The following is a 56,808-nucleotide window of genomic DNA, read 5'->3' on the forward strand; positions in this document are numbered from 1 at the left end:
CGGCCGGCGCGAGCGCGGCGGCGGTCGTGCCGCAGTCCGTTTTGCCGGCGAGCGCCGGGCTGCCGTCATCGCTGGCGGGGTCCAGCGCGCCGCGGCTGCCGCTCGATGCCGGCGGCCATCTGGCCAAGTCGCGCGCGGTGCGCGATTTCTTCGACTATTGCCTGACCGCGCAAAGCGACCTGAATGCGACTGCGCTCGACGCGCTCGTCGTGCGTGAGATCGCCGCGCAGCTCGACGGCACGCGCGCGCAGCCCGAGGCGCTCGACGTCTGGCATCGATATCGCGCATATCTCGATGCGCTCGCGAAACTGCCGCAGGCCGGTGCGGTCGACAAGTCCGATCCCGGCGCGCTGCAGCTCGCGCTCGACCAGCGCGCGTCGATCGCGTACCGGACGCTCGGCGACTGGAGCCAGACGTTCTTCGGTGCGGAGCAGTGGCGGCAGCGCTACGATCTCGCGCGGCTGAAGATTGCGCAGGACCGCACGCTCACAGACGCGCAGAAGGCGGAGCGGCTCGCGGCGCTCGCGCAGCAGATGCCGGCCGACGAACGCGCGGCGCAACAGAAGGCCGACCGGCAGCGCGCCGCGATCGACCAGATCGCGCAGTTGCAGAGGAGCGGGGCGACACCCGACGCGATGCGCGCGCAGCTGACGCAGACGCTCGGCCCCGAAGCGGCGGCGCGCGTCGCGCAGATGCAGCAGGACGATGCGTCGTGGCAGAGCCGCTATGCGGACTATGCGGTGCAGCGCGCGCAGATCGGCGCGGCCGGGTTGCCGGCGCAGGAGCGCGATGCGCAGATCGTCGCGCTGCGGCAGCGCATCTTCACGAAGCCCGGCGAAGCGGTGCGTGCGGCGTCGCTCGACCGCGGCGCGGCCGCCGCGCAATAACGCAGGCAATTACACAGGCAATCACACAGGCAATCACGCGCCCGCACGCGCTCACGCCGCGTGCGTGAATTGCCGCGGCAGATGCCGTTCGATCGTCATCGCAAGCGTATCGAACGCGGGGCCGATGCGCTCGTGCGCGACGCACGCATAGCCGAGCAGCAGCCCGCGGCGCGCGGTGTCCCGGCAGCTGTAGTAGCTGGTCAGCGGGCGCACGATCACGCCGGCGTCGAACGCGCTTTGCGTGACCGCGCGATCGTCGCACGCATCGGGCAGGCCGAGCACGAGATGCAGCCCGGCCTCGTCGCCCATCACGGGCAGCGCGTCGCCGAAGCGTGCATGAATCGCATCGATCAGCAATTGCCGGCGCTCGCCGTACAGCGTGCGCATGCGCCTCACGTGCGACGTCAGGTGCCCGTCCATGATGAATTCGGCGAGCACGGCCTGCTGCATCAGCTGGCCCTCGCGATACAGCTCCGACAGCCCGGTGCGGAACGTGTCGACCAGATGCTCGGGCACCACCATGTAGCCCATCCGCAGGCCCGGGAACAGCATCTTGCCGAGGCTGCCGACGTAGATCACGCGGCCGCCGTCGTCGAGGCCCTGCAGCGACGCGAGCGGGCGGCTGCCGTAGCGGAACTCGCTGTCGTAGTCGTCCTCGATGATCCAGCAGCGGTGCTGGCGCGCGTATTCGAGCAGCATCCGGCGCCGCGCGAGGCTCATCACCATCCCGAGCGGATACTGGTGCGACGGCGTGACGAGCACGAGCCGCGGCGGTTGCTGCATGTCGCTCGCGCTCGGATCGATCCCTTCCTGGTCGACCGGCACCGGCGTCAGCGCGAGGCCGGTCGCCTGCAGCACGCTGCGCACGCCCCAGTAGCACGGCTCCTCGACCCATGCGCGATCGCCGATGTCGGACAGCAGCCGCACCGCGAGATCGATCGACTGGTGGATGCCCGTCGTGATGATCACCTGGTCCGGCGAGCATTTGACCGACCGCGCGACGCGCAGATAGTCGGCAAGCGCGCGGCGCAGCGGCCGGTAGCCGCCGCCCGGCGCATAGGTCAGCAGCTCCGGATTCGCTTCCTTCCACAGGCGCGCCTGCAGGCGGCTCCACGTGCGGCTCGGGAATTCCGACACGTCGGGCACGCCCGGCATGAACGCGCCCCACTGGCGCCGCGACACGCCCGCATGCTCGATCAGCTGGCGGCCGCGCATCGACAGGCCGCCATGCGCGTCCGGCAGCGGGGTCGCGCCGCCAGCGGCCTGCGGCGGCGCGGCGCCCGGCGCATGGATCGCGGCCGCGTCCGGGCGCGTGTCCGCCACGTAGGTGCCGCTGCCGGTGGTCGTCAGCACGTAGCCTTCGGCGGTCAGCTGGTCGTACACGTGCAGCACGGTATTGCGCGCGATCGACAGGTCGGCTGCGAGCGTGCGTGAGCTGGGAAGCTTTGTCCCTGGCCCCAATTCTCCAGTGAGAATCGCTTGCTGCATCTGTTGCAGCAGTTGCCGGTACATCGGTTCGGACGAGCTGCGGTCGAGACGGGCGGACAGCCAGTCGGCGAGGATCACGGTATCCAAAGTGGTCCTACTAGGAATATTGAAATGGTTCCCTAGTATAGAACCGTGCGGGCCGTATAGTCGGTCCATCTCGCAAGAAAGCGCCGGGCCGCCCCGGGTTTTCTTGACCCCGCGGGGGGCCTGGCGCGCAGCGGCAGGTTTCGGGGCATTGATAAACGTTTTGTCGCGCAGCAAGGGGACAGCCACGATGAAGTCCGATGATGTGATCGTCAGCTTTCGCGGCGTGCGGAAGACCTATGACGGCGAGACGCTGGTCGTCAAATCGCTCGACCTCGACATCCGCCGGGGGGAATTCCTGACGCTGCTCGGGCCGTCCGGCTCGGGCAAGACCACCTGCCTGATGATGCTGGCGGGCTTCGAGTTCCCGACGGGCGGCGAGATCCGCCTCGACGGCGAGCTGCTGAACTCCGTGCCGCCGCACAAGCGCAACATCGGCATGGTGTTCCAGAACTACGCGCTGTTTCCGCATCTGACGGTCGAGCAGAACGTCGCGTATCCGCTGACGGTGCGCAAGCTGCCGGCCGGCGAGCGCGCGGAGCGCGTCGCGCATGCGCTGAAGATGGTGCAGATGGAACGCTTCGCGAAGCGCTACCCCGCGCAGCTGTCGGGCGGCCAGCAGCAGCGCATCGCACTCGCGCGCGCGCTCGTGTTCGAGCCGAAGCTCGTGCTGATGGACGAGCCGCTCGGCGCGCTCGACAAGCAGCTGCGCGAACACATGCAATACGAGCTGAAGGCGCTGCACGAGAAGCTCGGCGTGACCTTCGTGTACGTGACGCACGACCAGGGCGAGGCGCTGACGATGTCCGATCGCGTCGCCGTGTTCGACAAGGGCATCGTGCAGCAGCTCGATACCGTCGATCGTCTTTACGAATCGCCGTGCAACGAGTTCGTCGCGAACTTCATCGGCGACAGCAACCGGCTGCGCGGCACCATCGCGCGCGTCGACGGCGAATTCTGCGAATTCCGGCTCGACGACGGCACGCAGCTCGTCGGACGCCGCATCGGCGACGCGGCCGAAGGCGCGCCGGCCGTTGCATGCATCCGCCCGGAGCGCATGAGCCTCGCGAACGGCCACCTGAACGGCGGCGCCGCGAACCGCGTGACCGGCGAGGCGCGCAGCCTCATCTATTTCGGCGACCACGTGCGCATGCGCTGCGCGTTGCCGGGCCAGGACGAATGCTTCGTGAAGGTGCCGCTCGGCACGGGCGCGCTCGACGCGTTCGCGCCCGGCGCGCCGGTATCGCTCGCGTTCTCGCCCGAGCACCTGCGCGTGTTCGCGTGACGCAGAGTTTCCCGTTTTTCCGCAGCACGTCGTCAACAACAACGCCCACTTCCACCACGAGAGGAGAGGAACCATCATGAACGGAGCAAACTCCACCGCGCGTCGTACCGCACTCGCCCTGGCGCTCGCCGTCGTCGGCGCATCGGCCGCGGCGGCCGAACTCACCGTCGTCAACTTCGGCGGCGCGAACGGCGACGCGCAGAAGGCCGCGTTCAACCAGCCGTTCGAGAAGGCGACCGGCAACAAGGTCACGGCCGTCGAGTACAACGGCGAGCAGGCGAAAGTGAAGGCGATGGTCGAGGCGAAGCACGTCAACTGGGACGTGGTCGAAGTCGAATCGGGCGACCTGAACCGCGGCTGCGACGAAGGGCTGTACGAAAAGCTCGACTGGTCGAAGATCGCGAAGAAATCCGACCTGATTCCGGAAGCGCCGCAGGTGTGCGGCGTCGGCTTCTTCGTGTGGTCGACCGCGCTGTCGTACAACGCGGACAAGCTGAAGACCGCGCCGACCGGCTGGGCCGATTTCTGGAACGTGAAGAAATTCCCCGGCAAGCGCGGGATGCGCAAGGGCGCGCGCTACAACCTCGAGTTCGCGCTGATGGCCGACGGCGTCGCGACGAAGGACGTGTACAAGGTGCTCGGCACGAAGGCCGGCCAGGACCGCGCGTTCAAGAAGCTCGACGAGCTGAAGCCGTACATCCAGTGGTGGGAAGCCGGCGCGCAGCCGCCGCAGTTCCTGGTGGCCGGCGACGTCGTGATGTCGACCGCGTACAACGGCCGCATCGACGCCGCGCAGAAGGAAGGCAAGAACCTGAAGGTCGTGTGGAACGGCAGCATCTACGACCTCGACTATTGGGCGATTCCGAAGGGCTCGCCGAACAAGGCGCTCGCCGAGCAGTACATCGCGTACACGCTGACGCCGAAGCCGCAACAGGCGTATGCACAGCACATCGCGTACGGTCCGGCGAACGTCGCGGCGATCAAGTCGCTCGACGCGAAGACGCTCGCGAACCTGCCGAACTCGCCGGCCAACGGCAAGAACGCGGTGCTGGAGGACATCGGCTTCTGGACCGACCACAGCGACGAGCTGGAGCAGCGCTTCGCCGCGTGGGCGACGAAGTAACCGCTACTCAGGTGTCCTGATGCAACCTGCCGCGCGGCGCGCCGAACGCGTCGCGCGGCATTCCGCCGGATCGAGCCCGGCCGGAGAGAACCGTTGAACACGATGACGATCGCTCCTTCCTCGCCGTCCACAGTGGCGCTCAAGCGCGAACTGAAAGCCGCCGAGGCCCGCAAGCGCACGATGGCGCTGCTGCTGATCGCGCCGCTCGCGATCTTCCTGCTGCTCATCTTCGTCGTGCCGATCGGCACGCTGCTCACGCGCGCGGTGCAGAACCCCGAGATCGCGACCGCGCTGCCGCACACGGTCGCCGCGCTGGCGGACTGGGACCGCAAGGCGCCGCCGCCGGACGCCGCGTATGCCGCGCTCGCGGCCGACATGACGAAGGTCGCCGACAGCGAGGCGATGGGCGCGCTCGCGCGGCGCCTGAACACCGAGATTCCCGGCTACCGCTCGCTCGTCGCGAAGACGGCGCGTGCGATGCCGCTGAAGGGCGACGGTGACGCGGGCGACGCGGCGCTGACGCCCGCGCAGACGCGCACGAAACTGATCGACCTCGATGCGCGCTGGGGCGATGCCGCGTACTGGCAGGCGATCGCGAAGAACGGCAGCCAGGTGTCGCCGTTCTACCTGCTCGCCGCGCTCGACCACAAACAGGACGGCTTCGGCCATATCGTGCAGGCGGACCCGGACCAGTCGATCTATCTCGCGATCTTCGGCCGCACGTTCGTGATCGGCGTCGCCGTCACGCTGTTCGCGCTGCTGCTCGGCTATCCGCTCGCGTACTGGATCTCGACGCTGTCGGAGCGCCGCGCGAATCTCGTGATGATCCTCGTGCTGATTCCGTTCTGGACGTCGGTGCTGGTGCGCGTCGCCGCGTGGATCGTGCTGCTGCAAAGCGAAGGGCTCGTGAACAAGGCGCTGATCGGCAGCGGGCTGATCTCGCATCCGCTGACGCTGCTGTTCAACCGTGTCGGCGTGTACATCTCGATGACGCACATCCTGCTGCCGTTCATGATCCTGCCGCTTTACAGCGTGATGAAGTCGATCCCGCCCACCTACCAGCGCGCGGCGGTGTCGCTCGGCAGCCATCCGTTCGCCGCGTTCTGGCGCGTGTACGTGCCGCAGACCTATCCGGGCGTCGGCGCCGGCGCGCTGCTCGTGTTCATCCTCGCGATCGGCTACTACATCACGCCCGCGCTGCTCGGCGGGCCGAACGACCAGATGGTCAGCTACTACGTCGCTTACTTCACGAACGTGACGATCAACTGGGGCATGGCGTGTGCGCTCGGCGGGCTGCTGCTCGCGGCGACGCTCGTGCTGTATGCGGTGTACGGGCGCTTCACGCGCACCAACGTGAGCCTCGGCTGAGCGCCGGGCACAGGGAAACGGGAAGGGGATGCCGACCATGAAATTCGCCAGGCCGCTGTTCGCGCCGCACATGTCGTTCGTCGAGCGCGCGTGGTACGTCGCGCTGCGCGTGCTCGTCGTGCTCACGCTGCTGTACCTGATCCTGCCGGTGCTCGCGATCGTGCCGCTGTCGTTCTCGTCGAGCACGTTCCTCGTGTATCCGATTCCGGGCTTCTCGACGCGCTGGTACGAGAACCTGATCGCGTCCGACGAATGGCGGATGGCCGCGAAGAACAGCTTCATCGTCGCGCCGTCGGCGACCGTCGTCGCGACCGTGCTCGGCACGCTCGCCGCGATCGGCCTCACGAAAGCCGACTTCCGCGGCAAGGGGCTGCTGATGGCCGTGCTGCTGTCGCCGATGATCGTGCCCGTCGTCGTGGTCGGCGTCGGCATGTACCTGTTTTTCGCGCCGCTCGGGCTCGCGAATACGTACACGGGGCTGATCGCCGCGCACGCGGCGCTCGGCGTGCCGTTCGTCGTGACGACGGTCGCGGCCACGCTGCAAGGCTTCAACCAGAACCTGGTGCGTGCGAGCCTGTCGCTCGGCGCGAATCCCGTCACGACGTTCTTCCGCGTGACGCTGCCGGTGATCGCGCCGGGTGTGATGTCGGGCGCGCTGTTCGCGTTCGCGACGTCGTTCGACGAAGTCGTCGTCACGCTGTTCCTCGCGGGCGCGGACCAGACGACGCTGCCGCGCCAGATGTTCACCGGGATCCGCGAGAACATCAGCCCGACGATCGCCGCGCTCGCGACGATCCTGATCATCTTCTCGACGAGCCTGCTGCTCGCGCTCGAATGGCTGCGCGGACGCAACGCGCGGCGCGCGGTGACGTAACGGCGTGCATACGCGACGTTCGGCGTGTGGTGCCGACCGTTGCGCTCCCAACGACATCGCGCACGCGGTGCGGTGCGCTGCGCGCAAGCTTTCGTTTCGCTGACTGACGACGCGGTCGCCTGCACGTTCGATGCGGCTCTGCAACAATACGGGTCGCGGCGTCGCGCGTTCCGTTCGTGTCGACGGAGTGCCGGTGCCGCGCCGCTCAATCCGCGACGCCGCGCGTCGCTCGTCAGCCGAGCCTCATCTTGTCCGAACTCGCTTCTTCCGCCGGCGCCCGCGAGCCGGCCGTCAACTGGCGCGCGATGTCCGCCGTGCTGCTCGCCGTCGCGCTCGCGACGCTCGACACCGCGATCGCGAACACCGCGCTGCCCGCGATCGCCGCCGACCTGCACGCGTCGCCCGCCGCGTCGGTATGGATCATCAACGCGTATCAGCTCGCGATGGTCGCGACGCTGCTGCCGTTCGCGTCGCTCGGCGACATCGTCGGCCACAAGCGCGTGTATGTCGCCGGGCTCGCGGTGTTCACGCTCGCGTCGCTCGGCTGCTCGCTCGCGGCGACGCTGCCGCAGCTGACGGCCGCGCGGATCGTGCAGGGCTTCGGCGCGAGCGCCATCATGAGCGTGAACGTCGCGCTGATCCGCAACCTGTTCCCCGCGCACCGGCTCGGGCGCGGCGTCGGCTTCAACGCGCTCGTCGTCGGCGTGTCGTTCGCGGTCGGGCCGACGATCGCGTCGCTGATCCTGTCGATGGCCGCGTGGCCATGGCTGTTCGCGGTCAACGTGCCGCTCGGCGTGCTCGCGCTCGCCGTCGCGATTCCGTCGCTGCCGCGGACGGCGCGCGGCAAGCACGCATTCGATCCGCTCGCCGCGCTGTTCAACGTGATCTGTTTCGCGTCGCTGATCTTCGCGCTCGGCGAATTCGCGCAGCGCGGGCCGTTGTCGGTCGTGTTCGCGGCCGCCGCCGTCGCGCTCGCGTTCGGCTGGATGCTGATTCGCCGGCAGGCCGGGCACCCGGCGCCGATGCTGCCGGTCGACCTGTTTCGCCGCCCGGTATTCACGTTGTCCGCGCTGACGGCCGTGTGCGCGTTCGCCGCGCAGGGGCTCGCGTTCGTGTCGCTGCCGTTCTATTTCGAAACCGTCCTGCATCGCAATGCGGTGGAAACGGGCTTCCTGATGACGCCGTGGTCGGCGATCGTCGCGCTCGCCGCGCCGATCGCGGGCCGGCTGTCCGATCGTTATCCGCCCGGCTTGCTCGGTGCGATCGGGCTCGCGCTGCTGAGCGCGGGGATGGTGTCGCTCGCTGCGCTGCCGGCGGCGCCGGGCGTCATCGACATCGGCTGGCGGATGATGCTGTGCGGCGCGGGCTTCGGCTTCTTCCAGTCGCCGAACCTGAAGGCGCTGATGTCGAGCGCGCCGCCCGAGCGTAGCGGCGGCGCGAGCGGGATCATCGCGACCGCGCGGCTGATCGGGCAGGCGACCGGCGCCGCGCTCGTCGCGCTGTCGTTCGGGATTGCGGGGCGGCACGGGCCGACGCTCGCGCTGATGCTCGGTGCGGGCTTCGCTGGCGCGGCGAGCGTCGCGAGCGGGCTGCGGCTCTTCGCGCCGTCGCACCGGGCCGGCGCGCCCGTCGCGTCGGTTCCGGTGAACGAGCAGCGCGCGACGGAGCAGGGCTCCGCATGAACCCGGTGCCGGAAAACCACCCGGCCGGCGCGCGATGAAACGCCACCGCGCGCCGTCACGTCACGTCACGCTCAGAAGCCGCCCGTCTGGATCAGCTTGTTGAGGTTCGAGATGTTCAGGCTGCCGAAGCCGGTCGGATAATCCCAGCCGGTGCCTGCGGTGTAGCCATATCCCTGATAACCGTTGTTCCCCGACACGACGTCGTAGCGCACGAGCGACGGATTCGACGGAATGTCCGCATAGAACTTCGCGGCCGGGAAACCGAGGCCCGTGCCGTTCGCCGCGAGCAGACGCGCCCAGAAGCCGGTGAAGATCGGCGCGGCGAGGCTCGTGCCGCCGATCTGCTGCAGCTGGCCGTAGTTGTAGATGTACGCGCCCGTGCTCTGCGCGGCGTCGAACGACACGTCGGGCAGCCGGCGGTTGCTGCCCGACTGCCACGACGGCGCCGGCAGGATCGAGCTGACGCCGCCGCCCGTTGCCCATAGCTTGCCGTTGCCGTCGAGGCCTTCGTTCCAGACCGTTTCGTTCGAGAATGCGCCGGCCGACGTCGTGTACAGCGTCGTGCCGCCGATCGCGAGCACGTGCGGCGACGCGGCCGGCCACGACACCGTGTAGTTCGCGCCGTCCGGATAGCCGCGGTTGTTGCATTCGTACACGCCTTCGTCGCCCGACGACACCGAGAACGTCTGGCCTTGCGCGGCGGCCGTCGTGAAGATCTGTTCCTCGGCATCGAGCGTGCCGTCCGCGTCCGCATCCGTCTCGCACCAGCCGAGCGACACGTTGATCACCTTCGCGGTGTTGTCCGACACCGCGCGATTGAACGCCTGCGTGAGCCCGGTGTTGCCGGCTGCGTTCAGGTCCGCCATATAGAACACGAGCTTGCCGACCTGGCCGCCGGCCGAACCGACGATCGACTGGCTGTCGAGATCCCATTCGCCCTGGCCGTCCTGGTCGTCACTGTAGCTGCCGGACGTGCCGGTTCCGTTGGTCTTCACGGTCTGCGTCGTGACCGTGCCGTAACCGTTGCTCGACGTGAACTGCTTCAGGTCCTGCAGCGTTTGCGACACGCCGCCGATCGTGATGATCCCGACCGTCACGCCGGCCGCGGTCGGCACGCCCGTCGCGTTGTAAAGGCCCGGGAATTCCTTCGGATAGTGGCCGGTGGCCGTGCCGGCCGCGAGCGCCTGCGGCTTCGCGACGTTGCCGATACGCAGCATCGGCCGTGCGCGTGCGACGTTCTGCAGGCCGAGCACGGAGCCGACGACGTCGCCGAGCGCGCGCGGCACCTGCGCGGCCGACGCGTTCGCGAAGCCGGAGCGGCCCGCGTACTCGAAATGCACGAGCGACGTGTTGAACGCGGCCTTCACGGTGCCGGCCGTGCCGCGCGCGGACACCAGCAGCCGGTTCGGCGCGACCTCGATGTTCACGAACCCGCTCTTGCGCAGATAGTCGACGACCGACTTCACCTGCGCTTCGGTCGGCGCGTAGTTCGCGAGGAACTGCGCGGGCGTCAGGTACTGGCGATAGTGCGCGTTGCCGGGCCGGTTCACGTCGTGCGCGAGTTGCTTGAGCTGCGCGGCATTGCGCAGCTTCAGGCTGACGACGACGTCGGTCGTCTCGCCGGCCGCGAGTTCGAGCGACGGCGCTGCGCTGCGCGCCATCAGTTGCGGGCCGGTCAGAAAGGCCTTCGTGTGGGTGTCGACCCAGTCCGTCGCCGCATGCGCGGCACCGGCCGCGAACACGAGCGGCCACGCGCACGCGAGGCGGCGGGGCGACGGAAGGGGAAGGGCAAACCGGGCGTTCCTTTTCATCGGGAGTCCTTTTTAGGAGAGACGACGTTGCTGGAAGCCCCGGCCCTTGTGGGGCCGCGAGCGGTGACGAGCGTAGGGCGTCGGTGCCGTTCAGGTAGCTGGCAGTTTCCATAGCTGTCAGTTCTGACATCGGCGTGCCCGCGCGCCTGCGATGTGCGGTTCAGGCATGCGGCAGCGGCGGCCGGCAAAGGGAACCGGTTCGCTGCGCGGTCGCGCGATGGTCCGCGACGTTTGCGCGCGCGACGCGTTCGTTGCGGTATCGGAATGCGCGCGATCGCGGCGCGCATCGTCGGGTGCGTGCATCGCCGGCTCGTGGCTGCGGGCGCGTCGCAAGTCGCACTATTTGGTCAAGCGCTGTAGCTGCGTGCACGCGACGACATCGGGGTACGCAGATGCACAAAAACGGCGCTCGTCGAACGTGCGGGTTTCCCGAACTGTGGAACAGCGCCTCGGCGAGTCTTGCAGCGTGCTTTCGGTTCGCGGGTCGCGTCACCGGATTAGAGTAATTGCTCGAATGCCGCTGGCGCGGCCGTACCGGCGGGCGCCTGCTGTCCATCGCAAGCCGGCGCGCCGCCGTTCGGTCAGCCACGGCGCAGCCACGGCGAACCGGGTACGCGTCACCGGCGACCGGCGTCCCCCCGCGAAATTCCTCCTTGACGCCCGCCAATCAGCCGCTATCCTTCAACCCATAACCATCAGGTTATGAATTCAACCATGCAAAACGCTCACGACATGCTGTTCCGGACACTCGCGGATCCCACCCGCCGCGCGCTCTTCGAGCGGCTGTGCGCGGAAGGCGAACTGACGGTGGCCGCGCTGACGGCCCACGCAGGCGTGTCGCAGCCGGCGGTATCGAAGCATCTGGGCGTACTGAAGCAGGCCGGGCTCGTGAGCGACCGCCACGAAGGCCGGCAGACGCACTACAGCGCGCAGCCGCAGGCGCTGACTCCGTTGATCGACTGGACCAGCCAGATGGCCGGCTTCTGGCAGAACCGGTTCGACGCTCTCGAAGATCTGCTGAAGAGGATGGATCAATGAACCAGGCCACTACCGAAACGCGTACCGTCGTCGTCGAACGGGAACTGTCGCATCCGCCGGAGAAGATCTGGCGCGCGCTCACGCAGCCGCACCTGATCGACGCGTGGCTGATGAAGAGCGATTTCGAGCCGGTCGCGGGCCGCGCGTTCAGCTTTCACGCGGACTGGGGCTCGGTCGACTGCACGGTGCTGACGATCGAGCCGCAGCGCGTGCTGTCCTATACGTGGGCCGCCTATGGCCTCGAAAGCGTCGTCACGTGGACGCTCACGCCGACGCCGAGCGGCACGCTGTTGCGGATGGAGCAGGCCGGGTTCCGCACGGATCAGGAGCAGGCCTACCGCGGTGCGCAGCACGGGTGGGCGCAGTTCTTCGCGTCGCTCGAACAGGTGCTCGCGCGTCCCGATGAAGGCACGGAGGCCCGCGCATGAGCACCGCCGACCTCACGCCGTCGGAGCGCATCGACGCGTTGATCGCCGGGATCGGCGACTGGCGCGGGAAAACCTTCGCGGACCTGCGCCAGACGATCCTCGACGCACAGCCGGGCATCGTCGAGGAATGGAAGTGGATGGGCAGCCCCGTGTGGTCGTGCGACGGGATGATCGCGGTCGCGAACGCGCACAAGGGCAAGGTGAAGCTCACGTTCATGCATGGCGCGCACCTGCCCGATCCGGACGGGTTGTTCAACGCGGGCCTTGAAGGCAATGCGCGGCGCGCGATCGATTTCGCCGAAGGCGACAAGCTCGACAAGCCGGCGTTGAAGCGCCTCGTGCGCGCGGCGATCGACTACAACCGCGCGCATCTGAAGAAGAACGCGCGATCGGCTTCCTCCGCGGGCGCGAAGGCGCGAACCAGCAACGCGGCGTGACGCACGAGCCGGATGCCGGCGGCTGACGTCCGGCGAAAGCGGGGCGGCGCCGTGTGATCTGCGCCGCGCCGGCCGCGAACCGGCCGGCACGCAAAAAAAAGCCCGACACGAGGCCGGGCATCCAAATCGGCCGCAGCCGCCGCGAGGCGGCTGCGGCCCCTGCAAAGGCAGGACGCTTACGCTGCGAGCAGCGAGCGCAGCACGAACGGCAGGATCCCGCCGTGCTTGTAGTAGTCGACTTCGATCGGCGTGTCGATGCGCAGCAGCACCGGCACGCGGGTCGTTTCGCCGTTCTTGCGATGGATCACGAGCGTGACGTCCTGCTGCGGCTTGAAGTCGTCGCCGAGGCCTTCGATGTCGTAGGTCTCTTCGCCGGTGATGCCGAGCGACTGCACGCTGTCCGCGCCCTTGAACTGCAGCGGCAGCACACCCATGCCGACGAGGTTCGAGCGGTGGATGCGCTCGAAGCTGCGTGCGATCACGGCCTTCACGCCGAGCAGCTGCGTGCCCTTCGCGGCCCAGTCGCGCGACGAGCCCGTGCCGTACTCTTCGCCTGCGAACACGACGGTCGGCGTGCCGGCGTCGACGTACTTCATCGCCGCATCGTAGATCGACAGCTGTTCGCCGCTCGGCTGGTGAATCGTCAGGCCGCCTTCGACGCGCGTGCCGTCCGCCTTCGCCGGGATCATCAGGTTCTTGATCCGGACGTTCGCGAAGGTGCCGCGCATCATCACGTCGTGGTTGCCGCGGCGCGAGCCGTAGCTGTTGAAGTCGGCCTTCTGCACGCCGTTCTCCTTCAGCCACTTGCCTGCCGGCGAGTCTTCCTTGATGGAGCCTGCCGGGCTGATGTGGTCGGTCGTGACCGAGTCGCCGAAGATGCCCAGTGCGCGTGCACCCTTGACGGTCGGGATCGACGCGGCCGGCTCCATCGAGAAGTCGTTGCCGAAGAACGGCGGCTCCGCGATGTAGGTCGACTTCGGCCAGTCGTAGACCTGACCCGTCTCGCCCTCGATCTTGCTCCAGAGGTCGCCCTTCTTCGTCAGCTTCGAGTAGTTGTCCTCGAACTTCTTCGGATCCAGCGCGAACTTCAGCAGCGCATGGATTTCCTCGCTCGTCGGCCAGATGTCGCCGAGGTAGATGTCGTAGCCGTCCTTGCCCTTGCCGACCGGCTCGGTCATCAGGTCGCGCGTGATGTTGCCGGCGATCGCGTACGCGACGACCAGCGGCGGCGACGCGAGGAAGTTCGCGCGGATGTTCGGGTGGATCCGTGCTTCGAAGTTACGGTTGCCCGACAGCACGGCCGCCGCGACGATGTCGTTCTTCGTGATCGCTTCGTTCAGTTCCGGCGTCAGGTCGCCCGCGTTGCCGATACAGGTCGTGCAGCCGTACGCCGCGACTTCGAAGCCGAGCTTTGCGAGATAGGGCAGCAGGCCCGTCTTCGTCAGGTACTCGGTGACGATGCGCGATCCCGGCGCGAGCGACGTCTTGATGTGCGGCGCGACGGTCAGGCCGGCTTCGACGGCCTTCTTCGCGAGCAGGCCGGCGGCCAGCAGCACGCTCGGGTTCGACGTGTTCGTGCACGACGTGATCGCGGCGATCAGCACGTCGCCGTTCTTCACGTTGACGCCGTTGCTCGTCGTGTACTGCGCGTTCAGGTCCTCCGCCTTCTTCGCGAAGCCGTTTTCCGCGACCGGCTTCGAGAACAGCTCGGTGAACGTCGACTTGACGTTGCCGATCTCGATGCGGTCCTGCGGGCGCTTCGGGCCGGCCAGCGACGGTGCGACCGTCGCGAGGTCGAGCGTCACAGTCTTCGTGTAGTCGATGTCGCCGGCGTTCGGAATGCCGAACAGGTTCTGCGCCTTGAAGTAGTTTTCGAACGCGGCGATCTCGGCCTTCGTGCGGCCCGTGCCTTCGAAGTACTCGATCGTCTTTTCGTCGACCGGGAAGAAGCCCATCGTCGCGCCGTATTCCGGCGCCATGTTGCCGATGGTCGCGCGGTCAGGCAGCGACAGCGAGCGCGTGCCTTCGCCGAAGAACTCGACGAACTTGCCGACGACCTTTTCCTTGCGCAGCATCTCGGTGATCGTCAGCACCAGGTCGGTGGCCGTCACGCCTTCGCGCAGCTTGCCCTTCAGCTCGACGCCGACGACGTCCGGCGTCAGGAAATACACCGGCTGGCCGAGCATGCCCGCTTCAGCCTCGATGCCGCCCACGCCCCAGCCGACCACGCCGATGCCGTTGATCATCGTCGTGTGGCTGTCGGTGCCGACGAGCGTGTCCGGGTAGTACACGGTGTCGCCGCCGTCCGTCTTCTTGTGGACGCCGCGCGCGAGATATTCGAGGTTCACCTGGTGGACGATCCCCACGCCCGGCGGCACGACCTTGAACGTGTCGAACGCCTGCATGCCCCATTTCATGAACTGGTAGCGCTCGTTGTTGCGCTGGAATTCCAGCTTCATGTTCAGGTCGAGCGCGTCCTTCTGGCGGAAGTAGTCGATCTGGACCGAGTGGTCGACGACGAGATCGACCGGCACCAGCGGCTCGATCTTCTTCGGGTTCTTGCCCGTGCGCTCGGCGACACCGCGCATGGCCGCGATGTCGGCGAGCAGCGGCACGCCGGTGAAGTCCTGCAGCACCACACGCGACACCACGAACGGAATCTCGTCGACGCGCTTCGCGGTCGGCTGCCAGTTCGCGAGCTGCTCGATGTGCTCTTCGGTGATCTTCTTGCCGTCGTAGTTGCGCAGCACGGACTCGAGGACGATACGGATCGACACCGGGAGGCGCTCGATCTTCGTCTTCAGTTCCTTGCCGAGCTGCGGCAGCGAGTAGAACTTGCCTTTGCCGGAACCGCTGTCGAATTCCTTGAGGGTCTTGTGGAGATTGTGGGCCATGGTGATTTTCCTGGGTTTAAGGCTAGGAAACAAAGAGTCCTGCATTTGACGGCTATATCACATACAGATCGACGTACTCATTGACCGGCATCGCTTCGAGCTTTGCCTGGTCCAGCGACACGTCGAGAATCGCTTGTTGCTGCTTTGCCGGGAAACGGCGGGCAAGGTTGGTACGGAATTTCTCGATCAGCAGCGGGATGCCGTCCGCACGGCGTCGCTGATGGCCGATCGGGTATTCGACCGTCACTTCGGCAAGCGTCGATCCGTCCGCGAATTCGATCGTCAGCGCATTCGCGATCGAGCGCTTCGCCGGATCATGGTAATCCTTCGTGAACTGCGGGTCCTCGACGCACACGGTTTTCGCGCGCAGCGCGTCGATGCGCGGGTCGGCGGCGACCGCGTCTTCGTAGTCGGCCGCGGTCAGCCGGCCGAACAGCAGCGGCACGGCGACCATGTACTGGATGCAGTGGTCGCGGTCGGCCGGATTCGCGAGCGGCCCCTGCTTGTCGATGATGCGCAGCGCGGCCGCGTGCGTGCGGATCGTGATCCGGCTGATGTCGTCGATCGTGCGGCCCGCCGCGGCAAGCAGCGCGTGCAGCTGCAGCGCGGCCTCGGCGGCCGTCTGCGCGTGAAACTCGGCGGGGAACGCGATCTTGAACAGCACGTTCTCCATCACATACGTGCCGTACGGGCGCTGGAAGCGGAACGGCTGCCCGTTGAACAGCACGTCGTAGAAGCCCCAGGTTTTCGCGGTGAGTGCCGACGGATAGCCCATCTCGCCGGTTTTCGCGATCAGCGCGAGGCGCACCGCGCGGGACGTCGCGTCGCCGGCCGCCCACGATTTGCGCGAACCGGTGTTCGGCGCGTGGCGGTACGTGCGCAACGGATGCCCGTCGACGAATGCGTGGGATACCGCATTGATCAGCTCGTCGCGCGTGAGCCCGAGCAGGCGGCCGACGACGGCCGTCGACGCCACTTTCACGAGCAGCACGTGGTCGAGCCCGACCGCGTTGAATGAATTTTCGAGCGCGAGGCAGCCCTGGATCTCGTGGGCCTGGACCATCGCGACGAGCACGTCGCGCATCGCCAGCGGCTGCCGGCCGGCCGCGACGGCCGTGCGGGACAGCCAGTCGGCCGTCGCCAGGATCCCGCCGAGGTTGTCGGACGGATGCCCCCATTCGGCGGCGAGCCAGGTGTCGTTGAAGTCCAGCCAGCGGATCATCGCGCCGATGTCGAACGCGGCCTGAACCGGATCGAGCTGGAAGGAGGTGCCGGGCACCTTCGCGCCGTTCGGCACGATCGTGCCGGGCACGACGGGGCCGAGCAGCTTGGTGCAGGCGGGGTAGGACAGCGCCTCGAGTCCGCATCCGAGCGTGTCGATCAGGCAATGACGCGCCGTCTCCAGCGCAAGCGCGCTGTCGATGCCGGTGTTCAGCACGTAGTCGACGATATCGACCAGTACCGGATCCGGAGCGGGGCGGACGTTGGAGACCGAGGCGGACATCGAGGGGCCTGGGAGAACGCGCTTAGTTCGTTGCCGGCTTCAGCTCGTTCGACTGCGTCGGCGCTGCGCCGCCCTGTGCCATTTCTGCCGTCATGCACTCGTCGGCGAGACGCTCGCCGCCGTTCGCGTCGCTGAACAGCATCGCCTTGCTCGGGATCACGACGAGCTTGAAGCCTGCGGCCGGATCGTAGAACGTATCCGCGCCCGTCGTCGTCGCTTCGCGCGGCAGCTTGTAGTTTTTCTTCGCCCAGTGGACCGTGACCACCTGGTCGCGCTTCATGTCGCCGGCGAGGTCGAACGACAGGCCTTCCTTGCACGACCACTTGACTGCGCCGTCCGGTACCGGATCGACCTTGGCTGCGGCACGCGCCTGCGCCTTCTTGCTGCGCGGAACGAGGCGCTTCGCCGGTGCCGGGCGCTTGGCCGTCTTCTTCGCGGTCGTTGCCGTGCCCTGCGCGAACGCGCTCGGTGCCGACACCAGCATCGTGGCGGACAACGCGCCGATGGCGGTAGCGATCAGGAGTTTCTTCATGGAGTCAGAACCTTTCGATTATCAGTTGACAAGGGCCGGCAGCTGACACCGCCGGCCGGTTTGAAACTGCACGCGCCCCGGAAGCGCGCAGCGGCCGCTATTTTCACCTATTTGGCCGCGCATATTTCAGGTTTTCGGGCTCCGTTACGTTTTTTGTCGTTTCGCAAACCTGCGGCCGGTTCGCGCTCCCGCGCGTCGATGAAATCCGTGTGTCGGCGCGCGCTCACCGCGCGTCCCCGGCGGCCGGTCCGAACAGCGGCGCGGCCTCGGCCGGCACCGGCTGGCCGGTCGCCTTCGCGCGGCGCAGCACCGACCAGTAATAGCGGTAGCTCGCGCGGTCGTGCAGCGTGTCGCCGTGGCGCGTCGGGCCCCAGTCGGCGGCTTGCGCGGCCAGCAGGATCTCGGCGGCCAGCGCGACCTCGTCGGTGCGCGGCGCGAGCGCGTCGACGATCGGGCGGATCTGCGCGGGATGGATGCTCCACATCCGCGTGAACGCGAATTCGTCGCGCGCGCGGCGGGCGTCGCTCGCGACGACGGCCATGTCGCGCACCTCGGTCGTCACGTTGTGCGACGGCGTCTTGCCGTGCGCGTGGCAGGCCGCCGCGATTTCCAGTTTCGCGCGGCGCACGAGCGGGTGGTCGAACTGGCCGGGCGAGCGCATCGCCGCATCGGGAATCGCGCCGTGATGAGCCGAGACGAAGTCCATCAGGCCGAAGCTCAGCGTGCCGACGAGCGGCAGCGCGGCGAGCGCGGCCGCCTGCGCGAGCGCGCCGTGCGTCTCGACCAGCACGTCGACCGGGATCGGCTGCGCGACGCCGAGCTCGCGGCGCGTGCCTTCGATGAACGCGATCATTTCGGCCGCGTCGGCGGCGTTCGCGATCTTCGGCAGCGTGATGTAGGCCGGCGCGCGCGCGGCGCGCAGCACGATGCGCACGTCGTCGCGCCAGTGGGAATGGGAAAAGTCGTGGATGCGGACGCCGACCCGCCCGAAGCGGTTCCCGGCGCTGCCGAGGATGTCGGCGACGAGCTGCGCGTGCGCCGCTTCCTGGCCGACGGCGGCGCCGTCCTCGCAGTCGAGCGTGATGTCGAACACGGGGCCGAGTTCGGCCTGGAGCGCGAGCGACTTGCGCATCAGCTTCTCGCTGCCCGCGTAGTGATCGCAGCAGGGCAGGATCGCGGGCGGCGACGCCCCGTCGTACAGCACTTGTGCAGGAGTGAGCGCGGACATCTCTTCTACGTCAAGGAAGCGGCCAACGTGGAGAAAATCGGATTCGGGCGCGCTCTGGGTCGGCGCGCGACGCGCGTGGAGCGGCGCAGAACGTGCCCGGATCGGATCGGGGCGGCGGGCCGGCTGCGGCCCGCCGCCCGTGCCGTGACCGGCCGCCCGCAGGCGGCCGGGCCGTGCAGCCTGCTTAGTTCTTCAGCAGGTGGGCGACGCCGTCGCGCTCTTCGAGCAGCTCGGCCAGCGTGCCGTCCATCTTCTCGCGCGAGAACGCGTCGATCTCGAGGCCTTCGACGCGCTTGTACTCGCCGTTTTCGCAGGTGACCGGCACACCGTAGATGATGTCTTCGGGGATGCCGTACGAGCCGTCCGACGGGATGCCCATCGTGACCCACTTGCCGTTCGTGCCGAGGACCCAGTCACGCACGTGGTCGATCGCCGCGTTGGCTGCCGACGCGGCCGACGACAGGCCGCGCGCTTCGATGATCGCCGCGCCGCGCTTGCCGACGGTCGGGATGAACGTGTCGCGGTTCCACACGTCGTCGTTGATCAGCTTCAGCAGCGACTCGCCTTCGGCGGTCGCGAAGCGGAAGTCCGGGTACATCGTCGGCGAGTGGTTGCCCCACACGGCGAGCTTCTCGATCGATGCGACCGGCTTGCCCGACTTGGCCGCGAGCTGCGACAGCGCGCGGTTGTGGTCGAGGCGCAGCATCGCCGTGAAGTTCTTCTTCGGCAGATCCGGAGCCGACTTCATCGCGATGTACGCGTTGGTGTTCGCCGGGTTGCCGACGACCAGCACCTTCACGTCGCGGCTCGCGACTTCGTTCAGCGCGGCGCCCTGGACCGTGAAGATCTCGGCGTTCGCCGACAGCAGGTCCTTGCGCTCCATGCCCTTCGAGCGCGGACGTGCACCGACCAGCAGCGCGACGTCTGCATCCTTGAATGCAACCTTCGGATCGTCGGTGATCACGACGCCCGCGAGCAGCGGGAACGCGCAATCGTCGAGTTCCATCACGACGCCTTTGACGGCGGCTTGGGCTTGCGGGAGGTCGAGCAGTTGCAGGATGACCGGCTGGTCCTTGCCGAGCAGGTCGCCGTTCGCGATGCGGAACAGCAGGGAGTAAGCGATTTGACCTGCGGCGCCGGTGACGGCAACGCGCTTTGCGGGCTTAGCCATTGAAAATCTCCAGGACGGGTGAAGCGGTGGACGCTAGGCAAAACGCCATTCTATGCGCGTTACGCGAAGCGTTGCATTGAAGCAGGGCGGAGGACTCGCGAAAGGCAGACGCGGTGAACCTGGAGACGGCCGTGGCACGTAGCCGGGGACGCGTTTTGCACCCGCGAACCCTTGCTCGCCCCGGAGTGTAGGAGCCGTCGCGCGCAAAGTCAAACGGTATCATATGTCTTATATAAGACAGATGTTTTGCGGAATTTGAGTGGACGAAAAAGCGCGGTTTGTGATGAAATGCGCGCCATGACATCGAACCAGGCGAACAACGCGAATCCGACCGGCGCAGGCGGCCCAGGGCAGCCGGGCGCGGCCGATTCCGTGCCGGCCCCGGCGGCCGCGACGTCGCCCACGTTCAGTCCTTTATACCAGCAGATCAAGTCGTTGATCACGCAGAGTCTCGAGTCCGGCGAATGGAAGCCGGGCGAGATCATTCCGAGCGAAGTGGAGCTCGCGGCCCGTTACAAGGTCAGCCAGGGCACCGTCCGCAAGGCGATCGACGAGCTCGCCGCCGAAAACCTCGTGGTGCGGCGGCAGGGCAAGGGTACGTTTGTTGCAACGCACAACGAAGAGCGCGCGCAGTTCCGCTTCCTGCGATTGCTGGCCGACGATGGTGCCGAGCATCCGCACGTGAGCCGCCTGCTCGAATGCCGGCGCCTGCGCGCGCCGGCCGAGATTGCGCGGCAGCTCGACCTGAAGCCGGCCGATCCGGTCGTGCAGGTGCGCCGCCTGCTGGAGTTCGAGAACGAAGCGACCGTGCTCGACGAGATCTGGCTGCCGGGCGCGATGTTCCGCGGTCTCACGTTCGAGCGGCTGAGCGAGTACAAGGGGCCGCTCTACGCGATGTTCGAGACGGAATTCGGCACGCGGATGATCCGCGCGACGGAGAAGATCCGCGCGGTCGCGGCGGAGCCGGCGGTGGCCGACCTGCTGCACGTGCCGGCGGGTTTTCCGCTGCTGTCGGTCGAGCGCGTGTCGTATACATACGGCGACCGTCCGGTGGAAGTGCGGCGCGGCTGGTATGTCACGACCGGGTATTACTATCACAATGACTTGAGCTGACGACGTCTCGGCACAAGCCGCGTGCATGCGGGTTTCCCACGCTCGCGTAGCACGTTTCGGGCCGCCTTTATTCCCGTTCGCGTAATGATCCAGAGCAGACTTTCGCTGCAGCGCGATATAAAAAGGCGCTAAAATCGCGGATTAGTGTGACAACATAGTAGGGGTCTAGCATGACTGACGCAGTAAGAAAGCCGAGGCCGGAATACCGGAACATCGGAATCGGCGACATCACGTTGAAATATCGCATGCCCCTGGCGGCGATATTGTCGATTCTCCATCGTATCAGCGGCGCGCTGCTGTTCCTGTTCCTGCCGTTCCTGCTGTTCCTCTTCGATCAGAGCCTCACCTCCGAGCTCAGCTTCGAAGTCTTCAAGGCTTTCCTCTCCAACATCGTCGTCAAGCTGATCGTCCTCGCATTGTCCTGGGCCTTCTTCCACCATTTCTGCGCCGGCATTCGCCACCTGCTGATGGACGTCAATCACGACGCCGTCTCGAAGGAAGGCGGCAAGCGGACGGCCGTCGTCGTCTTTGTCGTCTCGATCGCGCTGACGATCGCCATGGCACTCAAACTGTTCGGAGCATTCTAAGAAAATGGCAGCCAACAACCGAATCGGCTCGAAGCGCCTCGTCGTCGGCGCGCACTACGGCCTGCGCGACTGGCTCGCGCAGCGCGTCACCGCCACGATCATGGCGGTCTACACGGTCATTCTGCTCGTCCTGTTCTTCGGCGCGCACGACTTCTCGTACGAAGGCTGGGCATCGATCTTCTCCGCGCAATGGATGAAGCTCGCGACCTTCGTGACGCTGCTCTCCCTCTTCTACCACGCATGGGTCGGCGTGCGCGACATCTGGATGGACTACGTGAAGCCCGTCGGTGTGCGCGTGCTGCTGCAATCGCTGACCATCGTCTGGCTGCTCGCATGTGCGGGCTACGCCGCGCAGATTCTCTGGAGAGTGTAAAGAATGGCTGCAATCAAAACTTCCCTGCCGCGCCGCAAGTTCGACGTGGTGATCGTCGGCGCGGGCGGCTCGGGCTTGCGCGCAGCGCTGCAACTGTCGCGCGCGGGCCTGTCGGTCGGCGTGCTGTCGAAGGTGTTCCCGACCCGTTCGCACACGGTGGCTGCCCAGGGCGGCATCGGCGCGTCGCTCGGCAACATGAGCGAAGACAACTGGCACTACCACTTCTACGACACGATCAAGGGCTCCGACTGGCTCGGCGATCAGGACGCGATCGAGTTCATGTGCCGCGAAGCACCGAACGTCGTGTACGAGCTCGAACACTTCGGGATGCCGTTCGACCGTAACGCGGACGGCACGATCTACCAGCGTCCGTTCGGCGGCCACACCGCGAACTACGGCGAGAAGCCGGTCCAGCGCGCTTGCGCGGCGGCCGACCGCACCGGTCACGCGCTGCTGCACACGCTGTACCAGCAGAACGTCGAGGCGAAGACGCAGTTCTTCGTCGAATGGATGGCGCTCGACCTGATCCGCGACGCGGACGGCGACGTGCTCGGCGTGACGGCCCTCGAGATGGAGACGGGCGACGTCTACATCATGGAAGGCAAGACGACGCTGTTCGCGACGGGCGGCGCGGGCCGGATCTTCGCGGCATCGACGAACGCGTTCATCAACACCGGCGACGGCCTCGGCATGGCAGCGCGCTCGGGCGTCGCGCTGCAGGACATGGAGTTCTGGCAGTTCCACCCGACCGGCGTGGCCGGCGCGGGCGTGCTGATCACCGAAGGCGTGCGCGGCGAAGGCGGTATCCTGCGCAACGCGAACGGCGAGCGCTTCATGGAACGCTACGCGCCGACGCTGAAGGATCTGGCGCCGCGTGACTTCGTGTCGCGTTCGATGGACCAGGAAATCAAGGAAGGCCGCGGCGTCGGCCCGAACAAGGACCACGTGCTGCTCGACCTGTCGCACATCGGCGCCGAGACGATCATGAAGCGTCTGCCGTCGATCCGCGAAATCGCGCTGAAGTTCGCGAACGTCGACGCGATCAAGGAGCCGATTCCGGTCGTCCCGACGATCCACTACCAGATGGGCGGCATTCCGACCAACATCCACGGTCAGGTCGTCGGCACGTCGCGCGATCACAAGGAACCGATCAACGGCTTCTACGCAGTGGGCGAATGCTCGTGCGTGTCCGTGCACGGCGCGAACCGCCTCGGCACGAACTCGCTGCTGGACCTCGTCGTGTTCGGCCGCGCGGCCGGCAACCACATCGTCCAGCACGTGAAGAACCAGAAGGAACACAAGCCGCTGCCGGCCGATGCAGGCGAGTTCTCGCTGGCGCGCCTGAACAAGCTCGAGAAGTCGAGCTCGGGCGAGTACACGCAGGACGTCGCGAACGACATCCGCGCGACGATGCAGAAGCACGCAGGCGTGTTCCGCACGTCGGCGCTGCTGAAGGAAGGCGTCGAGCAGATGGCCGACCTGAAGGCCCGCGTGGAAAACATCCACCTGAAGGACAAGTCGAAGGTGTTCAACACCGCGCGCGTCGAAGCGCTCGAGCTGGAGAACCTGATCGAAGTCGCGCGCGCGACGATGGTGTCGGCGGAAGCGCGCAAGGAAAGCCGCGGCGCGCACGCGCACAGCGACTACGAACACCGCGACGACGAAAACTGGCTGCGCCACACGCTGTGGTACAGCGAAGGCGATCGCCTCGACTACAAGCCGGTTCAAATGAAGCCGCTGACGGTCGAATCCGTGCCGCCGAAGCCGCGCACGTTCTAAGCCGAGTCAAAGGAATCCGAAATGGCAAAACGCATTTTTGAAGTCTACCGCTACGATCCGGACAAGGACGCGGCACCGCGCATGCAGACGTACGAGCTCGAGATCAAGCATGAGCGCATGCTGCTCGACGCACTGGTGAAGCTGAAGGCCGTGGACGAGACGCTGTCGTTCCGCCGTTCGTGCCGCGAAGGCGTGTGCGGTTCGGACGCGATGAACATCAACGGCAAGAACGGTCTCGCGTGCCTGACGAACCTGAACGACCTGCCGCAGAAGATCGTGCTGCGCCCGCTGCCGGGCCTGCCCGTCGTGCGCGACCTGATCGTCGACATGACGCACTTCTTCAACCAGTATCACTCGATCAAGCCGTACCTGATCAACGACGCGCCGCCGCCGGAGAAGGAACGCCTGCAGTCGCCGGAAGAGCGCGACGAGCTCGACGGCGTGTACGAGTGCATTCTGTGCGCGAGCTGCTCGACGTCGTGCCCGAGCTTCTGGTGGAACCCGGACAAGTTCGTCGGCCCGGCCGGCCTGCTGCAGGCTTACCGCTTCATCGCGGACAGCCGCGACACCGCCACCGGCGAGCGTCTCGACAACCTGGAAGACCCGTACCGTCTGTTCCGTTGCCATACGATCATGAACTGCGTCGACGTTTGCCCGAAGGGCCTGAACCCGACGAAGGCGATCGGCAAGATCAAGGAACTGATGGTCCGCCGCGCGGTTTAAAGTCGAGATGAGCGAAGAATCGCATCAATCCGACCCTCACCGCCGCGCGCGCCTGCGCTGGCGCGCGCGGCGGGGTCTGCTGGAGAACGACATCGTGTTCGAGCGTTTCTTCAGCCGATACGAGCATGACCTCACCGATGCAGACGTAGGCGCGTTGTCGCGCCTGCTCGATCTGAGCGACAACGACCTGATGGACTTGCTCCTCGCGCGCAAGGAACCAGAGGGCGACCTAGACAGCCCGGACGTTCACCGGCTGTTGGAGATGCTGCGCAACGTGTAACGCGTTGTGCCCGTTATCGAATCCCGTTTCTTTATTTCGATTGAGGATGTGCCATGACTCCGTCTGATGTTAAAGCCACGCTATCGTTCAGCGACAACTCGCCGAGCGTCGAACTGCCGATCTACAAGGGCACGATGGGCCCGGACGTGATCGACATCCGCAAGCTGTACGGCCAGACCGGCAAGTTCACGTACGACCCGGGCTTCATGTCGACGGCTTCGTGCAACTCGGCGATCACGTACATCGACGGCGACAAGGGCGAACTGCTGTATCGCGGCTACCCGATCGACAACCTCGCGCAGAACGCCGACTTCCTCGAGTCCTGCTACCTGCTGCTGAAGGGCGAGCTGCCGAACGCCGCACAGAAGAAGGAATTCGTCGACACCGTCACGAAGCACACGATGGTGCACGAGCAGATGCACTTCTTCTTCCGCGGGTTCCGCCGCGACGCGCACCCGATGGCGATCCTGGTCGCCGCGGTCGGCGCGCTGTCCGCGTTCTACCACGACTCGCTCGACATCAACGACCCGCGTCACCGCGAAGTGTCGGCGATCCGCATGATCGCGAAGCTGCCGACGCTCGTCGCGATGGCGTACAAGTACAGCATCGGCCAGCCGTTCGTGTATCCGAAGAACTCGCTGTCGTACAGCGCGAACTTCATGCACATGATGTTCTCGAACCCGTGCGAAGAGTACAAGGTCAACGACGTGCTCGTCCGCGCGCTCGACCGGATCCTGATCCTGCACGCCGATCACGAGCAGAACGCATCGACGTCGACGGTCCGTCTGGCCGGCTCGTCGGGCGCGAACCCGTTCGCATGTATCGCAGCCGGTATCGCGTGTCTGTGGGGCCCGGCGCACGGTGGTGCGAACGAAGCCGCGCTGAACATGCTCGAGCAGATCGGTTCGCCGGACAACATCCCCGAATTCATCAAGCAGGTGAAGGACAAGAATTCGGGCGTGAAGCTGATGGGCTTCGGCCACCGCGTGTACAAGAACTACGACCCGCGTGCGAAGCTGATGCGCGAAACGTGCTACGAAGTGCTGAACGAGCTGGGCCTGCACGACGACCCGCTGTTCAAGCTCGCGATGCAGCTCGAGAAGATCGCGCTGGAAGACGAATACTTCGTGTCGCGCAAGCTGTACCCGAACGTCGACTTCTACTCGGGCATCGTCCAGCGCGCGCTGGGCATCCCGACGTCGATGTTCACGTGTATCTTCGCGATGGCACGTACGGTCGGCTGGATCGCGCAGTGGAACGAAATGATCGCGGATCCGGAACAGAAGATCGGCCGTCCGCGTCAGCTGTTCATCGGCGACACGCCGCGCGAAGCGAAGCCGCTCAACGCACGTTAAGTCGTGCGCGGCGCGAACGGCCGCCACGCCGTTCGCGTCCGGCCATCGCAGCGCCTCGACACCCCGGTGGGTTCATCCCGCCGGGGTGTTTTCATTTGCGCGGCCGGCGTTGGTCGCGTTTCGGGTCCGGCGCGGTGCGGCGCTCCAGCGACGGCGGCCGGATGTCGAGCGGCGGCGCATCGGCATCGGGCGCGCGGCCGTGCCGCGCGAAGAACTGCCGATAGGCGCTCGGCGTCATCCCGCGCGCGGCGAGAAACTGGCGGTTGAAGTTCGCGGCGTTCGGAATGCCGCAGCGCGCGGCCACCGTCGCGATCGGCCAGTCGGTGCCGACCAGATGGCGGCACGCATGCGCGAGCCGCAGCCGCTGCACGTAGCGGCCGACGCTTTCGCCGAGGTGCCGCACGAACAGCCGCTGCAACGTGCGCTCCGACATGTGCGCGACGGCAGCGAGCGCGTCGACGCGCAGCGGTTCTTGGAAGTGGCGGTCGATCGCGTCGAGCACGCGGTCGAGGCGTTCGGCTTCGGAGGCGGACGAGCCGGCAGGTGACGCTGCCGCGTCGGGCCGGTCGTACGCTTGCGCCGTGGCGAGCGGCTCGCCGCCGGCTTCCGCGAGATCGGACAGCGTGTCGAGCGCGGCCGCGAGGCGCATGCGCGGCGACGCATCGAGCAACTGCGGCAGCCGCGCGCGCATCGCACGCGCCGTGTCTGCGTCGAAGCTCAAGCCAGCCGCCGCGCGCCGCAGCAGCGAACGCAGCGGCGCGTATTCGGGGCAGCAATCGGCCACGCGCCGCGCCCAGTCGCCGTCGAACCAGATGACGAGCGCCACTTCCGGCGCGTTGCGATCGATGCGCGCGTTCGACGACCACGTATGCGGCAGGTTCGGCGGCACCAGCACCAGATCGTCTTCCGCGTAGCTGGAAACGTGATCGCCGATGAATCGCCGGCCGCGGCTGTTCAGCGTCAGCGTCAGTTCGTATTCGGGATGGCGATGCCATTCGAACGGAATGCGCGCGAGCTGGCGGTGGTACACGCGGATCGAACAGCCGGGCGCAAACGTCACGTGTTCGTAGTGCGGCTTCATCGCGGCCTCCGGGCGGCGGCGGCAACGCGCCGTGGCATGATCGTGATCGATCGTCACGACGGAGCGATGCCATGTTTTCACATGTTTGCGTGGGCGTCAGCGATACGGCGCGCGCATACGACTTCTACGCGCCGCTGTTCGCCGAACTCGGGCTGCGTCTGAAGTTCAACGAACCGGACGGCTGGTCGGGCTGGATGCCGGCCGACGCCGACCGGCCGCTGTTCTTCTTCGGCCGGCCGCTCGACGGCCGCGCGCCCGAACCGGGCAACGGCCACACGATCGCGTTCGACGCGCAGACCCGGGCGCAGGTCGACCGCTGCCATGCGCTTGCGCTGCGGCACGGCGCCACCTGCGAAGGGCCGCCGGGCCTGCGGCCGCACTATCACGCCGATTACTACGGCGCGTATTTTCGCGACCCGGACGGCAACAAGCTGTGTGTGGTCTGCCATCGTCCCGAGTAGCACACGGTTGTCAGGATTGTATCGATTGTTGGCTGGATCGTATCGATGGCGCTCGTGCGCCGGCCGTACGCTGAGCACTCGTCACACCACGATTCAGCGAGGAGACCACGATGCAACTGACGATTGACGATCTGCCGGCCGCGATCCGCACGGCGAAACGGGCGCTGCGCGCCGACCTGCCCGGATATGCGGCCTCGTTCCGTGAACTGGAAGGCGACATCGCACGGCAGGTGGACGCGATCCGCCGCGCGCACGCGCTCGGTCACGACGTGATTCCGGTGCTGCGGTTCGCTGACATCGCTAACGGCCACGTCGATCCGCACACGATCGGCGCGATTCGCACGCACGGCGCGGCGGTGATCCGCGGCGTGTTCGACGCGCAGCAGGCGCGCGACTGGAACGACGAGATCGGCGCGTACCTCGACGCGAACCGCTTCGCCGAGCGGCTGCATGCGCGGGCCGAGGACCGCTACTTCGGCAATCTCGCGTCGGGCAAGCCGCAGATCTACGGCGTCTACTGGTCGAAGCCGCAAGTGGCCGCGCGCCAGTCGCGGGCGCTCACGCAGGCGCGCGTGTTCCTGAACCGTCTGTGGCGTCATGCCGACGGCGCACGCACGCATTTCGATCCGGATCAGGTGCCGGCCTACGCGGACCGGATCCGCCGCCGGCCGCCGGGCTCGACGTCGCTCGGGCTGTCGCCGCATGTCGACGGCGGCTCGGTCGAGCGCTGGCTCGGCGCGAACTTCCGGCAGGTTTATCGCCATGTGCTGGCGGGCCGCTGGCGCGATTACGACCCGTTCGACGCCGCGTTTCGTCCCGACGTCGAGGAGATTCCGTCGCCGGCCGTGTGCTCGATGTTCCGCACGTTCCAGGGCTGGACCGCGCTGACGCCGCAAGGGCCGGGCGACGGCACGTTGCAGCTGATTCCGGTCGCGAACGCGATGGCGTACGTCGTGTTGCGCGCGCTGCAGGATGACGTCGCGGACGACGACCTGTGCGGCGCGTTGCCGGGCCGCGCGTTGTCGATCCTGCCCGAATGGCATGCGCTGCTGCTCGACGCGCTCGTGCCGATCCCGCACATGGAACCGGGCGATGCGGTGTTCTGGCACGGCGACGTCGTGCACGCGGTCGAGGACGCGCATCGCGGCAGCGGCGACAGCAACGTGATGTATATCGCGGCCGCGCCCGGTTGCGCGAAGAACGACGCGTACCTGCAGCGCCAGCGGCTCGCGTTCGTGCGCGGCGACAGCCCGCCCGATTTTCCGGCCGACCATTTCGAGGTCGATTTCGACGGACGCGCGGGCGAGGGCGACCTCACGGCGCTCGGCCGCGCGCAAATGGGTTTCGCGCCGGCCGTCGTATAACCGAAGGCGTTGGCCTTCCCGGAACGGCCGTTCGCGTCACGCGAGCCGGCCGTCTGCCGAATCGGCTGCGCGCCGCCCGCAATCCGACGCAATCGGCTGCGCACGCGTGCGAAATCGACGCGAATTGCGCAATTTGGCTGCCGATAATGGTGCGGACACGCAACAGCTGCCCGGTGTGCCGCACGGGGCGGCGAGACCCAGGAGGAGCCGATGCAATTCACGCAAGCGATCGTTCGCCGTCCCGCGCCGTCCTGTGGCGCGGGCCTCACCACGGCCGCGCTCGGCGTGCCCGACTACGACAAGACGCTCGCGCAGTTCCATGCATACTGCGACGCGCTGCGCGGGCTCGGCGTCGAGCTGACCGAACTGCCGCCGCTGGACGCGTTCCCCGATTCGCACTTCGTCGAGGACGTCGCGGTCGTCACACCCGAGTTCGCGGTGATCACGCGCCCCGGCGCGCCCGTGCGACGCGGCGAGACCGTGCACATCGAGGCGGCGCTCCGCGTGCATCGCGAGTTGCTGCCGATACAGCAAGGCCGCCTCGACGGCGGCGACGTGATGCCGGTCGGCAAGCGCTTCTACATCGGGCTGACGAGTCGCACCGACGCCGAAGGCATCGCCGCGTTCGAGTCGCTGGTGTCGCGCTACGGCTATTCGGTCGTCGCGGTGCCGGTCGGCGCCGGCCTGCACCTGAAGTCGGTCGTCAACGCGCTCGGCGACGACACACTGCTCGTGACCGAAGCGCTGGCTGCGCATCCGGCGTTCGCCGGCTATCGCCGGATCGCGATCGCGGCCGCCGACGAATACGCGGCCAACACGCTGCGCGTGAACGGCACGCTGATCACGCCGGCCGGCTATCCGCGCGTGCACGATGCGATCGGCTCGCTCGGGCTGCCGCTGCACGTGATCGACGCGAGCGAATTCCGCAAGATGGACGGCGGCCTGACGTGCCTGTCGCTGCGGTTCTAGCCGATTGGCGCGCGGCCGCTTCGGCCGGATAATGTGGCCGCCGCGCGGAACCGGAGGAGCCGCTCCGCGCGCCAGCGACGACCGGAGCGGAGCGAACGCGGATGACCGACAAGAAGAGGCAGCTCGACAAGATCGATCTCCGGATCCTCGATATCCTGCGCACCGATGGCCGGATTTCGTACCGGAAACTGTCGGAACGCGTGAACCTCACGCCGCGCCCATGCCAGGCGCGGGTGGAGCGGCTCGAGGCGCTCGGCGTGATCGAAGGCTACCGCGCCGTGATCAACGCGCCGCGCGCGACCAAGCCGATCGTCGTGATCGCGCAGATCGTGCTGGCCGATCACGGGCGTTCGCAGGCGCCGTTCGAGGACGAGATGCGGAACAACCCGGCGGTGCTCGATTGCTGGCTCGTCAGCGGCACGTTCGATTTTCTCGTGCGGCTCGCGTGCGAGGACCTCGACGAATACCGGCGGATCGCGAACCTGTGGCTGGAAAGCCCGCGCTTCCGGATCGAGAAGATCGTGACGACGGCCGAGCTGCAGGCGATCAAGCGCAGCGTCGTGTGACGCGGCTGTCCGCATTCGGGCGCCGCCGGCGCAGGCGCTGTTCTACCAGTTCCAGACGGCCGCCAATCCGGCGACCGATCGCGGGATCTACCTGGCCGGCTGCTGCTGCTCGTTCACGGGCGGCTGGATCGAGGGGGCGGTGCAGACCGCGATCAACGCGGCGAGCGCGGTGATCACAGTCTGCGCGGGACGCTCGCCGGCGGCAATCCGCGCGATGCGATGCGCAGCCGCTATCGCTATGGCGACTGACGCGGCGTCGGCCGCTACGTATCCAGCTCCGGGTAGTGCCGGAAGATCCCCATGTCGTTGAACGGAATGCGGCGCTCGGACTCGAGATAGCGCGCGATCGGCGGGTGCTCCGCGACGCGGTCGTGCAGCGCGACGAGCCCGGCGATCTTGCGCTCCGCGCGCTTCATCGCCTTCGGGAACGCATAGCGCAACCCTTCGACCAGCTGGAACATCGACAGGTCCGCGTAACTCAGCGCGCGGCCGGCGATATAGCCGCTCTTGTGCGGATTTTGCGCGAGCACGCGGTCGAAGTAGCCGAGGAACTTCGGCAGCCGGTGCGCGAGGAAATCGGCCGCGCGTTCGGCGGCCTCCGCTTTCTGGTCCTCGTAATACAGGCCGCTGCCGATCGGATGATGCGTGTCGTGGATCTCGGTGACGAAATCGGCGACGGTCAGCTGCAGCTGATGCACCCACAGCCGCCCGGCTTCGTCGTCGGGCGCGAGCCCGAGCCGTGCGCCGAGAAACAGCAGGACGTTCGCGGTCTGTCCGACGACCACGTCGCCGGCCTTCAGGAAAGGCGGCGCGAACGGCACGCATTCGGCCTTCGTGCTGTCCATCATCCGCATCATCGCCGACACGCCCATCCCGCGCCCCGACTCGCGCGCGACGTCGACGTAGTCGGCTTCGGCAGCTTCCAGCGCGAGCCGCACGTATTCGCCGCGACCCTGGATTTCCGGCCAGTAATAGAGTTCGTATCGCATGCAATGCTCCTGTCCGTCGATGCGTCGTGCAACGCGCGCATCGTGATGGCGGTGAGGGCGGCCGCGTGCCGCCCGTTGCGAATAGACAGTCTAGAAGATCGCGCGCGGAATGCCGTCGTGCCGCCGGTAATGCGTACCCGTTTGCCGGGTAATGCCGATACAGGTATTGGCACTACCAGCCAAACCACTGTTTTTAATGGGTTTTTTCGTGTCGAGGCTGCGCCGCGGCGCGTTCCGCGTGGCATAATCGATCGCACCTAGCAAGGCTTGTAGTCACAACGACCCCGCATACCCATGGCACAGACTCTCTACGACAAACTGTGGAATACCCACGTCGTCCACACCGAGGACGACGGCACGGCATTGCTCTACATCGACCGTCAGCTGCTGCACGAAGTCACGAGCCCGCAGGCGTTCGAAGGGCTGAACGTCGCGCACCGCCCGGTGTGGCGCATCAGCGCGAACCTGGCCGTGTCGGACCACAACGTCCCGACCACCGATCGCAGCCACGGCATCGCCGATCCGGTCTCGAAGCTGCAGGTCGACACGCTCGACGCGAACTGCGACGCATTCGGCATCACGCAGTTCAAGATGAACGACGTGCGCCAGGGCATCGTGCACATCATCGGGCCGGAGCAGGGCGCGACGCTGCCGGGCATGACGATCGTCTGCGGCGATTCGCACACGTCGACGCACGGCGCCTTCGGCGCGCTCGCGCACGGCATCGGCACGTCGGAAGTCGAGCACGTGCTCGCGACGCAAACCTTGCTGCAGAAAAAGAGCAAGAACATGCTCGTGAAGGTCGAAGGCGCGCTGCCGCGCGGCTGTACCGCGAAGGACATCGTGCTCGCGATCATCGGCAAGATCGGCACGGCCGGCGGCACCGGCTACGCGATCGAATTCGGCGGCTCGACGATCCGCGCGCTGTCGATGGAAGGCCGGATGACCGTCTGCAACATGGCGATCGAGGCCGGCGCGCGCGCGGGCATGGTCGCCGTCGACGACACGACGATCGACTACCTGAAGGGCCGTCCGTTCGTGCCGACCGGCGCGGAATGGGATCAGGCCGTCGAGTACTGGCGCGGATTCAAGTCCGACGAAGGCGCGCAGTTCGACCGCGTCGTCGAACTGAACGCGGCCGAGATCGTCCCGCAGGTCACGTGGGGCACGTCGCCGGAAATGGTCACGTCGATCGACGGTCGCGTGCCCGATCCCGAGCGCGAGAAGGATCCGGTCAAGCGCGATGCGATGGAGCGCGCGCTGGCCTACATGGCGCTCGAACCGAACACGCCGATCGAGTCGATCAAGGTCGACAAGATCTTCATCGGCTCGTGCACGAACGCACGCATCGAAGACATCCGCGCGGCCGCCTATGTCGTGAAGAAGCTGAACCGACGCATCGCGGCGAACGTGCGGCTCGCGATGGTCGTGCCGGGCTCGGGCCTCGTGAAGGCGCAGGCCGAGCGCGAAGGGCTCGACAAGGTGTTCACCGACGCGGGCTTCGAATGGCGCGAGCCGGGCTGCTCGATGTGCCTCGCGATGAACGCGGACCGGCTCGAACCCGGCGAGCGCTGCGCATCGACGTCGAACCGCAACTTCGAAGGCCGGCAGGGCGCGGGCGGCCGCACGCATCTCGTGAGCCCCGCGATGGCGGCGGCGGCGGCAATCGAAGGCCACTTCGTCGATATTCGCAAGCTGGGGTAACGCATGACGAGATCGAAGCTGATCGCGCGGCTGGTCGCCGTGCTGGCGCTCGCGGGGCTGGGCTTCGGCCTGGCGGGCTGCAATACCGTCCGAGGCTTCGGCGAGGACGTCAACGCCGCCGGCAACGCGCTGCAGCGCGCCGCGGAATGACGCTCGCCGAGAATTTGTCGATGTGCGCCGGCTGAACGCCGGCCCTTCAACCGGATAGACGGATCATGGAAAAATTCATTGTTCATACCGGCGTCGTGGCGCCGCTCGATCGCGAGAACGTCGACACCGACGCGATCATCCCGAAGCAGTTCCTGAAGTCGATCAAGCGCACGGGCTTCGGTCCGAACGCATTCGACGAATGGCGTTACCTCGACCACGGCGAGCCCGGCCAGGACAACTCGAAGCGCCCGCTGAACCCGGACTTCGTGCTGAACCAGCCGCGCTACCAGGGCGCATCGGTGCTGCTCGCGCGCAAGAACTTCGGCTGCGGCAGCTCGCGCGAGCACGCGCCGTGGGCGCTGCAGCAGTACGGCTTTCGCGCGATCATCGCGCCGAGCTTCGCGGACATCTTCTTCAACAACTGCTACAAGAACGGGCTGCTGCCGATCGTGCTGACCGAGCAGCAGGTCGATCACCTGTTCAACGAAACGTACGCGTTCAACGGCTATCAGCTGACGATCGACCTCGACGCGCAGGTCGTGCGCTCGGGCGACGGCCGCGAGTATCCGTTCGAGATCACGGCATTCCGCAAGTACTGCCTGCTGAACGGCTTCGACGACATCGGCCTGACGCTGCGTCACGCCGACAAGATCCGCCAGTTCGAAGCCGAGCGGCTCGCGAAGCAGCCGTGGCTCAACAACAAGCTGGTCGGCTGAGATTGCCTCTGGGCGGGCGCGCATGACGCGCGCTCGCCGACCTGCCACCTACCTACCCAGTCAGGAATAACGCATGAAGATTGCAGTGCTGCCCGGCGACGGCATCGGTCCGGAAATCGTCAACGAAGCGGTCAAGGTGCTGAACGCCCTCGACGAGAAGTTCGAACTCGAGCACGCGCCGGTCGGCGGCGCCGGCTACGAGGCGAGCGGTCATCCGCTGCCGGACGCGACGCTGAAGCTCGCGAAGGAAGCCGACGCGATCCTGTTCGGCGCGGTCGGCGACTGGAAGTACGACTCGCTCGAGCGCGCGCTGCGCCCGGAGCAGGCGATCCTCGGGCTGCGCAAGCATCTCGAGCTGTTCGCGAACTTCCGTCCGGCGATCTGCTATCCGCAGCTCGTCGACGCGTCGCCGCTCAAGGCCGAGCTCGTCGCGGGCCTGGACATCCTGATCGTTCGCGAACTGAACGGCGATATCTACTTCGGCCAGCCGCGCGGTGTGCGTGCGGCGCCGGACGGCCCGTTCGCCGGCGCGCGCGAAGGCTTCGACACGATGCGCTACTCGGAGCCGGAAGTGCGCCGCATCGCGCACGTCGCGTTCCAGGCCGCGCAAAAGCGCGCGAAGAAACTGCTGTCGGTCGACAAGTCGAACGTGCTGGAGACGTCGCAGTTCTGGCGCGACATCATGATCGACGTGTCGAAGGAGTACGCGGACGTCGAGCTGTCGCACATGTACGTCGACAACGCGGCGATGCAGCTCGCGAAGGCGCCGAAGCAGTTCGACGTGATCGTGACCGGCAACATGTTCGGCGACATCCTGTCGGATGAAGCGTCGATGCTGACGGGCTCGATCGGCATGCTGCCGTCGGCGTCGCTCGACAAGAACAACAAGGGCCTGTACGAGCCGTCGCACGGTTCGGCGCCGGACATCGCGGGCAAGGGCATCGCGAACCCGCTCGCGACGATCCTGTCGGCCGCGATGCTGCTGCGCTACTCGCTGGATCGCGCGGAGCAGGCCGATCGCATCGAGCGTGCAGTGAAAACGGTGCTCGAACAAGGCTTTCGCACCGGCGACATCGCGACGCCCGGCTGCAAGCAGGTCGGCACGGCGGCGATGGGCGACGCGGTGGTCGCGGCGCTGTAAGCGTACGGCAGCGAAATGCGGTAATTGATCCGGAAAAGGGCGCGAACGGGCCGCAAAGACGGCCGGTTCGCGCGCGGTTGGCCGTTGTGCGGGCAACCGGCTTTGTGTAGACTCGAACGATGGCGCTGATTTCCCTGATCTCCCCGGTCCTGAAACTCCACGGCAACACTGCCCGTGCGGGTGCGCACGCCATCGTCATCACGAAAACCATTACCACGAAAACGATCATCAAACGCTGATCGCCGTCGTGCCCGCCTGTTTCCCCGCGCGGTCACGCGGGGACGGAAATGGCGGGGAAGCTCCATTCAAGCAAAGGGTTAGTCATGAACGTAGGTCTCGTAGGTTGGCGCGGCATGGTCGGCAGCGTGCTGATGCAGCGCATGCAGGAAGAGGGCGATTTCGACCTGATCGAACCGGTGTTTTTCAGCACCAGCAATACGGGCGGCAAGGCGCCGTCGTTCGCGAAAAACGAGACCACGCTCAAGGACGCGACCAACGTCGACGAGCTGAAGAAGTGCGACGTGATCATCACGTGCCAGGGCGGCGACTACACGAACGACGTGTTCCCGAAGCTGCGCGCCGCCGGCTGGAACGGCTACTGGATCGATGCGGCGTCGTCGCTGCGGATGAAGGACGACGCGGTCATCATTCTCGATCCGGTCAACCTCGACGTGATCAAGGACGCGCTGGTCAAGGGCACGAAGAACTTCATCGGCGGCAACTGCACGGTCAGCCTGATGCTGATGGCGCTCGGCGGCCTGTTCCGCGAGAACCTCGTCGACTGGATGACGGCGATGACGTACCAGGCCGCATCGGGCGCGGGCGCGCAGAACATGCGTGAACTGCTGTCGCAGATGGGCGCGCTGCACGGCGCGGTGCAGGAACAGCTGGCCGATCCGGCTTCCGCGATTCTCGACATCGACCGCCGCGTGCTCGCGACGATGAACAGCGACGCGATGCCGACGAGCCACTTCGGCGTGCCGCTCGCCGGCTCGCTGATTCCGTGGATCGACAAGGATCTCGGCAACGGGATGTCGAAGGAAGAGTGGAAGGGCGGCGCGGAAACCAACAAGATCCTCGGCAAGCCGGCGATGGGCGAGCCGGGCTCGATTCCTGTGGACGGCCTGTGCGTGCGGATCGGCGCGATGCGCTGCCACTCGCAGGCGCTGACGATCAAGCTGAAGAAGGACGTGCCGCTCGACGAAATCAACGGCATCCTCGCATCGGCGAACGACTGGGTGAAGGTCGTGCCGAACGAGCGCGAAGCGTCGATGCGCGATCTGTCGCCGGCGAAGATCACCGGCACGCTGACGGTGCCGGTCGGCCGTCTGCGCAAGCTCGCGATGGGCGGCGAATACCTGTCGGCGTTCACGGTCGGCGACCAGCTGCTGTGGGGCGCGGCCGAGCCGCTGCGCCGCATGCTGCGGATCCTGCTCGACAAGTAACGATCGGGCCGCGCTGCGCGCCGCATCGGCGCGCGTCGCGAAACGCCTGCCAGCCCTTCGCGGGGCGGCAGGCGTTTTTTGTTGGCACGCGCTGCCGCCCGGGCACGGACGGCGCCGTCCCGCGGCGACGAATTCGGCCGGAATCCGATCGTGTGAAGTAAACTATGCGGTTACGACGCGCAGAGCCGCCGAAAGCGTCGCGTTCTGCGCGACGCTTTTGCATTTCTGCGGCAACTTTATTGACGCTTCCCTACGCGAATCCGAGCCGCGCCCGCGCGCGGCGATAGAGCCTACGATGTCCCGAATCTCCTTGTTTCCGCGCCAGTCCCGTCTGTCGCGCGCCGTGCGTGGCGTGCTGGCGATCCTGGCGCTCGGCGCGGCCGCGTCGGCCTGGGCGGCCGGCGCCGGCGAACTGCCGGCGTCCGCCGCAGGCGGCCCCGCGCCGCTCACCGTGACGGTCCAGCCCGGCCAGTCGTTGAACGACCTCGCGAAAGCCGCGACGCAGTCGCATGATCCGGCCGTGCTCGCGCGCGCCGGCCGCGCGCTGTTCGACGCCAATCCGCAAGCGTTCATGAAGCGCGACCCGAGCCGCCTGAAGGTCGGCGCGACGCTGACGGTGCCCGCGCTCGATCCGACCGGTGCGGCGCTCGCGCCGGCCGGGGCATCGGCAGCGTCGGGTGTTTCGGCTGCGTCCGCGGCATCTGCGGTGGCCGCCGCATCGGGTACGGCCGCCGTCGCGCAACATGGCGCGTCCGCGCCGCATCCGGGGTCGGCCGTGCAAGCCGCGCCCGCCACGCCGGTGGCGCCGGTCGCACATCCGGCGCCGGTAAGCGGGGCGAGCGGCGCCGGCGCGGTCGCTGCTTCGGCTTCGATCGGCGCGTCCGCCGCGCACGGTGCGTCGACGGTCGATGCCGTTCCGCCGGCAGCGCCCGCGGTTGGCGCAAGCGGGCCGCATGTGTGGAGTGGCTCGATTCAGTCCGCGCCTTCATCCGCGAGCGAAGCGTCTGTTCCGCCCGCACCGGGCAGCCCGGCACCGGGAATGCGTGAACCTTCCGCGGGGGCTCCCATCGCCGCCGCGTCGCAGCCCCGGCCGTCGAGCCTGCAGCAACTGCTCGCGTTGAAGAATCGCGTGCTGATGGAACTGCAGAAGCACGGAATCGGCAAGCCGGCCGCGACGAACAACGTCGCACCGGCACCGGCACCGGCAGCGCCGCGTCCGGCCGCGAATGACGCTGGCGCATCGGCTGCCGCGTCGTCGCCCGCCGCGAGCGAAGCAGCGTCCGGCGTGACCGCGAGCGCGGTGCAGCCGGCATCGGCGCCCGTGCAACCGGCGGCGCCGGTGACGACCGCTGCGCGTGCACGCGGTTCGGAACAGATCGACTGGCGGCCGGCCGCCGCAGCCGGTGCGGCCGTGGTCGTACTCGTCGCCGGGTTCGCGTGGCGCAAACGCCGCAACGCGCGGCGTGCCGATGACACTGCGCCGGTATCCGATGGATCGGCCGCGGCGGATGCCGGCGCGCCGCCGCCGCCGGTCGAGCCGTTGCCGCCGATCCTTCCCGAGACGCCGCTTGCCCGCGATGCGGCCGGCGATGTGAGTCTGGTCACGGCGGCCGCGGCAGCGGCGGAGACGATCGAGGCGCGCATACCGGATACGCACGCACCGGCGGCCTCGTCGCAACCGGAAACGGCAAAGCAGCATGACGATCAGCCGGAAGCGCCATCGACGTCGCACGCCGCGTCGGATGGTGACGCACCGCAGTCCCCGCACGACGTGACATTCGCCACGGAGCCGGCTGCGGATCGGCCGCGGGAAGCGTACGCCGCGCCGGATAGCAACGCACCGCAGTCCCCGCACGACGTGCAGTCCGCTAACCAAGCGGCTGCCGGCCACCCGAGCGAAGCGCCCGCCACGCCGGACAGTGACGCACCGCAGGAGCCGCGCGACGTGAAGCATGCCGCGGACGAGCCGAACGAAGCGGCCGCCGTGCAGGCGAACGACGCGCAGCATGCAGCGCTGATGCAGCACGCGATCAGCGCGCTCAACAGTCTCGACATGCCGCTGCCGCCGCGAACCGCGGAGGAGCCGGCCGCAGACACGGCGCATGCAGAACGCGACCAGGACGCAACTAACGGTCAATCCGCGCAGCACCCGCCGGTTGGCGTCGGCGCTCTGCCCCCCAAATATCAGGCCGATCAGGACGACGAGTTCGACTGGGAGCCGGATGCGGCAACGCCGGCCGCCGGCCTGGCGGGCGGTGGCGGCGCAGCAACGCCGTCGCCGCTGCCGCCGCTCGGCGGCGCGCAGTTCGGCGCGTTGAAGCTCGATTTCGATCTCGACCTGCCGTCGACGCCCGGTGCGGTGTTGCCCGCGCTGACGCCGGAAGAGCTCGCCCGCATCGCGCGCAACAAGCTCGATCTCGCGTCCGAGTACGTCGAGCTGGGCGACCTGTCCGGCGCGCGTACGCTGCTGCAGGAAGTGGTCGACGCGAACGACCCCGCGACGCGCGACGACGCGCGCGCGCTGCTCGCGAAACTGGCGGACCACGCGTGATGCGGATCGCGCTCGGGATTCAGTACGACGGCGCTGCGTTCTGCGGCTGGCAGGCGCAGCCGCACGGCAAGACCGTGCAGGACGCGCTCGAACGCGCGCTCGGCGAATTCGCGTGCGTGCCGCTGCACACGACGGTCGCGGGACGGACCGACACGGGCGTGCACGGGCTCGGGCAGGTCGTGCACTTCGACACGGAACTCGACCGCGCCGATTTCTCGTGGGTGCGCGGCACCAATGCGTTCCTGCCGCCGACGGTGTCCGTGCAATGGGCGAAGCCGATGCCGGATACGTTCCACGCGCGTTTCTCCGCGTTCGAACGCACGTACTACTACGCGCTGTACGTGCATCCCGTGCGCTCCCCGATGCTGGCCGGCCGCGCGGGCTGGATCCACACGCCGCTCGACGACGACGCGATGCGCGCCGCCGCCGCGCATCTGATCGGCGAGCACGATTTTTCGTCGTTCCGGTCGTCGGAATGCCAGTCGAAAACGCCGGTCAAACACCTGTACCAGATCGACGTGCGGCGCGCGGGCAACTTCATTCATTTCCGCTTTCGCGCGAACGCGTTCCTGCACCACATGGTGCGCAACCTGATGGGCTGCCTCGTCGCGGTCGGGCGCGGCCGCTACCCGGCCGACTGGCTTGCCGACGTGCTTGCCGGCCGCGATCGCAATCTCGCCGCGCCCACGTTCATGGCCGACGGGCTGTATCTCGCCCATGTCGGCTACCCGGCGGAATTCGCCGTCCCGCCCGCGCAGCTCGGCAGTGTGCCGTGGAGCAGCGTCTGGGCCGATCTGGACCCGCAATCATGACGGATCACACCGTGCCTTCTTCGACTCCCGCCGCGGCCGGCCTCGCGCCGCGCACGCGCATCAAGCTGTGCGGGCTGTCGCGCCCGGACGACGTGCTGCACGCCGCGGCGCTCGGCGCCGACGCGATCGGCCTCGTGTTCTATCCGAAGAGCCCGCGCGCGGTGTCGATCGCGCAGGCGGCCGAGCTCGCCAGCCTCGCGCCGCCGTTCGTGTCGGTGGTCGGGCTGTTCGTGAACGCGACGCCAGCCGAGATCGAGGCCGTCGTGCGCGACGTGCCGCTCACGCTGCTGCAATTCCATGGCGACGAGACGCCCGAGCAGTGCGACGCACTCGGCCGCGCGGCGCGCCTGCCGTGGTTGCGCGCGGTGCGCGTCGGCCCCTCGACGCAGCCGGCCGATTTGGTAGAATTGGCGCTTCATTATTCGAAAGCGCGCGGCCTCCTGTTCGACACCCTGGTGCCGGACTACGGCGGTAGCGGCAAGGTCTTCGATTGGTCACTTATTCCCGCAGAGCTCGCGCATCGGGCCGTTTTGAGTGGTGGCTTGAACGCGCAAAACGTCGGTGATGCGATCCGCCAGTTGCGTCCGTTTGCTGTCGATGTCTCGAGTGGCATCGAAGTCGAGGGCGCGAAGGGCGTGAAGGATCATGCCCGAATGGCGGCGTTCGTACGCGCGGTGCGCGAAGCGGACGCCGGGTGATGCAAGCCGGTGCGGCCCCGACAGCCGGGCGCACCGACCGATCGAGAGTGACACCATGTACAACCTTCCTGATGATCGCGGCCACTTCGGCCCGTATGGCGGCGTGTTCGTCGCCGAAACGCTGATTCATGCGCTGGACGAACTCCGCACCGCGTATGACAAATTCCGGAACGACCCCGATTTCGTCGCCGAATACGAGCGCGAACTGAAGTACTTCGTCGGCCGTCCGTCGCCGATCTACCACGCGCAGCGCTGGAGCGAGACGCTCGGCGGCGCGCAGATCTACCTGAAGCGCGAGGACCTGAACCACACCGGCGCGCACAAGATCAACAACGTGATCGGGCAGGCGCTGCTCGCGAAGCGGATGGGCAAGAAGCGCGTGATCGCCGAAACCGGCGCCGGCCAGCACGGCGTCGCGACGGCGACGATCTGCGCCCGCTTCGGGATGGAGTGCATCGTCTACATGGGCGCCGAGGACGTGCGCCGCCAGGCCGCGAACGTGTACCGGATGAAGCTGCTGGGTGCGACGGTCGTGCCGGTCGAATCGGGTTCGCGCACGCTGAAGGATGCGCTGAACGAGGCGATGCGCGACTGGGTCACGAACATCGAAACGACGTTCTACATCATCGGCACGGTCGCGGGCCCGCACCCGTATCCGGCGATGGTGCGCGACTTCCAGCGCGTGATCGGCGACGAATGCAAGGTGCAGATGCCGGAACTCGCGGGCCGGCAGCCGGACGCGGTGATTGCGTGCGTCGGCGGCGGTTCGAACGCGATGGGCATCTTCTATCCGTACATCGACGATACGTCGGTGCAACTGATCGGCGTCGAAGCGGCCGGCGACGGCCTCGACACCGGCCGTCACGCGGCGTCGCTGATCGCCGGCAGCCCCGGCGTGCTGCACGGCAACCGCACGTACCTGCTGCAGGACGACAACGGCCAGATCATCGAGACGCATTCGGTGTCGGCCGGCCTCGACTATCCGGGCGTCGGCCCCGAGCACGCATGGCTGAAGGACAGCGGCCGCGCGCAGTACGTGCCGATCACCGACGACGAGGCGCTGAAGGCGTTCCACGACTGCTGCCGGATCGAGGGAATCATCCCCGCGCTCGAGTCCAGCCACGCGATCGCGTACGGCGTGAAGCTCGCGCCGACGTTGCCGAAGGACAAGATCCTGCTCGTCAACCTGTCGGGCCGCGGCGACAAGGACATGCACACGGTCGCCGAGCGATCGGGCATCGCGCTCTGACCGCCACCGATGCGTGACCTGATCGAACAACCGGGCGGCGGCGCCGCGAGCGAAGCGGACGCGGCGCAGCCCGCCGTCGCCGTGCCCTGCGCACCGCCGTCCGGGATCGAGCTGCACAACCGCGATTTTCTGACCGAAGCCGCGCGCCTGCCGGATGCGTCGATCGACCTGATCGTCGCCGATCCGCCATACGGGCTCGGCAAGGACTACGGCAACGACTCGGACAAGCGTTCCGGCGACGACTTCCTCGCGTGGACGCGCGAGTGGCTCGAGCTCGCGATTCCGAAGCTGAAGCCGAGCGGGTCGATGTACATCTTCTGCACGTGGCAGTACGCGCCGGAAATCTTCAGTTTTCTGAAGACGAAGCTCACGATGGTCAACGAGATCATCTGGGACCGGCGCGTGCCGAGCATGGGCGGCACGACGCGCCGTTTCACGTCGGTGCACGACAACATCGGCTTTTTCGCGGTTTCCAAAGCGTATTACTTCGATCTCGATCCGGTCCGCATCCCGTACGACGCCGACACGAAGAAGGCCCGCTCGCGCAAGCTGTTCGAAGGCAGCAAGTGGCTCGAGATGGGCTACAACCCGAAGGACGTCTGGTCGGTCTCGCGCCTGCATCGGCAGCACGCGGAGCGCGTCGATCATCCGACCCAGAAGCCGCTGGAAATCATCGAGCGCATGGTGCTCGCGAGTTGCCCGCCGGGCGGCCGCGTGCTCGATCCGTTCATGGGCAGCGGCACGACCGCGGTGGCCTGCGCACGGCAGGGGCGCGACTTCGTCGGCTACGAGATCAACGAAAGTTATTGCGCGATTGCGCACGAGCGCGTGAGCGCGCTCGCCGCGCAGGCGTGCGAGTGAGCCGCGCCGCCGCAGCGCCGATCGCATCAAGGAAAATTGCCATGTCCTCCCGTATCCAGCAGACCTTCGCCGCACTCGCCGAACAGGGCCGAAAGGGCCTGATCCCGTTCATCACGGCCGGCGATCCCGATCCCGCGAAGACCGTCGAATTCATGCACGCACTCGCCGAAGGCGGCGCCGACGTGATCGAGCTCGGCGTGCCGTTCTCGGACCCGATGGCCGACGGCCCGGTGATCCAGCGTTCGTCGGAACGCGCGCTCGCGCGCGGCGTCACGCTCAAGAGCGTGCTCGCCGACGTCAAGCGCTTTCGCGAGACCGACCGGACAACCCCCGTCGTGCTGATGGGCTATGCGAACCCGATCGAGCGGATGGGCGTCGACGCGTTCGCGGCCGAAGCGCAGGCGGCCGGTGTCGACGGCGTGCTGGTCGTCGACTATCCGCCCGAAGAGGCGGGCGTGTTCGCCGAAAAAATGCGCGGCGCGCAGATCGATCCGATCTTCCTGCTCGCGCCGACGTCGACCGACGAACGCATCGCCGACGTCGGCAAGATCGCGAGCGGCTACGTGTACTACGTGTCGCTCAAGGGCGTGACCGGCGCCGGAAATCTGGATGTTTCGAGCATTGCGGGTAAAATCCCGGCCATCAAGTCGCGCGTGCCGGTTCCGGTGGGCGTCGGCTTCGGGATCCGCGACGCCGAAACGGCGCGCGCGGTGGCCGAAGTGTCGGACGCCGTCGTGATCGGCAGCCGCCTGGTGCAGCTGCTCGAGAGCGCTGCGCCGGAAGGCGCCGCCGCCGCGCTGAAGACGTTCATCGCCGAGCTGCGCGCCGCCCTCGACGGCGCCGGCGACACGGCGCGATAAACACAACACAGGAAGCGGGAACGGGCCGCGTCGGCCCGCCCCGCCACGGAACAGGAAACCATACACGATGAGCTGGCTCGACAAACTGTTGCCGCCGAAGATCAAGCAGACCGACCCGAAAAGCCGCAAGGGCATTCCGGAAGGCCTGTGGGTCAAGTGCCCGTCCTGCGAGGCCGTGCTGTACCGCAACGACGTGGACGCGAACCTGCACGTGTGCCCGAAGTGCGATCACCACATGCGCATCGGCGCGCGCGAGCGCCTCGACGGGCTGCTCGATCCGGAAGGCCGCTATGAAATCGGCCAGGAAGTCGTGCCGGTCGACTCGCTGAAGTTCAAGGACAGCCGCAAGTACCCCGATCGTCTGAAGGAAGCGATGGACGAGACGGGCGAGACCGACGCGATGGTCGTGATGGGCGGCGCGATCCATACGCTGCCCGTCGTCGCGGCCTGCTTCGAGTTCTCGTTCATGGGCGGCTCGATGGGTTCGGTCGTCGGCGAGCGCTTCGCACGCGGCGCGCAGAACGCGCTGGAACAGCACGTGCCGTTCATCTGCTTCACCGCGTCGGGCGGCGCGCGGATGCAGGAAAGCCTGCTGTCGCTGATGCAGATGGCGAAGACCACCGCGATGCTGACGAAGCTGGCCGAAGCCAAGCTGCCGTTCATCTCGGTGCTGACCGACCCGACGATGGGCGGCGTGTCGGCGAGCTTCGCGTTCCTCGGCGACGTCGTGATCGCCGAGCCGAAGGCGCTGATCGGCTTCGCCGGCCCGCGCGTGATCGAGCAGACGGTTCGCGAGAAGCTGCCGGAAGGCTTCCAGCGCGCGGAATTCCTGCTGAAGACGGGCGCGATCGACATGATCGTCGATCGCCGCAAGATGCGCGACGAGATCGCGCAGCTGCTCGCGCTGCTGCAGCGACAGCCGGCCGACGCGCTGGCCTGACAGGCGCGGCGTTGTGAACTGCGCGCGCCGCCCGGCTGAACCGCCGGGCGGCGCGTTTCGTTTTTTGGCGTAGTGGCGGTACCGATTCAGATTTGATCCGATGAGCACTTTTCCCACTCTCGACGCGTGGCTTTCGCATCTCGAACGCGCACACCCGGTCGGTATCGACATGGGCCTCACCCGTATCGGCCAGGTCAAGGCGGCGCTTCAGCTAGACTTCGCGTGCCCCGTGATCACGGTCGGCGGCACGAACGGCAAGGGCTCGACCTGTGCGTTCCTCGAGGCGATTCTCGTGCACGCGGGTTACAAGGTCGGCTGCCACACGTCGCCGCATCTGCTGGAATTCGCCGAGCGCGCGCGCGTGAACGGGCAGCAGGTCGGCGATGCCGAGCTGCTGCCGCATTTCGAGGCCGTCGAAGCGGCGCGCACGTCGCTGCCGGAGCCGGTGTCGCTCACGTACTTCGAATTCACGACGCTCGCGATCCTGCACCTGTTCGCGTCGCGCGGCCTCGACGCGGTGATCCTCGAAGTCGGCCTCGGCGGCCGGCTCGATGCGGTCAACATCATCGACACCGATTGCGCGATCGTCACGAGCATCGACATCGACCACACCGAATACCTCGGCGACACGCGCGAGAAGATCGCGTTCGAGAAGGCCGGTATCTTCCGCGCCGGCAAGCCGGCGATCTGCGGCGATCCGGCAGTGCCGCACACGCTGGTCGACCATGCGAACGCGATCGGCGCCGACCTGTGGCTGGTCGGGCGCGATTTCCGCTACGAAGCGCAGCCGGGCGCCGAGCGCCAGCAATGGAGCTACCTCGGCCGCGACAAGCGTTATCCGGCGCTCGCGTACCCGGCGCTGCGCGGCGCGAATCAGCTGATCAATGCGTCGGCTGCGCTGGCCGCGCTCGAGGCGCTGCGTCCGGTGCTGCCGGTCTCCGCGCAGGACATCCGGCTCGGGCTCGCGAACGTCGAACTGCCGGGGCGCTTCCAGGTGCTGCCCGGCAAGCCCGCGATCGTGCTCGACGTCGCGCACAACCCGCATGCGGCCGCCGTGCTCGAGCAGAATCTCGGCAACATGGGCTTCTTTCCGTACACGTACGCGGTGTTCGGTGCAATGCACGACAAGGATATCGACGGCGTGCTGCGGCACCTGAAGGGCGAGATCGACCACTGGTGCGTGACCGATCTGCCGCTGCCGCGCGCGGCCTCCGCGGAGCAGCTCGAAGCCGCGCTGCGCAAGGCCGGCGTGGAGGAGGGGCCGGATTCGAGCGTCACGCGCTTCGCGTCGCCCGCCGACGCGTTTCGCGATGCACTAAAAAGAGCATCCGAGAATGATAGAATCGTGGTTTTCGGCAGTTTCCATACGGTGGCGGGTGTGATGGCCTACCGGAAATCGCAGCAACACTGACTGACGGGCAGTTTCGGACTCAGCCATTCATGGGAATTTTCTCGTTCGGCAAGAAAGACGACGACGCGCCCCCGCGGCGCGGCGGTCGTACCGGGGCTTCCCGGAACGTGCGCACGGAGCGCACTGAACGTGTCGAGCGCCGCACGCGCCGCACCGAGCGTCCGGAATCGGACGCACTGCTCCTCGATCCGACCCTTCCTGAAAAGCAACGCGCGCGCCGGCGTCTGGTCGGCGCGATCGCGCTCGTCGTCGCCGCGGTGATCGTGCTGCCGATGGTGCTCGATTCGCACCCGAAGCCGGTCACGGACGACATCGCGATCGACATCCCGAACCGGCCCGCTCACCAGGCCGTCGCGCCGCGCGACGACGATGCAACCGACGTGCAGGCGGGCGTCGCGCACGACGAGCCGCCGGCGTCCGATGCCGCGGTGGCCGCCGTTCCGGCGCCCGCGAAAGATGCGGCGAAGCCGGCCGCGAAACCCGATACCACGACGTCGACGACCACGGCCAGCGTGGCGCCGGCGAAGCCCGCCGCCAAGCCGGCCGCGCCCGCGCCCGCGGCGAAGCCTGTCGCACCGAAGCCGGCGCCTGCGGCGGTCGCGAATGCCGACGCCGCGGCCGACAGCGGCGACGCATCGTCGCCGGCGTCGCCGGCCGGTGCGCGCTTCGCGGTGCAGCTCGGGTCGTTCAAGGACGACGCGACGGCCCGTTCGTGGGCCACCAAGTTGAAATCCGCGGGCGTACCCGCATATGTCGAGCATCGCAAGCAGGCGGACGGCAGCACGGCTACACTGCTGCGTGCCGGCCCGTTTGCGGATCGCGCGGCGGCGTCCGCCGCGATCGCGAAGGTGCGCGAAGCCGGACTCACGCAGTAACGTGCGATGCTGACGGCTTTCGACTACGCTGTATTGGCGGTGATCGCGTTGTCCGCGCTGCGTGGCGCATGGCGCGGTTTCGTCTCGGAGATTTTCGGGCTGATCGGCTGGATCGCGGCGGTCGTGATCGCCGCCCGCTATGTCGGACTGGTGGTGCCGTATATCCCAGCGAACTGGCCGGGCGGCGCGCTGACACAGTGGGTGCTTGCGTTCGCACTGATCGTGATCGGCGTCGTGTTCGTCGCGGGCGTCGCGAACGCGCTGTTGTCGCGGATCGCGCAGGCGACGGGCCTCGGCGGCGTCGATCGCTCGCTGGGCATGATGTTCGGGCTGGTCCGCGGCTGCGTGCTGGTGGTGCTGCTGGTCGCGGCGGCCGGGCTGACCGAATTGCCCAAACAGGATTTCTGGCGCAATGCGCTATTGCGTCCTATCGCCGAACAGGGCGTGCACGAGCTGAAGCAGCTCCTGCCCGACGGCATGGCCCAGTACGTACGCGTGTGACGACGCGGCCGGGCAGGACCGAACCGATTTTGTCATCTTGAAGGACATGCCATGTGCGGCATCGTAGGCGTTATCTCCCAATCCCCGGTCAATCAGCTGATCTATGACAGCCTGCTGCTGCTGCAGCATCGCGGTCAGGACGCAGCGGGCATCGCGACGGCGGACGGCAGCAATTTCCACATGTACAAGGCGAACGGCATGGTGCGCGACGTGTTCCGCACGCGCAACATGCGCAGCCTGCCCGGTACGTTCGGCATCGGCCAGGTCCGCTATCCCACGGCCGGCTCGGCGTCGAGCGAAGCCGAGGCGCAGCCGTTCTACGTGAACGCGCCGTTCGGGATCATCCTCGCGCACAACGGCAACCTGACGAACTGGGAACAGCTGAAGGACGAGATGTTCCGGATCGACCGCCGGCACATCAACACCAATTCCGACAGCGAAGTGCTGCTCAACGTGTTCGCACACGAGCTGCAGCTGTCGACCACGGGCCTCGAACTCGACCCGGCCGCCGTGTTCAAGGCGGTCGCGGGCGTGCACCGCCGCCTGCAGGGCTCGTACGCGATCGTGTCGCTGATCGCCGGCTACGGGCTGCTCGCGTTCCGCGATCCGTTCGGCATCCGCCCGCTCTGCATCGGCAAGCTCGAGACCGAAAACGGCACCGAATGGATGGTCGCGTCGGAGTCGGTGGCCGTCGAAGGCATCGGTTTCGAATTCGTGCGCGACGTGCAACCGGGCGAAGCGATCTTCATCGACAAGGCCGGCAACTTCCACAGCCAGCAGTGCGCGGAAAACCCGACGCTGAATCCGTGCATGTTCGAATACGTGTATCTCGCGCGTCCGGACTCGTGCCTCGACGGCGTGCCGGTCTACAACGTGCGCCTGCGCATGGGCGACTACCTCGCCGAGAAGATCAAGCGCGAGCTGCCCAACGTGCCGATCGACGTCGTGATGCCGATTCCCGACTCGTCGCGCCCCGCTGCGATGCAGGTCGCCGCGAAGCTCGGCGTCGAGTATCGCGAAGGCTTCTTCAAGAACCGCTACGTCGGCCGCACGTTCATCATGCCGGGCCAGGCCGTGCGCAAGAAGTCGGTGCGCCAGAAGCTCAACGCGATGAGCATCGAATTCAAGGACAAGCACGTGCTGATCGTCGACGACTCGATCGTGCGCGGCACGACGTCGCACGAGATCGTGCAGATGGCGCGCGATGCGGGCGCGAAGTCGGTGATCTTCGCGTCGGCGGCGCCGCCGGTGAAATTCCCGAACGTGTACGGCATCGACATGCCGACGCGCGGCGAGCTGGTCGCGCACGGCCGAACCGACGAGGAAGTCGCGAAGATCATCGGCGCCGATTACCTGATCTATCAGGACGTCGACGACCTGCGCCGCGCGGTGCGCGACATCAACCCGAAGCTCGAGCGCTTCGAGGCGTCGTGCTTCGACGGCGACTACATCACCGGCGCGGTGACGCCCGAGTACCTCGATGCGATCGAGCGCGCGCGCCTCGCGCCGGCGTCGCAGGCCGATCGCGATACGGCCAGCGATGCCGCGCGTTCGCAGATGAACCTGCAACTGTCGGTCGAATGATGCCGGCGCACGCTTCCGACGAAGCGTGATAGGATGTCGCCTTGCGTCGATTTGATTCAGCTTGCGGACGCGGGGCGACTTCCCAAAACAGCTAAAGCGAAGGCCGGCGGCAGCCGGCCCGAGTCGATCGCTGTCGTACCGCACCGAAGCCCGCTGATGCCGACGCATAGCGGGCTTTTTGTTTTGGCCTGACTTTGTGGCTGGGCGCGCGCCCGATGCATGACCGCCGGCGCGACCCTCGAATACGGAAAACGGAACATGGACGACTCCCTCAACTTCGACACGCTCGCCGTGCGCGCGGGCACGCAGCGCAGCGACTACAACGAGCACTCGGAAGCGCTGTTCCTCACGTCGAGCTTCTGCTTCACGAGCGCGGCGGAGGCGGCCGAGCGCTTCGCGAATTCGGAAGACTATTTCACCTATTCGCGCTTCACGAACCCGACCGTCACCATGTTCCAGGATCGTCTCGCCGCGCTCGAAGGCGGCGAGGCCTGCATCGCGACGGCGTCGGGGATGGCCGCGATCATGTCGGTCGTGATGTCCGCGCTGCAGGCGGGCGATCATCTCGTCAGCTCGCGCAGCCTGTTCGGCTCGACGCTCGGGATGTTCTCGCAGATCTTCAGCAAGTTCGGCATCACGACGACGTTCGTCGATCCGACCGACCTGAACGCCTGGCAGGAAGCGGTGCGGCCGGAGACGAAGATGTTCTTCCTCGAAACGCCGTCGAACCCGCTGACCGAACTCGCCGACATCGAAGCGATCGGCAGGATCGCGAAGGCCGCGAACGCGCTGTTCGTGGTCGACAACTGTTTCTGCAGCCCGGTGCTGCAGCAGCCGCTGAAGCTCGGCGCCGACGTCGTGATGCATTCGGCGACGAAGTTCCTCGACGGGCAGGGCCGCGTACTCGGCGGCGCGCTGGTCGGCTCGAAGGAATTCATCATGGGCAAGGTATTCCCGTTCGTGCGCAGCGCGGGCCCGACGCTGTCGGCGTTCAACGCGTGGGTGCTGCTGAAGGGGATGGAGACGCTGTCGCTGCGCGTCGAGAAGCAATCGGCGAACGCGCTCGAAATCGCGCGCTGGCTCGATGCGCATCCGGCCGTGGCGCGCGTGTTCTATCCGGGGCTCGAATCGCATCCGCAGCATGAGCTCGCGAAGCGTCAGCAGAAGGCGGGCGGCGCGATCGTGTCGTTCGAGCTGAAGGGCGACACGCCGGAGCAGCAGCGCGCGAACGCATGGCGCGTGATCGACGGCACGAAGCTGATCTCGATCACCGGCAACCTCGGCGACACGCGCACGACGATCACGCATCCGGCGACCACCACGCATGCGCGGATCACGCCCGAAGCGCGGGCGGCCGCGGGGATCACCGAAGGGCTGATCCGCGTCGCGGTCGGGCTGGAAGACGCGCGTGACCTGCGCAACGATCTCGCGCGCGGCCTCGAGGGCTGAGCCCGGCGGCACCGTTTTCGGCGCCGGCATGACGACGGGCCGCTCGACTTCGAGCGGCCCGTTCTTCTTGGCCGGCGGAGAGCGTGCGGCGCCGCGGGAATCAGCGGGCCGGCGCGTTGCGCATGGCGTCCATCATCCAGCGCAGCGTTTCATCGAGCGGCGTCACCGGCAGCTCGCCCACCGCGCGCCGCAGCTTGTCGCGCGAGCCTGACAAGCTCTTTACTTCGTTGTGCCGGACGAAACGCGGATCGATCGTCACGTCGATCACGTAGCCGGCGATCCGCGCCAGCATCGCCAGCACCTCCTTCAGCGAATACGCGCGCTCCGAGCAGACGTTGAACGTCTCGCCGGCCGGTGCGGCTTCGAGCAGCTTCAGGTACGCGGCCGTCACGTCGCGCACGTCGGAGAAATCGCGGCTCACGTCGAGATTGCCGAGCGAAATGCGCGGCGCGTTGCGCGCATAGTGCGACACGAGCTTCGGCAGCAGATACGCATCGTCCTGGCCGACGCCGGTGTAGTTGAACGGCCGCGCGATCACGATCGGCAGGCGGTCGGCCCACAGCTTCGCGGCGTACTCCATCGCGAGCTTGCTGACCGCGTAGTCGTTCGCGGGCGCGGGCGGCATCGTTTCGTCGAGCACGCCGGCCGTCGAATTGCCGTAGACGTTCGCGCTGCTCGCGAGCAGCACCGCCGACGGGCGGCTGTCGAGGCCCGCCAGCGCGGCCAGCAGATTGCGCGTGCCGACGATGTTGACCGCGTAGGTTTGCGACGGGTCGTCCTGCGCGACGTGCGCGCGTGCGGCGAGATGCACGACCGCATCAGGCCGCGCATCGGCCGCGGCCGCACGCATGGCATCCGCGTCGAGCAGGTCGACCGGCAGCAGCGTGCAGTTCGCGAGAACCGGATCGTCGGGGCGCGCCGCGCCGGGCGCGACGGTACCCCACACGTGGTAGCCGGCCGCGACGAGCCGCTGCGCCATGTAGCGGCCGGTGAAGCCCGTCAGGCCCGTGACGAACGCACGGCGCGACGGGCGGCCGGCTTCAGTACGTGTCATGGTGACGATTCCGCGTCAGATCGGCTTCGACCATCATCTGGCAAAGCTGTTCGAGCGTCGTCTTCGGCGCCCAGCCGAGCTTCGATTTCGCCTTGTCCGCGCAGCCGATCAGCAGGTCGACTTCGGCAGGGCGGTAGAACTTCGGATTCACTTCGACGAGCACGTTGCCGTTCGACGCATCGATGCCGCGCTCCTGCTCGCCCTTGCCGGTCCATTCGATCTGGTAGCCGGCCGCCGCGAACGCCATCCGCACGAAGTCGCGCACGGTCTCGGTGCGATTGGTCGCGAGCACGTAGGTGTCCGGCTCGTCGGCCTGCAGCATCCGCCACATCCCTTCGACGTATTCGAGCGCGAAGCCCCAGTCGCGCTTCGCGTCGAGGTTGCCGAGCTCGAGCTTGGTCGCCTTGCCGAGCTTGATCTTCGCGACGGTGTCGGTGATCTTGCGCGTGACGAACTCGCGCCCGCGCAGCGGCGATTCGTGGTTGAACAGGATCCCGCTGCAGCCGAACAGGTCGTAGGACTCCCGATAATTCACGGTCATCCAGTGCGCGTACAGCTTCGCGACGCCGTACGGGCTGCGCGGGTAGAACGCGGTCGTTTCCGTCTGCGGGATCGCCTGCACCTTGCCGAACATCTCGGACGTCGACGCCTGGTAGAAGCGCGTGTTCGGGCTCACCACGCGAATCGCCTCGAGCAGGTTCAGCGGGCCGATGCCCGTCACGTCGGCGGTCGTCGCGGGCTGGTCGAACGACACGCCGACGAAGCTCTGCGCGGCCAGGTTGTACAGCTCGTCCGGTTGCGTGCGTTCGAGCAGCCGCATGCTGGAACCGGCATCCGTCAGGTCGTGCTCGACGAGCGACAGGTTCGGGTGCGTATCGACGCCGAGTTCGGCGATGCGCCAGAAGTTGACCGAGCTGGTGCGGCGGTACGTGCCGGTGACTTCGTAGCCCTTGTCGAGCAGCAGCTTGGTCAGGTAGGCGCCGTCCTGCCCCGTGATCCCCGTGATGATGGCCTTCTTGCGGTTTTGGCTCATGGCAATGTCCTGGTCGAAACGATGGATTGAGAAAGTCAGGCGGTCGTGCGCGCAGCGGCGGGCACCGCGCCGCGGACCGGGCCGCGCGTCAGGCGGCGCTCGAAGCCGTACCAGCTCACGGTCGCGTACGCGAGCGTGATCGCGAGCGCGAGCGCGGCCGTGACGAAGCGGTTCAGATGCAGCGGCCACAGCGCATACAGCACGCTCAGGTGAATCAGGTAGACGGTGTAGCTGACCGTGCCGACGTAGACGAGCAGCGGATTCGTCAGCACGCGCTGCACGAGGCCGCGTCCGCGCAGCGCGATCACGACGATCGACGTGCACAGCAGCAGCGAGATGCTGTAGAGCGCGGCATTCGACATCGGCGTGTTCGCCGCGCGAAAGCGCGGGAACGACAGGTGCAGCCAGCCGAGGATCGCGAGCGACACCAGCGCGCCGGCGATCGCGAGCGGATAGAACGGCTCGAGCGCGCGCCGGTCGCGGCGCAGCACGATCGCGAGCAGCGCGCCCGCGGCGAGCAGGTCCATCCGGAACGGCGTCAGGTAGTAGATCGGCCAGAACGAATCGAACCACGGCGTCGCGATCGCGCGCAGCACGGGCGCGGCGACGATCAGCGCGGCGGCGATCCACAGCAGCGCGCGCTCGGAGCACCACAGCACGACGAACGGCCAGAAGATGTAGAACTGCTCCTCGACGGCGAGCGACCACAGCACGTTCAGGCTGTCGTGGCCGATGCTGCCGAGCGACAGCCCGATGTTGGTCGAGAAGAACGCGAACCACGGCCAGTGCGGCAGCCAGCTCGCGCCGAACAACAGCGTCGACACGACGAGCAGCAGCACGTACGGCGGCAGGATCCGGCGCACGCGCCGTGCGTAGAAGTGGCTGAAGTACGACTGTCCGCGTGCTTTCCGGTCGAGCAGGATGCCGGTGATCAGCAGCCCGCTCAGCACGAAGAACAGGTCGACGCCCATCCACAGCGGCGCCTTCAGCGCGTGCTGCAGGAACACGGCGCCCACCGCGATCGCGCGCAGCCCGTCGAGCTGCACGATGCGGCCGTGCTGGCCGGGTTGCGGCGGGGCGAGCTCGGCGGTGCGCGAGATGCCCGTCATCGCGCCGCTCCTTCGCAACGCGCGGCACGTGCCGCGGCGCGCCGCGCATCCGATGCGTGAACGTAATGCATGCGTTTAAAAAGAAATATGGAATCGAAATCGATTCTAGGGAAAAGAAATCGGCAAAAAAACGCGTGTCATTTATCGGGCTGAAAGCATTCGAATGACGCCGGGTTCAATCGCCGAATGAAAGGTTTGCAGGCTGCACGGCCCGGCGGGCGGGACCCGGCGGCATTTTCTACGGATCCCTCCGCGAAAGCCGGTCGATATTGCCGCTTTGCCGGGCCTGAATGCCGCTGTCCAGGCGCAATATTTCAGGCCGAAACATCCCCAAATATTTCCAAATTTCTTGTGATTATTTTTGCTTGTAACCTGCATCGCGACGTTTGAAACCCATTTAGAGCGGCAGGCCATCCGCGAGCGCAGCACGCCGCGGTGCCGGTCGCTTTCGCATCGAGTCTGGAGAGCGCATTGCGACGTCTGATTCTGGTTGGCATGACGGTGTGCGCGGCGCTGTCCGCGAGCGCCGCCGCGGCTGAAACCGTGTTGCCCGCGACCACGTCGTGGATCGGCAACACGTTCGGCTATGGCGACGGCAGCTGGACGCAGATCGACATTCGCGCGATCGCGGTGACGCCGGACGGCAAGGTGTATACGAACGCGCCGTGGGACGAGAGCGGCGCCGAGGCGAGCGTCTACCAGGACGGGAAGATGCTCGGCTTCGCCGGCGGCACGCACGGCTGGGGCAACCTCGGCGGCAACGCGGTCGCGGTGAACAGCAAATATGCGTACGTCGCGATCGGCGTCGGCAACGAGCGCGGCCATCTGCAGGCGCCCGGCATCTGGCCGGACAAGGGCAAGCAGTGGTTCGGCATCTCGCGCCGCACGATCGGCGACATGAAGCAGCCGGCGCCGTTTCGCGCGGCGCCGCAGGTCGCGCCGGGCGGGCGCGCCGACGCCGGCCGCGCGCGAATGGCCGCGAGTTTCATGGTGGTGAACGAGGTGCCCGCGCCGGCGCGCTCGGAAGTCGGCGAGTCCAAGGCCGAAGTCGGCGGCCTCGCGGCCGACGACAAGACGCTGTTCGCGACGAACCCGTCGCATGACGCGGTCGACGTCTACGACGCCGACACGATGCAGAAGAAGGGCACGTGGAGCGCGCACGAGCCGGGCCGCATCGCGCTCGCCGGCGACGGCACGCTGTGGCTGCTGACCGATACGCTCGGCGGGCCCGCGCGTCTCGTGCACGTGCGCGCGGACGGCCGCAAGCTCGACGACGCGCCCGCGCTGCCCGAAGGCACCGACGCGGTGGACGTGGCGGTCGACGCGAAAGGGCGCGTGCTGATCGCGGACAACGGCCCGCGCCAGCAGATCCTGATCTTCTCGAAGGGCGGTAACGGCTATGCGCCGTCCGGCACGCTCGGCGAGCGCGGCGGCATCTTCGCGGGCCCCGTGCCGGGCCGGCCGGGGCCGCAGCGCTTCAACGGGCTGACGGGTGTCGGCGTCGATCGCGCGGGCAACATCTATGTATCGATGAACGGCATCGGCCCGCGTCACGACACGATCGGCGCCGGGCTCGGCGCGGTGCTCGAAAGCTACACGCCGGACGGCAAGCTGCGCTGGCAGGTGCAGGGGCTGCTGTTCGTCGACGGCGCGTGGCTCGATCCGTCGCGGCCGAACAGCGTGTACACCGGCAACAAGCGCTTCGAGCTCGACCTGTCGAAGCCGCCCGGCCAGGACTGGAAATACGCCGGCTTCCTGTCGAACCGCTTCAAGTATCCGGACGATCCCGTGTTCCACACCGATCAGTATCCGGGCATGCCGATCGCGCGGCGTATCGACGGCCGCACGTTCCTGTACCTGACCGACATGTACGCCGATCACCTGAAGATCTACCGCTTCGACGCGAAGCGCGACGGCGAGGTCGCGATTCCGTCGGGCCTCATCGCGGGCCGCGCGCGGCCGGTCGACAAGGTGCCGAACAAGCCGCCGGGCGGCGACTGGCTGTGGCGCGACACGAACGGCAACGGCCGGCTCGACGCCGATGAATTCACGACCAACACGACCGGCAAGGCGAAGGCGGGCGGCTGGGGCTGGTGGGTCGACACGAAGGGCGACATCTGGCGCACGAGCGACGTGCGCGGCATTCACCGCTTCGCCTACGGCGGACTCGACAAGGCCGGCAACCCGATCTACGCGTACGACAAGGTCACGACCTATCCGATGCCGCAGCCGTTCACGCAACTGCGCCGCGCGATCTACGAGCCGCAGACGGACACGCTGTACGTAACCGGCTATACGGCCGATGCGCCGCCGCAGCCGGGCATCAACAAGGAAGTCGGCCGCGTGCTGGTGCGCTTCGACAAGTGGTCGAGCGGCTCGCCGGTGGTGCGTTACCAGGTCGCGCTGCCGTGGCAGCTCGACGCGAAGCCGATCCTCGACCTGATCGGGATCACGGTCGAAGGCCGCTACATCTTCACGGTGGAGCCGGTCGGCAAGATCCACGTGTACGACAAGGAAACCGGCAAGGAAGCCGGCGTGATGAGCCCGGGCGCGGAAGTCGGCAAGGCGTCGGGCTGGGTCGACGTGCCATTCGGCATCAGCGCGTTCCGGCGCGAGAACGGCGAATACCTGGTGTTCGTCGAGGAAGACGCGCGCGGCAAGGTGCTGATGTATCGGTGGAAACCGTGACGGGCGGGCGCGCCGTCGTCGCCGTCGCCGTCACACAAGGCTGAAGCATGGACAAAGGCATACTAAAGAACGTTTCGATCAACTTCATCGGGCTGATCCTGCCGACCTTCGTGTCGCTGGTGACGGTGCCGGCGTACATCCACGCGCTCGGCGTCGAACGCTACGGCGTCGTCAGCCTCGTGTGGACGCTGATCGGCTATTTCGGGATCCTCGATCTCGGAATGAGCATGGCCGCGCAGAACCACATCTCGAAGGCGCTCGCGAGCGGCAACGCGGACGAAAGCGCGCGCGTGTTCTGGAGCGCGTTCTGGCTGAACCTCGGCACCGGCATCGCCGGCGGGCTGCTGATCTATTTCGGCGCGTTCGTCTACACCGCGTATTTCACGAAGGTGTCGGCGGCGATGCAGCACGAGGTGTATCTCGCGCTGCCGTGGCTCGCGCTCGCGATTCCGCTCGCGAACGTGTCGTGGGTGTTCGCCGGCGCGATCAACGGCGCCGAACGG

The 56,808-nt window shown here is 67.2% G+C and carries 53 protein-coding genes (1 of these 53 only partly in view); 41 read left to right on the forward strand and 12 right to left on the reverse strand.

What is annotated here, in order from left to right; translation table 11 throughout:
• Positions 1–887: lipase secretion chaperone (locus BSE24067_RS02625; protein ID WP_174904686.1), on the forward strand; the 887-nt coding region annotated here is incomplete at its 5' end.
• Positions 888–938: 51 nt separating this feature from the next.
• On the opposite strand, the gene pdxR is transcribed toward BSE24067_RS02625, so the two are convergent.
• Positions 939–2,462 carry a MocR-like pyridoxine biosynthesis transcription factor PdxR gene (gene pdxR / locus BSE24067_RS02630; RefSeq protein ID WP_151062434.1) on the reverse strand — a complete coding sequence of 508 codons (1,524 nt, stop codon included), beginning with the start codon at positions 2,460–2,462 and terminating at the stop codon, positions 939–941.
• A 187-nt stretch (positions 2,463–2,649) separates the two neighbouring features.
• Here pdxR and BSE24067_RS02635 point away from each other — a divergent pair, with 187 nt between their 5' ends.
• From BSE24067_RS02635 to BSE24067_RS02655, 5 genes are all read left to right on the forward strand, one after another.
• On the forward strand, positions 2,650–3,744 hold the full coding sequence (locus BSE24067_RS02635) for an ABC transporter ATP-binding protein (protein ID WP_151062433.1): 1,095 nt from the start codon (positions 2,650–2,652) through the stop codon (positions 3,742–3,744).
• Positions 3,745–3,820: 76 nt separating this feature from the next.
• The gene (locus BSE24067_RS02640; protein WP_151062432.1) at positions 3,821–4,867 is read left to right on the forward strand and encodes an ABC transporter substrate-binding protein; all 1,047 of its coding nucleotides are present in this window, start codon (positions 3,821–3,823) and stop codon (positions 4,865–4,867) included.
• A gap of 102 nt (positions 4,868–4,969) precedes the next feature.
• Positions 4,970–6,235, forward strand: coding sequence for an ABC transporter permease (locus BSE24067_RS02645; protein ID WP_170297396.1), 1,266 nt, complete (start codon positions 4,970–4,972; stop codon positions 6,233–6,235).
• A 37-nt stretch (positions 6,236–6,272) separates the two neighbouring features.
• Positions 6,273–7,109 carry an ABC transporter permease gene (locus BSE24067_RS02650; protein WP_151062430.1) on the forward strand — a complete coding sequence of 279 codons (837 nt, stop codon included), beginning with the start codon at positions 6,273–6,275 and terminating at the stop codon, positions 7,107–7,109.
• 248 nt (positions 7,110–7,357) lie between these two features.
• A complete protein-coding gene (locus BSE24067_RS02655) occupies positions 7,358–8,791 on the forward strand; it encodes an MFS transporter (RefSeq protein ID WP_151062429.1) in 1,434 nt (477 codons plus the stop codon).
• 71 nt (positions 8,792–8,862) lie between these two features.
• Here the strand turns inward: BSE24067_RS02655 and BSE24067_RS02660 are convergent, their stop codons facing one another.
• Positions 8,863–10,602: a S53 family peptidase gene (locus tag BSE24067_RS02660; RefSeq protein WP_151062428.1), complete on the reverse strand. Its 1,740-nt coding sequence runs from the start codon at positions 10,600–10,602 to the stop codon at positions 8,863–8,865.
• A 714-nt stretch (positions 10,603–11,316) separates the two neighbouring features.
• Between BSE24067_RS02660 and BSE24067_RS02665 the strand changes: the two genes are divergently transcribed.
• From BSE24067_RS02665 to BSE24067_RS02675, 3 genes are read left to right on the forward strand one after another with little or no spacing between them, the layout of a single operon-like run.
• Positions 11,317–11,640, forward strand: a complete 324-nt coding sequence (locus BSE24067_RS02665; RefSeq protein ID WP_151062427.1) for an ArsR/SmtB family transcription factor — start codon at positions 11,317–11,319, stop codon at positions 11,638–11,640.
• On the forward strand, positions 11,637–12,068 hold the full coding sequence (locus BSE24067_RS02670; RefSeq protein ID WP_151062426.1) for an SRPBCC family protein: 432 nt from the start codon (positions 11,637–11,639) through the stop codon (positions 12,066–12,068). Before BSE24067_RS02665 ends, BSE24067_RS02670 begins: the two co-directional genes overlap by 4 nt.
• Positions 12,065–12,505 carry a DUF1801 domain-containing protein gene (locus BSE24067_RS02675; RefSeq protein ID WP_151062425.1) on the forward strand — a complete coding sequence of 147 codons (441 nt, stop codon included), beginning with the start codon at positions 12,065–12,067 and terminating at the stop codon, positions 12,503–12,505. The genes BSE24067_RS02670 and BSE24067_RS02675 overlap by 4 nt, the downstream gene beginning before the upstream one ends.
• 176 nt (positions 12,506–12,681) lie before the next feature.
• On the opposite strand, the gene acnA is transcribed toward BSE24067_RS02675, so the two are convergent.
• From acnA to BSE24067_RS02700, 5 genes are all read right to left on the reverse strand, one after another.
• Positions 12,682–15,399, reverse strand: a complete 2,718-nt coding sequence (gene acnA, locus BSE24067_RS02680) for an aconitate hydratase AcnA (RefSeq protein WP_151062424.1) — start codon at positions 15,397–15,399, stop codon at positions 12,682–12,684.
• A gap of 52 nt (positions 15,400–15,451) precedes the next feature.
• Complete coding sequence (locus tag BSE24067_RS02685) at positions 15,452–16,903, reverse strand: bifunctional 2-methylcitrate dehydratase/aconitate hydratase (protein ID WP_151062423.1); 1,452 nt, start codon at positions 16,901–16,903, stop codon at positions 15,452–15,454.
• 22 nt (positions 16,904–16,925) lie between these two features.
• Positions 16,926–17,435: a hypothetical protein gene (locus BSE24067_RS02690; RefSeq protein WP_151062422.1), complete on the reverse strand. Its 510-nt coding sequence runs from the start codon at positions 17,433–17,435 to the stop codon at positions 16,926–16,928.
• Between the two features lie 223 nt (positions 17,436–17,658).
• Entirely contained in the window at positions 17,659–18,663 is a 1,005-nt protein-coding gene (locus tag BSE24067_RS02695) for an HpcH/HpaI aldolase/citrate lyase family protein (protein ID WP_151062421.1), read from the reverse strand.
• A gap of 184 nt (positions 18,664–18,847) precedes the next feature.
• Complete coding sequence (locus tag BSE24067_RS02700; RefSeq protein ID WP_006487742.1) at positions 18,848–19,834, reverse strand: malate dehydrogenase; 987 nt, start codon at positions 19,832–19,834, stop codon at positions 18,848–18,850.
• Positions 19,835–20,122: 288 nt separating this feature from the next.
• Here BSE24067_RS02700 and BSE24067_RS02705 point away from each other — a divergent pair, with 288 nt between their 5' ends.
• The 7 genes from BSE24067_RS02705 (at position 20,123) to gltA (ending at position 26,044) form a co-directional block, all read left to right on the forward strand.
• Entirely contained in the window at positions 20,123–20,947 is an 825-nt protein-coding gene (locus BSE24067_RS02705) for a GntR family transcriptional regulator (protein ID WP_151062420.1), read from the forward strand.
• A gap of 170 nt (positions 20,948–21,117) precedes the next feature.
• A complete protein-coding gene (gene sdhC / locus BSE24067_RS02710) occupies positions 21,118–21,534 on the forward strand; it encodes a succinate dehydrogenase, cytochrome b556 subunit (RefSeq protein ID WP_151062419.1) in 417 nt (138 codons plus the stop codon).
• A 4-nt stretch (positions 21,535–21,538) separates the two neighbouring features.
• Positions 21,539–21,907: a succinate dehydrogenase, hydrophobic membrane anchor protein gene (gene sdhD, locus BSE24067_RS02715; protein ID WP_151062418.1), complete on the forward strand. Its 369-nt coding sequence runs from the start codon at positions 21,539–21,541 to the stop codon at positions 21,905–21,907.
• A 3-nt stretch (positions 21,908–21,910) separates the two neighbouring features.
• Entirely contained in the window at positions 21,911–23,686 is a 1,776-nt protein-coding gene (gene sdhA, locus BSE24067_RS02720) for a succinate dehydrogenase flavoprotein subunit (protein ID WP_151062417.1), read from the forward strand.
• Positions 23,687–23,707: 21 nt separating this feature from the next.
• Positions 23,708–24,409, forward strand: coding sequence for a succinate dehydrogenase iron-sulfur subunit (locus tag BSE24067_RS02725; protein ID WP_038570896.1), 702 nt, complete (start codon positions 23,708–23,710; stop codon positions 24,407–24,409).
• Between the two features lie 7 nt (positions 24,410–24,416).
• On the forward strand, positions 24,417–24,689 hold the full coding sequence (locus tag BSE24067_RS02730) for an FAD assembly factor SdhE (RefSeq protein WP_151062416.1): 273 nt from the start codon (positions 24,417–24,419) through the stop codon (positions 24,687–24,689).
• A gap of 53 nt (positions 24,690–24,742) precedes the next feature.
• Entirely contained in the window at positions 24,743–26,044 is a 1,302-nt protein-coding gene (gene gltA / locus BSE24067_RS02735; protein WP_006487713.1) for a citrate synthase, read from the forward strand.
• A gap of 91 nt (positions 26,045–26,135) precedes the next feature.
• Here gltA and BSE24067_RS02740 read toward each other — a convergent pair whose 3' ends face one another.
• Entirely contained in the window at positions 26,136–27,125 is a 990-nt protein-coding gene (locus tag BSE24067_RS02740) for a helix-turn-helix domain-containing protein (protein WP_151062415.1), read from the reverse strand.
• A 71-nt stretch (positions 27,126–27,196) separates the two neighbouring features.
• On the opposite strand from BSE24067_RS02740, the gene BSE24067_RS02745 reads away from it, so the two are divergent.
• The 5 genes from BSE24067_RS02745 to BSE24067_RS02765 all read left to right on the forward strand — a co-directional run bounded on the left by BSE24067_RS02745 (position 27,197) and on the right by BSE24067_RS02765 (position 30,795).
• Entirely contained in the window at positions 27,197–27,586 is a 390-nt protein-coding gene (locus BSE24067_RS02745; RefSeq protein WP_151062414.1) for a VOC family protein, read from the forward strand.
• Between the two features lie 110 nt (positions 27,587–27,696).
• On the forward strand, positions 27,697–28,950 hold the full coding sequence (locus BSE24067_RS02750) for a DUF1479 domain-containing protein (protein WP_151062413.1): 1,254 nt from the start codon (positions 27,697–27,699) through the stop codon (positions 28,948–28,950).
• A gap of 210 nt (positions 28,951–29,160) precedes the next feature.
• A complete protein-coding gene (locus tag BSE24067_RS02755; protein ID WP_151062412.1) occupies positions 29,161–29,919 on the forward strand; it encodes a dimethylarginine dimethylaminohydrolase family protein in 759 nt (252 codons plus the stop codon).
• Between the two features lie 101 nt (positions 29,920–30,020).
• Complete coding sequence (locus BSE24067_RS02760; RefSeq protein ID WP_151062411.1) at positions 30,021–30,485, forward strand: Lrp/AsnC family transcriptional regulator; 465 nt, start codon at positions 30,021–30,023, stop codon at positions 30,483–30,485.
• Between the two features lie 91 nt (positions 30,486–30,576).
• On the forward strand, positions 30,577–30,795 hold the full coding sequence (locus BSE24067_RS02765; protein WP_279612895.1) for a hypothetical protein: 219 nt from the start codon (positions 30,577–30,579) through the stop codon (positions 30,793–30,795).
• Here BSE24067_RS02765 and BSE24067_RS02770 read toward each other — a convergent pair.
• The gene (locus BSE24067_RS02770) at positions 30,749–31,474 is read right to left on the reverse strand and encodes a glutathione S-transferase (RefSeq protein ID WP_151062410.1); all 726 of its coding nucleotides are present in this window, start codon (positions 31,472–31,474) and stop codon (positions 30,749–30,751) included. The genes BSE24067_RS02765 and BSE24067_RS02770 overlap by 47 nt on opposite strands.
• Before the next feature lie 294 nt (positions 31,475–31,768).
• Here BSE24067_RS02770 and leuC point away from each other — a divergent pair, with 294 nt between their 5' ends.
• From leuC to BSE24067_RS02860, 18 genes are all read left to right on the forward strand, one after another.
• Positions 31,769–33,178, forward strand: a complete 1,410-nt coding sequence (leuC, locus tag BSE24067_RS02775; protein ID WP_151062409.1) for a 3-isopropylmalate dehydratase large subunit — start codon at positions 31,769–31,771, stop codon at positions 33,176–33,178.
• A 3-nt stretch (positions 33,179–33,181) separates the two neighbouring features.
• The gene (locus BSE24067_RS02780; protein WP_151062408.1) at positions 33,182–33,328 is read left to right on the forward strand and encodes an entericidin A/B family lipoprotein; all 147 of its coding nucleotides are present in this window, start codon (positions 33,182–33,184) and stop codon (positions 33,326–33,328) included.
• Positions 33,329–33,393: 65 nt separating this feature from the next.
• Positions 33,394–34,044: a 3-isopropylmalate dehydratase small subunit gene (leuD, locus tag BSE24067_RS02785; protein ID WP_151062407.1), complete on the forward strand. Its 651-nt coding sequence runs from the start codon at positions 33,394–33,396 to the stop codon at positions 34,042–34,044.
• 73 nt (positions 34,045–34,117) lie between these two features.
• Positions 34,118–35,185, forward strand: a complete 1,068-nt coding sequence (gene leuB, locus BSE24067_RS02790; protein WP_151062406.1) for a 3-isopropylmalate dehydrogenase — start codon at positions 34,118–34,120, stop codon at positions 35,183–35,185.
• A 119-nt stretch (positions 35,186–35,304) separates the two neighbouring features.
• On the forward strand, positions 35,305–35,424 hold the full coding sequence (locus tag BSE24067_RS02795) for a hypothetical protein (RefSeq protein WP_059518166.1): 120 nt from the start codon (positions 35,305–35,307) through the stop codon (positions 35,422–35,424).
• Between the two features lie 84 nt (positions 35,425–35,508).
• On the forward strand, positions 35,509–36,630 hold the full coding sequence (gene asd, locus BSE24067_RS02800; protein WP_151062405.1) for an aspartate-semialdehyde dehydrogenase: 1,122 nt from the start codon (positions 35,509–35,511) through the stop codon (positions 36,628–36,630).
• Positions 36,631–36,925: 295 nt separating this feature from the next.
• Positions 36,926–39,181: a FimV/HubP family polar landmark protein gene (locus BSE24067_RS02805; RefSeq protein ID WP_151062404.1), complete on the forward strand. Its 2,256-nt coding sequence runs from the start codon at positions 36,926–36,928 to the stop codon at positions 39,179–39,181.
• Positions 39,181–39,993 (forward strand): tRNA pseudouridine(38-40) synthase TruA, encoded by an 813-nt coding sequence (gene truA, locus BSE24067_RS02810; RefSeq protein ID WP_170297392.1) that lies wholly within the window; start codon positions 39,181–39,183, stop codon positions 39,991–39,993. The genes BSE24067_RS02805 and truA overlap by 1 nt, the downstream gene beginning before the upstream one ends.
• Positions 39,990–40,691, forward strand: coding sequence for a phosphoribosylanthranilate isomerase (locus BSE24067_RS02815; RefSeq protein WP_151062402.1), 702 nt, complete (start codon positions 39,990–39,992; stop codon positions 40,689–40,691). The genes truA and BSE24067_RS02815 overlap by 4 nt, the downstream gene beginning before the upstream one ends.
• Positions 40,692–40,746: 55 nt before the next feature.
• On the forward strand, positions 40,747–41,940 hold the full coding sequence (trpB, locus tag BSE24067_RS02820) for a tryptophan synthase subunit beta (protein ID WP_151062401.1): 1,194 nt from the start codon (positions 40,747–40,749) through the stop codon (positions 41,938–41,940).
• Between the two features lie 9 nt (positions 41,941–41,949).
• Positions 41,950–42,801 carry a DNA-methyltransferase gene (locus BSE24067_RS02825; RefSeq protein WP_151062400.1) on the forward strand — a complete coding sequence of 284 codons (852 nt, stop codon included), beginning with the start codon at positions 41,950–41,952 and terminating at the stop codon, positions 42,799–42,801.
• A gap of 41 nt (positions 42,802–42,842) precedes the next feature.
• Positions 42,843–43,661, forward strand: coding sequence for a tryptophan synthase subunit alpha (gene trpA, locus BSE24067_RS02830; protein WP_151062399.1), 819 nt, complete (start codon positions 42,843–42,845; stop codon positions 43,659–43,661).
• A 67-nt stretch (positions 43,662–43,728) separates the two neighbouring features.
• The gene (gene accD / locus BSE24067_RS02835) at positions 43,729–44,601 is read left to right on the forward strand and encodes an acetyl-CoA carboxylase, carboxyltransferase subunit beta (RefSeq protein ID WP_040139428.1); all 873 of its coding nucleotides are present in this window, start codon (positions 43,729–43,731) and stop codon (positions 44,599–44,601) included.
• Positions 44,602–44,701: 100 nt separating this feature from the next.
• Positions 44,702–46,012: a bifunctional tetrahydrofolate synthase/dihydrofolate synthase gene (folC, locus tag BSE24067_RS02840; RefSeq protein WP_151062398.1), complete on the forward strand. Its 1,311-nt coding sequence runs from the start codon at positions 44,702–44,704 to the stop codon at positions 46,010–46,012.
• Between the two features lie 29 nt (positions 46,013–46,041).
• Positions 46,042–46,887, forward strand: coding sequence for an SPOR domain-containing protein (locus BSE24067_RS02845; RefSeq protein WP_151062397.1), 846 nt, complete (start codon positions 46,042–46,044; stop codon positions 46,885–46,887).
• 6 nt (positions 46,888–46,893) lie between these two features.
• A complete protein-coding gene (locus BSE24067_RS02850; protein WP_151062396.1) occupies positions 46,894–47,388 on the forward strand; it encodes a CvpA family protein in 495 nt (164 codons plus the stop codon).
• Between the two features lie 51 nt (positions 47,389–47,439).
• The gene (purF, locus tag BSE24067_RS02855) at positions 47,440–48,972 is read left to right on the forward strand and encodes an amidophosphoribosyltransferase (RefSeq protein WP_151062395.1); all 1,533 of its coding nucleotides are present in this window, start codon (positions 47,440–47,442) and stop codon (positions 48,970–48,972) included.
• A 258-nt stretch (positions 48,973–49,230) separates the two neighbouring features.
• Positions 49,231–50,421, forward strand: coding sequence for an O-succinylhomoserine sulfhydrylase (locus BSE24067_RS02860; RefSeq protein ID WP_151062393.1), 1,191 nt, complete (start codon positions 49,231–49,233; stop codon positions 50,419–50,421).
• 100 nt (positions 50,422–50,521) lie between these two features.
• On the opposite strand, the gene BSE24067_RS02865 is transcribed toward BSE24067_RS02860, so the two are convergent.
• Genes BSE24067_RS02865 through BSE24067_RS02875 form a run of 3 tightly spaced genes read right to left on the reverse strand, consistent with a single transcriptional unit; the run spans position 50,522 to position 53,617 of the window.
• Positions 50,522–51,475, reverse strand: coding sequence for an NAD-dependent epimerase/dehydratase family protein (locus tag BSE24067_RS02865; protein WP_151062392.1), 954 nt, complete (start codon positions 51,473–51,475; stop codon positions 50,522–50,524).
• On the reverse strand, positions 51,462–52,508 hold the full coding sequence (gene gmd / locus BSE24067_RS02870) for a GDP-mannose 4,6-dehydratase (protein ID WP_151062391.1): 1,047 nt from the start codon (positions 52,506–52,508) through the stop codon (positions 51,462–51,464). The genes BSE24067_RS02865 and gmd overlap by 14 nt, the downstream gene beginning before the upstream one ends.
• Positions 52,509–52,543: 35 nt before the next feature.
• Positions 52,544–53,617: an acyltransferase family protein gene (locus BSE24067_RS02875; protein WP_151062390.1), complete on the reverse strand. Its 1,074-nt coding sequence runs from the start codon at positions 53,615–53,617 to the stop codon at positions 52,544–52,546.
• Between the two features lie 495 nt (positions 53,618–54,112).
• Here BSE24067_RS02875 and BSE24067_RS02880 point away from each other — a divergent pair, with 495 nt between their 5' ends.
• Complete coding sequence (locus BSE24067_RS02880) at positions 54,113–56,305, forward strand: NHL repeat-containing protein (RefSeq protein WP_170297395.1); 2,193 nt, start codon at positions 54,113–54,115, stop codon at positions 56,303–56,305.
• Between the two features lie 47 nt (positions 56,306–56,352).
• Positions 56,353–56,808, forward strand: the 5' end (the start) of a protein-coding gene (locus tag BSE24067_RS02885; protein ID WP_151062387.1) for a flippase. Its footprint extends 1,011 nt past the window's final position; the window shows 456 of its 1,467 coding nt (coding positions 1–456); it begins with the start codon at positions 56,353–56,355; its stop codon lies beyond the right edge, outside the window.

The sequence above is a fragment of the Burkholderia latens genome (assembly GCF_902499045.1).
GTDB classification, from domain to species: domain Bacteria; phylum Pseudomonadota; class Gammaproteobacteria; order Burkholderiales; family Burkholderiaceae; genus Burkholderia; species Burkholderia latens.

Excerpts from the sequence above, each read along its gene's own strand:
- leuB (WP_151062406.1), top strand. The coding sequence starts at position 34,118 with ATGAAGATTGCAGTGCTGCCCGGCGACGGCATCGGTCCGGAAATCGTC.
- acnA (WP_151062424.1), bottom strand. The coding sequence starts at position 15,399 with ATGGCCCACAATCTCCACAAGACCCTCAAGGAATTCGACAGCGGTTCC.
- sdhC (WP_151062419.1), top strand. The coding sequence starts at position 21,118 with ATGACTGACGCAGTAAGAAAGCCGAGGCCGGAATACCGGAACATCGGA.
- trpA (WP_151062399.1), top strand. The coding sequence starts at position 42,843 with ATGTCCTCCCGTATCCAGCAGACCTTCGCCGCACTCGCCGAACAGGGC.
- BSE24067_RS02760 (WP_151062411.1), top strand. The coding sequence starts at position 30,021 with ATGACCGACAAGAAGAGGCAGCTCGACAAGATCGATCTCCGGATCCTC.
- BSE24067_RS02690 (WP_151062422.1), bottom strand. The coding sequence starts at position 17,435 with ATGAAGAAACTCCTGATCGCTACCGCCATCGGCGCGTTGTCCGCCACG.
- BSE24067_RS02880 (WP_170297395.1), top strand. The coding sequence starts at position 54,113 with ATGACGGTGTGCGCGGCGCTGTCCGCGAGCGCCGCCGCGGCTGAAACC.
- BSE24067_RS02795 (WP_059518166.1), top strand. The coding sequence starts at position 35,305 with ATGGCGCTGATTTCCCTGATCTCCCCGGTCCTGAAACTCCACGGCAAC.
- BSE24067_RS02875 (WP_151062390.1), bottom strand. The coding sequence starts at position 53,617 with ATGACGGGCATCTCGCGCACCGCCGAGCTCGCCCCGCCGCAACCCGGC.
- BSE24067_RS02860 (WP_151062393.1), top strand. The coding sequence starts at position 49,231 with ATGGACGACTCCCTCAACTTCGACACGCTCGCCGTGCGCGCGGGCACG.
- BSE24067_RS02675 (WP_151062425.1), top strand. The coding sequence starts at position 12,065 with ATGAGCACCGCCGACCTCACGCCGTCGGAGCGCATCGACGCGTTGATC.
- BSE24067_RS02730 (WP_151062416.1), top strand. The coding sequence starts at position 24,417 with ATGAGCGAAGAATCGCATCAATCCGACCCTCACCGCCGCGCGCGCCTG.
- trpB (WP_151062401.1), top strand. The coding sequence starts at position 40,747 with ATGTACAACCTTCCTGATGATCGCGGCCACTTCGGCCCGTATGGCGGC.
- BSE24067_RS02850 (WP_151062396.1), top strand. The coding sequence starts at position 46,894 with ATGCTGACGGCTTTCGACTACGCTGTATTGGCGGTGATCGCGTTGTCC.
- BSE24067_RS02815 (WP_151062402.1), top strand. The coding sequence starts at position 39,990 with ATGACGGATCACACCGTGCCTTCTTCGACTCCCGCCGCGGCCGGCCTC.
- sdhA (WP_151062417.1), top strand. The coding sequence starts at position 21,911 with ATGGCTGCAATCAAAACTTCCCTGCCGCGCCGCAAGTTCGACGTGGTG.
- BSE24067_RS02845 (WP_151062397.1), top strand. The coding sequence starts at position 46,042 with ATGGGAATTTTCTCGTTCGGCAAGAAAGACGACGACGCGCCCCCGCGG.
- sdhD (WP_151062418.1), top strand. The coding sequence starts at position 21,539 with ATGGCAGCCAACAACCGAATCGGCTCGAAGCGCCTCGTCGTCGGCGCG.
- BSE24067_RS02740 (WP_151062415.1), bottom strand. The coding sequence starts at position 27,125 with ATGAAGCCGCACTACGAACACGTGACGTTTGCGCCCGGCTGTTCGATC.
- BSE24067_RS02705 (WP_151062420.1), top strand. The coding sequence starts at position 20,123 with ATGCGCGCCATGACATCGAACCAGGCGAACAACGCGAATCCGACCGGC.
- BSE24067_RS02825 (WP_151062400.1), top strand. The coding sequence starts at position 41,950 with ATGCGTGACCTGATCGAACAACCGGGCGGCGGCGCCGCGAGCGAAGCG.
- BSE24067_RS02670 (WP_151062426.1), top strand. The coding sequence starts at position 11,637 with ATGAACCAGGCCACTACCGAAACGCGTACCGTCGTCGTCGAACGGGAA.
- BSE24067_RS02805 (WP_151062404.1), top strand. The coding sequence starts at position 36,926 with ATGTCCCGAATCTCCTTGTTTCCGCGCCAGTCCCGTCTGTCGCGCGCC.
- BSE24067_RS02755 (WP_151062412.1), top strand. The coding sequence starts at position 29,161 with ATGCAATTCACGCAAGCGATCGTTCGCCGTCCCGCGCCGTCCTGTGGC.
- BSE24067_RS02640 (WP_151062432.1), top strand. The coding sequence starts at position 3,821 with ATGAACGGAGCAAACTCCACCGCGCGTCGTACCGCACTCGCCCTGGCG.
- BSE24067_RS02700 (WP_006487742.1), bottom strand. The coding sequence starts at position 19,834 with ATGGCTAAGCCCGCAAAGCGCGTTGCCGTCACCGGCGCCGCAGGTCAA.
- asd (WP_151062405.1), top strand. The coding sequence starts at position 35,509 with ATGAACGTAGGTCTCGTAGGTTGGCGCGGCATGGTCGGCAGCGTGCTG.
- BSE24067_RS02635 (WP_151062433.1), top strand. The coding sequence starts at position 2,650 with ATGAAGTCCGATGATGTGATCGTCAGCTTTCGCGGCGTGCGGAAGACC.
- BSE24067_RS02780 (WP_151062408.1), top strand. The coding sequence starts at position 33,182 with ATGACGAGATCGAAGCTGATCGCGCGGCTGGTCGCCGTGCTGGCGCTC.
- gmd (WP_151062391.1), bottom strand. The coding sequence starts at position 52,508 with ATGAGCCAAAACCGCAAGAAGGCCATCATCACGGGGATCACGGGGCAG.
- BSE24067_RS02750 (WP_151062413.1), top strand. The coding sequence starts at position 27,697 with ATGCAACTGACGATTGACGATCTGCCGGCCGCGATCCGCACGGCGAAA.
- BSE24067_RS02770 (WP_151062410.1), bottom strand. The coding sequence starts at position 31,474 with ATGCGATACGAACTCTATTACTGGCCGGAAATCCAGGGTCGCGGCGAA.
- BSE24067_RS02685 (WP_151062423.1), bottom strand. The coding sequence starts at position 16,903 with ATGTCCGCCTCGGTCTCCAACGTCCGCCCCGCTCCGGATCCGGTACTG.
- folC (WP_151062398.1), top strand. The coding sequence starts at position 44,702 with ATGAGCACTTTTCCCACTCTCGACGCGTGGCTTTCGCATCTCGAACGC.
- truA (WP_170297392.1), top strand. The coding sequence starts at position 39,181 with ATGCGGATCGCGCTCGGGATTCAGTACGACGGCGCTGCGTTCTGCGGC.
- leuD (WP_151062407.1), top strand. The coding sequence starts at position 33,394 with ATGGAAAAATTCATTGTTCATACCGGCGTCGTGGCGCCGCTCGATCGC.
- BSE24067_RS02665 (WP_151062427.1), top strand. The coding sequence starts at position 11,317 with ATGCAAAACGCTCACGACATGCTGTTCCGGACACTCGCGGATCCCACC.
- BSE24067_RS02695 (WP_151062421.1), bottom strand. The coding sequence starts at position 18,663 with ATGTCCGCGCTCACTCCTGCACAAGTGCTGTACGACGGGGCGTCGCCG.
- purF (WP_151062395.1), top strand. The coding sequence starts at position 47,440 with ATGTGCGGCATCGTAGGCGTTATCTCCCAATCCCCGGTCAATCAGCTG.
- BSE24067_RS02745 (WP_151062414.1), top strand. The coding sequence starts at position 27,197 with ATGTTTTCACATGTTTGCGTGGGCGTCAGCGATACGGCGCGCGCATAC.
- BSE24067_RS02725 (WP_038570896.1), top strand. The coding sequence starts at position 23,708 with ATGGCAAAACGCATTTTTGAAGTCTACCGCTACGATCCGGACAAGGAC.
- gltA (WP_006487713.1), top strand. The coding sequence starts at position 24,743 with ATGACTCCGTCTGATGTTAAAGCCACGCTATCGTTCAGCGACAACTCG.
- BSE24067_RS02650 (WP_151062430.1), top strand. The coding sequence starts at position 6,273 with ATGAAATTCGCCAGGCCGCTGTTCGCGCCGCACATGTCGTTCGTCGAG.
- BSE24067_RS02645 (WP_170297396.1), top strand. The coding sequence starts at position 4,970 with ATGACGATCGCTCCTTCCTCGCCGTCCACAGTGGCGCTCAAGCGCGAA.
- leuC (WP_151062409.1), top strand. The coding sequence starts at position 31,769 with ATGGCACAGACTCTCTACGACAAACTGTGGAATACCCACGTCGTCCAC.
- BSE24067_RS02660 (WP_151062428.1), bottom strand. The coding sequence starts at position 10,602 with ATGAAAAGGAACGCCCGGTTTGCCCTTCCCCTTCCGTCGCCCCGCCGC.
- accD (WP_040139428.1), top strand. The coding sequence starts at position 43,729 with ATGAGCTGGCTCGACAAACTGTTGCCGCCGAAGATCAAGCAGACCGAC.
- BSE24067_RS02865 (WP_151062392.1), bottom strand. The coding sequence starts at position 51,475 with ATGACACGTACTGAAGCCGGCCGCCCGTCGCGCCGTGCGTTCGTCACG.